Origin of the sequence: Actinomadura rugatobispora (genome assembly GCF_042656285.1) — a bacterium.
Classification (GTDB): Bacteria; Actinomycetota; Actinomycetes; order Streptosporangiales; family Streptosporangiaceae; genus Spirillospora; species Spirillospora rugatobispora.
The window spans coordinates 1-57,264 of sequence record NZ_JBHSON010000032.1 but is presented as its reverse complement, the minus strand read 5'-3'; the positions used below and the strand labels follow the sequence as shown (position 1 = coordinate 57,264).

50 protein-coding genes and 6 pseudogenes (1 of these 56 only partly in view) are annotated in these 57,264 nt (G+C 69.2%); 27 read left to right on the top strand and 29 right to left on the bottom strand.

Going from position 1 to position 57,264, the window contains the following annotated elements; translation table 11 throughout:
* From ACFPZN_RS22935 to ACFPZN_RS22915, 5 genes and pseudogenes are all read left to right on the top strand, one after another.
* On the top strand, window positions 1-220 hold the 3' portion of the coding sequence (locus ACFPZN_RS22935; protein WP_378284146.1) for an aldehyde dehydrogenase family protein. 77 nt of this gene lie to the left of the window's left edge; the window shows 220 of its 297 coding nt (coding positions 78-297); its start codon lies beyond the left edge, outside the window; its stop codon occupies window positions 218-220.
* Window positions 172-360 carry an aldehyde dehydrogenase family protein gene (locus tag ACFPZN_RS22930; protein ID WP_378284145.1) on the top strand — a complete coding sequence of 63 codons (189 nt, stop codon included), beginning with the start codon at window positions 172-174 and terminating at the stop codon, window positions 358-360. The genes ACFPZN_RS22935 and ACFPZN_RS22930 overlap by 49 nt, the downstream gene beginning before the upstream one ends.
* A complete protein-coding gene (locus ACFPZN_RS22925; protein WP_378284144.1) occupies window positions 351-1,475 on the top strand; it encodes an NDMA-dependent alcohol dehydrogenase in 1,125 nt (374 codons plus the stop codon). Before ACFPZN_RS22930 ends, ACFPZN_RS22925 begins: the two co-directional genes overlap by 10 nt.
* Window positions 1,476-1,924: 449 nt before the next feature.
* Window positions 1,925-2,206 (top strand): annotated as a pseudogene (locus ACFPZN_RS56785) (AMP-dependent synthetase/ligase); the annotation flags it as partial.
* Between the two features lie 460 nt (window positions 2,207-2,666).
* Window positions 2,667-3,392 carry a TetR/AcrR family transcriptional regulator gene (locus ACFPZN_RS22915; protein ID WP_378284142.1) on the top strand — a complete coding sequence of 242 codons (726 nt, stop codon included), beginning with the start codon at window positions 2,667-2,669 and terminating at the stop codon, window positions 3,390-3,392.
* Window positions 3,393-3,487: 95 nt separating this feature from the next.
* Here ACFPZN_RS22915 and ACFPZN_RS22910 read toward each other — a convergent pair whose 3' ends face one another.
* The 8 genes from ACFPZN_RS22910 to ACFPZN_RS22875 form a co-directional block, all read right to left on the bottom strand.
* Window positions 3,488-3,691: a TetR/AcrR family transcriptional regulator C-terminal ligand-binding domain-containing protein gene (locus ACFPZN_RS22910; RefSeq protein WP_378284186.1), complete on the bottom strand. Its 204-nt coding sequence runs from the start codon at window positions 3,689-3,691 to the stop codon at window positions 3,488-3,490.
* Window positions 3,692-4,221: 530 nt separating this feature from the next.
* A complete protein-coding gene (locus tag ACFPZN_RS22905) occupies window positions 4,222-5,190 on the bottom strand; it encodes a zinc-binding dehydrogenase (RefSeq protein ID WP_378284141.1) in 969 nt (322 codons plus the stop codon).
* Between the two features lie 255 nt (window positions 5,191-5,445).
* Window positions 5,446-6,105, bottom strand: a complete 660-nt coding sequence (locus ACFPZN_RS22900) for a TetR/AcrR family transcriptional regulator (protein ID WP_378284140.1) — start codon at window positions 6,103-6,105, stop codon at window positions 5,446-5,448.
* Between the two features lie 330 nt (window positions 6,106-6,435).
* A complete protein-coding gene (locus ACFPZN_RS22895) occupies window positions 6,436-7,179 on the bottom strand; it encodes an ABC transporter ATP-binding protein (protein WP_378284139.1) in 744 nt (247 codons plus the stop codon).
* The gene (locus tag ACFPZN_RS22890) at window positions 7,109-7,918 is read right to left on the bottom strand and encodes an ABC transporter ATP-binding protein (RefSeq protein ID WP_378284138.1); all 810 of its coding nucleotides are present in this window, start codon (window positions 7,916-7,918) and stop codon (window positions 7,109-7,111) included. The genes ACFPZN_RS22895 and ACFPZN_RS22890 overlap by 71 nt, the downstream gene beginning before the upstream one ends.
* Window positions 7,915-8,772: a branched-chain amino acid ABC transporter permease gene (locus ACFPZN_RS22885; RefSeq protein WP_378284136.1), complete on the bottom strand. Its 858-nt coding sequence runs from the start codon at window positions 8,770-8,772 to the stop codon at window positions 7,915-7,917. Before ACFPZN_RS22885 ends, ACFPZN_RS22890 begins: the two co-directional genes overlap by 4 nt.
* Entirely contained in the window at window positions 8,772-9,671 is a 900-nt protein-coding gene (locus ACFPZN_RS22880) for a branched-chain amino acid ABC transporter permease (protein ID WP_378284135.1), read from the bottom strand. The genes ACFPZN_RS22885 and ACFPZN_RS22880 overlap by 1 nt, the downstream gene beginning before the upstream one ends.
* Window position 9,672: 1 nt before the next feature.
* Window positions 9,673-10,836, bottom strand: coding sequence for an ABC transporter substrate-binding protein (locus ACFPZN_RS22875; protein ID WP_378284133.1), 1,164 nt, complete (start codon window positions 10,834-10,836; stop codon window positions 9,673-9,675).
* A 499-nt stretch (window positions 10,837-11,335) separates the two neighbouring features.
* Between ACFPZN_RS22875 and ACFPZN_RS22870 the strand changes: the two genes are divergently transcribed.
* The gene (locus tag ACFPZN_RS22870; protein WP_378284131.1) at window positions 11,336-11,866 is read left to right on the top strand and encodes a MarR family winged helix-turn-helix transcriptional regulator; all 531 of its coding nucleotides are present in this window, start codon (window positions 11,336-11,338) and stop codon (window positions 11,864-11,866) included.
* 95 nt (window positions 11,867-11,961) lie between these two features.
* Here ACFPZN_RS22870 and ACFPZN_RS22865 read toward each other — a convergent pair whose 3' ends face one another.
* Genes ACFPZN_RS22865 through ACFPZN_RS22850 form a run of 4 tightly spaced genes read right to left on the bottom strand, consistent with a single transcriptional unit; the run spans window position 11,962 to window position 17,105 of the window.
* Window positions 11,962-14,001, bottom strand: coding sequence for a 3-hydroxyacyl-CoA dehydrogenase NAD-binding domain-containing protein (locus tag ACFPZN_RS22865; RefSeq protein ID WP_378284130.1), 2,040 nt, complete (start codon window positions 13,999-14,001; stop codon window positions 11,962-11,964).
* On the bottom strand, window positions 13,994-15,160 hold the full coding sequence (locus ACFPZN_RS22860; protein WP_378284129.1) for an acyl-CoA dehydrogenase family protein: 1,167 nt from the start codon (window positions 15,158-15,160) through the stop codon (window positions 13,994-13,996). Before ACFPZN_RS22860 ends, ACFPZN_RS22865 begins: the two co-directional genes overlap by 8 nt.
* Window positions 15,157-15,921, bottom strand: coding sequence for an SDR family oxidoreductase (locus ACFPZN_RS22855; protein WP_378284128.1), 765 nt, complete (start codon window positions 15,919-15,921; stop codon window positions 15,157-15,159). Before ACFPZN_RS22855 ends, ACFPZN_RS22860 begins: the two co-directional genes overlap by 4 nt.
* A complete protein-coding gene (locus tag ACFPZN_RS22850; protein WP_378284127.1) occupies window positions 15,918-17,105 on the bottom strand; it encodes a thiolase family protein in 1,188 nt (395 codons plus the stop codon). The genes ACFPZN_RS22855 and ACFPZN_RS22850 overlap by 4 nt, the downstream gene beginning before the upstream one ends.
* 450 nt (window positions 17,106-17,555) lie before the next feature.
* Here ACFPZN_RS22850 and ACFPZN_RS22845 point away from each other — a divergent pair, with 450 nt between their 5' ends.
* Window positions 17,556-18,365: a nuclear transport factor 2 family protein gene (locus tag ACFPZN_RS22845; protein ID WP_378284125.1), complete on the top strand. Its 810-nt coding sequence runs from the start codon at window positions 17,556-17,558 to the stop codon at window positions 18,363-18,365.
* Between the two features lie 156 nt (window positions 18,366-18,521).
* Here ACFPZN_RS22845 and ACFPZN_RS22840 read toward each other — a convergent pair whose 3' ends face one another.
* Window positions 18,522-19,337, bottom strand: a complete 816-nt coding sequence (locus ACFPZN_RS22840) for a mycofactocin-coupled SDR family oxidoreductase (protein WP_378284124.1) — start codon at window positions 19,335-19,337, stop codon at window positions 18,522-18,524.
* Between the two features lie 166 nt (window positions 19,338-19,503).
* On the opposite strand from ACFPZN_RS22840, the gene ACFPZN_RS22835 reads away from it, so the two are divergent.
* From ACFPZN_RS22835 to ACFPZN_RS22805, 7 genes are all read left to right on the top strand, one after another.
* The gene (locus tag ACFPZN_RS22835; protein WP_378284123.1) at window positions 19,504-20,505 is read left to right on the top strand and encodes a helix-turn-helix domain-containing protein; all 1,002 of its coding nucleotides are present in this window, start codon (window positions 19,504-19,506) and stop codon (window positions 20,503-20,505) included.
* A gap of 148 nt (window positions 20,506-20,653) precedes the next feature.
* The gene (locus tag ACFPZN_RS22830) at window positions 20,654-22,057 is read left to right on the top strand and encodes an aldehyde dehydrogenase (protein WP_378284185.1); all 1,404 of its coding nucleotides are present in this window, start codon (window positions 20,654-20,656) and stop codon (window positions 22,055-22,057) included.
* 92 nt (window positions 22,058-22,149) lie between these two features.
* Window positions 22,150-22,929, top strand: a complete 780-nt coding sequence (locus tag ACFPZN_RS22825) for an ester cyclase (RefSeq protein ID WP_378284184.1) — start codon at window positions 22,150-22,152, stop codon at window positions 22,927-22,929.
* A 79-nt stretch (window positions 22,930-23,008) separates the two neighbouring features.
* Window positions 23,009-23,902, top strand: coding sequence for an LLM class flavin-dependent oxidoreductase (locus tag ACFPZN_RS22820; RefSeq protein ID WP_378284122.1), 894 nt, complete (start codon window positions 23,009-23,011; stop codon window positions 23,900-23,902).
* A 28-nt stretch (window positions 23,903-23,930) separates the two neighbouring features.
* Window positions 23,931-24,770: an LLM class flavin-dependent oxidoreductase gene (locus ACFPZN_RS22815; RefSeq protein WP_378284121.1), complete on the top strand. Its 840-nt coding sequence runs from the start codon at window positions 23,931-23,933 to the stop codon at window positions 24,768-24,770.
* 91 nt (window positions 24,771-24,861) lie between these two features.
* The gene (locus tag ACFPZN_RS22810; protein ID WP_378284120.1) at window positions 24,862-26,517 is read left to right on the top strand and encodes an AMP-binding protein; all 1,656 of its coding nucleotides are present in this window, start codon (window positions 24,862-24,864) and stop codon (window positions 26,515-26,517) included.
* 33 nt (window positions 26,518-26,550) lie between these two features.
* Window positions 26,551-26,889 (top strand): glycoside hydrolase family protein, encoded by a 339-nt coding sequence (locus ACFPZN_RS22805; protein ID WP_378284119.1) that lies wholly within the window; start codon window positions 26,551-26,553, stop codon window positions 26,887-26,889.
* Window positions 26,890-26,989: 100 nt separating this feature from the next.
* Here the strand turns inward: ACFPZN_RS22805 and ACFPZN_RS22800 are convergent.
* From ACFPZN_RS22800 to ACFPZN_RS22780, 5 genes and pseudogenes are all read right to left on the bottom strand, one after another.
* Window positions 26,990-27,169: pseudogene (locus ACFPZN_RS22800) on the bottom strand (hypothetical protein); the annotation flags it as partial.
* Between the two features lie 122 nt (window positions 27,170-27,291).
* Window positions 27,292-28,629: a reverse transcriptase/maturase family protein gene (locus ACFPZN_RS22795; protein WP_378284118.1), complete on the bottom strand. Its 1,338-nt coding sequence runs from the start codon at window positions 28,627-28,629 to the stop codon at window positions 27,292-27,294.
* A gap of 5 nt (window positions 28,630-28,634) precedes the next feature.
* Window positions 28,635-29,054 (bottom strand): hypothetical protein, encoded by a 420-nt coding sequence (locus tag ACFPZN_RS22790; protein ID WP_378284117.1) that lies wholly within the window; start codon window positions 29,052-29,054, stop codon window positions 28,635-28,637.
* A 535-nt stretch (window positions 29,055-29,589) separates the two neighbouring features.
* Window positions 29,590-30,449, bottom strand: a pseudogene (locus tag ACFPZN_RS22785) (transposase); the annotation flags it as partial.
* 185 nt (window positions 30,450-30,634) lie between these two features.
* On the bottom strand, window positions 30,635-31,099 hold the full coding sequence (locus ACFPZN_RS22780) for a hypothetical protein (protein ID WP_378284116.1): 465 nt from the start codon (window positions 31,097-31,099) through the stop codon (window positions 30,635-30,637).
* Between the two features lie 23 nt (window positions 31,100-31,122).
* On the opposite strand from ACFPZN_RS22780, the pseudogene ACFPZN_RS22775 reads away from it, so the two are divergent.
* Window positions 31,123-31,304: pseudogene (locus ACFPZN_RS22775) on the top strand (hypothetical protein); the annotation flags it as partial.
* A gap of 502 nt (window positions 31,305-31,806) precedes the next feature.
* Here the strand turns inward: ACFPZN_RS22775 and ACFPZN_RS22770 are convergent.
* The 5 genes from ACFPZN_RS22770 to ACFPZN_RS22750 all read right to left on the bottom strand — a co-directional run bounded on the left by ACFPZN_RS22770 (window position 31,807) and on the right by ACFPZN_RS22750 (window position 35,663).
* Window positions 31,807-32,037 carry a hypothetical protein gene (locus tag ACFPZN_RS22770; RefSeq protein WP_378284115.1) on the bottom strand — a complete coding sequence of 77 codons (231 nt, stop codon included), beginning with the start codon at window positions 32,035-32,037 and terminating at the stop codon, window positions 31,807-31,809.
* Between the two features lie 38 nt (window positions 32,038-32,075).
* A complete protein-coding gene (locus tag ACFPZN_RS22765) occupies window positions 32,076-33,470 on the bottom strand; it encodes an MFS transporter (RefSeq protein ID WP_378284114.1) in 1,395 nt (464 codons plus the stop codon).
* A 30-nt stretch (window positions 33,471-33,500) separates the two neighbouring features.
* Complete coding sequence (locus ACFPZN_RS22760; RefSeq protein ID WP_378284113.1) at window positions 33,501-33,998, bottom strand: SRPBCC family protein; 498 nt, start codon at window positions 33,996-33,998, stop codon at window positions 33,501-33,503.
* Between the two features lie 115 nt (window positions 33,999-34,113).
* On the bottom strand, window positions 34,114-35,331 hold the full coding sequence (locus ACFPZN_RS22755; protein WP_378284112.1) for an RNA polymerase sigma factor: 1,218 nt from the start codon (window positions 35,329-35,331) through the stop codon (window positions 34,114-34,116).
* Entirely contained in the window at window positions 35,328-35,663 is a 336-nt protein-coding gene (locus tag ACFPZN_RS22750; protein ID WP_378284111.1) for a YciI family protein, read from the bottom strand. The genes ACFPZN_RS22755 and ACFPZN_RS22750 overlap by 4 nt, the downstream gene beginning before the upstream one ends.
* Before the next feature lie 180 nt (window positions 35,664-35,843).
* Between ACFPZN_RS22750 and ACFPZN_RS22745 the strand changes: the two are divergent.
* Window positions 35,844-36,947, top strand: a pseudogene (locus ACFPZN_RS22745) (IS701 family transposase).
* A gap of 221 nt (window positions 36,948-37,168) precedes the next feature.
* A protein-coding gene (locus ACFPZN_RS22740) for an IS5 family transposase (protein WP_378284110.1) occupies window positions 37,169-37,986 on the top strand; the annotation gives its coding sequence in 2 pieces (ribosomal slippage) (window positions 37,169-37,516 and window positions 37,519-37,986; 816 coding nt in all).
* Between the two features lie 87 nt (window positions 37,987-38,073).
* Here ACFPZN_RS22740 and ACFPZN_RS22735 read toward each other — a convergent pair.
* The 4 genes and pseudogenes from ACFPZN_RS22735 to ACFPZN_RS22720 form a co-directional block, all read right to left on the bottom strand.
* A complete protein-coding gene (locus ACFPZN_RS22735; protein WP_378284109.1) occupies window positions 38,074-39,027 on the bottom strand; it encodes a serine hydrolase in 954 nt (317 codons plus the stop codon).
* A gap of 1,273 nt (window positions 39,028-40,300) precedes the next feature.
* Window positions 40,301-40,945, bottom strand: coding sequence for a substrate-binding domain-containing protein (locus ACFPZN_RS22730; protein ID WP_378284183.1), 645 nt, complete (start codon window positions 40,943-40,945; stop codon window positions 40,301-40,303).
* Window positions 40,946-40,998: 53 nt separating this feature from the next.
* Window positions 40,999-41,085, bottom strand: a pseudogene (locus ACFPZN_RS22725) (hypothetical protein); the annotation flags it as partial.
* A 133-nt stretch (window positions 41,086-41,218) separates the two neighbouring features.
* Window positions 41,219-41,950, bottom strand: coding sequence for a hypothetical protein (locus ACFPZN_RS22720; RefSeq protein WP_378284108.1), 732 nt, complete (start codon window positions 41,948-41,950; stop codon window positions 41,219-41,221).
* A gap of 458 nt (window positions 41,951-42,408) precedes the next feature.
* Here ACFPZN_RS22720 and ACFPZN_RS22715 point away from each other — a divergent pair, with 458 nt between their 5' ends.
* Together ACFPZN_RS22715 and ACFPZN_RS22710 are read left to right on the top strand one after the other, a co-directional pair.
* Complete coding sequence (locus tag ACFPZN_RS22715; RefSeq protein ID WP_378284107.1) at window positions 42,409-43,314, top strand: bile acid:sodium symporter family protein; 906 nt, start codon at window positions 42,409-42,411, stop codon at window positions 43,312-43,314.
* 175 nt (window positions 43,315-43,489) lie between these two features.
* Window positions 43,490-46,669 (top strand): BTAD domain-containing putative transcriptional regulator, encoded by a 3,180-nt coding sequence (locus ACFPZN_RS22710; protein WP_378284106.1) that lies wholly within the window; start codon window positions 43,490-43,492, stop codon window positions 46,667-46,669.
* Window positions 46,670-46,711: 42 nt separating this feature from the next.
* Here the strand turns inward: ACFPZN_RS22710 and ACFPZN_RS22705 are convergent, their stop codons facing one another.
* Window positions 46,712-46,942 (bottom strand): 2TM domain-containing protein, encoded by a 231-nt coding sequence (locus tag ACFPZN_RS22705; protein ID WP_378284105.1) that lies wholly within the window; start codon window positions 46,940-46,942, stop codon window positions 46,712-46,714.
* Between the two features lie 125 nt (window positions 46,943-47,067).
* On the opposite strand from ACFPZN_RS22705, the gene ACFPZN_RS22700 reads away from it, so the two are divergent.
* The 5 genes from ACFPZN_RS22700 (at window position 47,068) to ACFPZN_RS22680 (ending at window position 51,105) form a co-directional block, all read left to right on the top strand.
* On the top strand, window positions 47,068-47,859 hold the full coding sequence (locus ACFPZN_RS22700) for an alpha/beta fold hydrolase (protein ID WP_378284104.1): 792 nt from the start codon (window positions 47,068-47,070) through the stop codon (window positions 47,857-47,859).
* Window positions 47,860-47,962: 103 nt separating this feature from the next.
* On the top strand, window positions 47,963-49,207 hold the full coding sequence (locus ACFPZN_RS22695; protein ID WP_378284103.1) for an MFS transporter: 1,245 nt from the start codon (window positions 47,963-47,965) through the stop codon (window positions 49,205-49,207).
* A 140-nt stretch (window positions 49,208-49,347) separates the two neighbouring features.
* Window positions 49,348-49,548 carry a hypothetical protein gene (locus ACFPZN_RS22690; protein WP_378284102.1) on the top strand — a complete coding sequence of 67 codons (201 nt, stop codon included), beginning with the start codon at window positions 49,348-49,350 and terminating at the stop codon, window positions 49,546-49,548.
* A 348-nt stretch (window positions 49,549-49,896) separates the two neighbouring features.
* Window positions 49,897-50,409 carry an NAD(P)/FAD-dependent oxidoreductase gene (locus ACFPZN_RS22685; RefSeq protein ID WP_378284101.1) on the top strand — a complete coding sequence of 171 codons (513 nt, stop codon included), beginning with the start codon at window positions 49,897-49,899 and terminating at the stop codon, window positions 50,407-50,409.
* A gap of 57 nt (window positions 50,410-50,466) precedes the next feature.
* Window positions 50,467-51,105 (top strand): IS3 family transposase, encoded by a 639-nt coding sequence (locus tag ACFPZN_RS22680; protein ID WP_378284100.1) that lies wholly within the window; start codon window positions 50,467-50,469, stop codon window positions 51,103-51,105.
* Between the two features lie 42 nt (window positions 51,106-51,147).
* Here the strand turns inward: ACFPZN_RS22680 and ACFPZN_RS22675 are convergent, their stop codons facing one another.
* A complete protein-coding gene (locus ACFPZN_RS22675; protein ID WP_464044043.1) occupies window positions 51,148-51,258 on the bottom strand; it encodes a hypothetical protein in 111 nt (36 codons plus the stop codon).
* Here ACFPZN_RS22675 and ACFPZN_RS22670 point away from each other — a divergent pair.
* From ACFPZN_RS22670 to ACFPZN_RS22660, 3 genes are all read left to right on the top strand, one after another.
* The gene (locus tag ACFPZN_RS22670; protein ID WP_378284099.1) at window positions 51,214-56,346 is read left to right on the top strand and encodes an RHS repeat-associated core domain-containing protein; all 5,133 of its coding nucleotides are present in this window, start codon (window positions 51,214-51,216) and stop codon (window positions 56,344-56,346) included. The two genes, ACFPZN_RS22675 and ACFPZN_RS22670, sit on opposite strands and share 45 nt — an antisense overlap.
* A 48-nt stretch (window positions 56,347-56,394) precedes the next feature.
* A complete protein-coding gene (locus tag ACFPZN_RS22665; RefSeq protein WP_378284097.1) occupies window positions 56,395-56,721 on the top strand; it encodes a hypothetical protein in 327 nt (108 codons plus the stop codon).
* 65 nt (window positions 56,722-56,786) lie between these two features.
* A complete protein-coding gene (locus tag ACFPZN_RS22660) occupies window positions 56,787-57,146 on the top strand; it encodes a hypothetical protein (protein ID WP_378284096.1) in 360 nt (119 codons plus the stop codon).
* Window positions 57,147-57,264: the final 118 nt, after the last annotated feature.

The window sequence follows — 57,264 nt, the reverse complement described above, 5'->3', positions numbered from 1 at the left end:
TGGCGACGGTCGGATCGACGTCGTGTCCCCCAGCACCGAAGAGGTCGTCGCGCAGGTCCCCGCTCCCACGACCGCCGACATCGACGCGGCCGTCGCGGCGGCCCGCAGAGCGTTCGAGGGGCCACGGAGGTCCACCACACGTCGGGCGCGGTCTACACCCGCGATCCCGGGGTGGCCGAGCGCGTGGTCCGGGAGGTCCGGACGGGTCAGATCTTCGTGAACGACGCCTCGATGTGCGTCACCCAGCCCTTCGGTGGGTTCAGTCAGCCCGGGATGGGGCGTGAGGGCGGCCCCGAGGGATCGCGGGCTACTTCGAGACCAAGATGGTCACGTTCGGTGAGGAGTCGACGATGGCGCTGAAGACCAAGGGGGCTCTGCTGTGGGAGCCCGGGACCCGGTCGGGATGGACCGTGGAGGAGATCGAGCTCGATCCGCCGAAGCCGGAGGAGGTCTTGATCAAACTCGCGGCCTCGGGTCTGTGTCATTCCGATGCCCACCTCGACACCGGCGACATCCCGCTGCCCTGGGCTCCGGTCCTGGGCGGTCATGAGGGCGCGGGGGTGATCCAGGAGGTCGGCTCCGAGGTCCACGGGCTGGAGGTCGGCGACCACGTGGTCACGACCTTCCTGCCCTCGTGCGGCACCTGCCGCTGGTGCTCGGCCGGGATGTGCAGCCTGTGCGATGTGGGTGCGGGCGTGCTCGGGGGCAAGGCGCCCGATGGCACCAACCGGATCCACGCGCGGGGCAAGCCGGTGGGCGCCATGTCCTTCCTGGGTACCTTCGCCCCCTACGTGGTCGCGCCGCGCACGGCCGTGATCAAGATCGACAGGGACATCCCGCTGGAGAAGGCGGCGCTGATCGGCTGCGGCGTCCCGACCGGGTGGGGCTCGGCGGTGCACGCCGCCGGGACCGAGGTCGGGGACACCGTCGTGGTCGTGGGTACCGGCGGTGTCGGGGTCAACGCGGTGCAGGGTGCTCGCCTGGCCGGGGCCAGTGTGATCGTGGCGGTGGACCCGGTGCCGTTCAAGCGAGAGACCGCCGAGCGGCTCGGAGCCACCCACTCCGCGAAGGACTTCGACGAGGCCACGGAACTCGTCCGCACCTTGACCAAAGGCGTCATGGCCGACCGGGTCATCCTCACCGCCGGGGTGGGGTACGGGAACCTCGTCGGCCCCTGCGGGGTGCTCACCCGCAAAGGCGGCACGCTCGTGGTCACCTCGGCGGCGCCCGCGCTTCAGGAGCACATCGATCTGAACCTGCTCGACTTCGTGATGTCCGGCAAGCGGTTGCAGGGCTCCCTCTACGGCACCTGCAACGCCCGGGTGGATGTGCCCAAGCTGCTCGGACTGTACAAGCGGGGCGATCTGCGTCTCGACGAACTCCTCACCCGCACCTACGCCCTGGAAGAGATCAACCAGGGATTCGCGGACATGGACGCGGGCCGCAACATCCGCGGCGTCATCATCTACGACTGACCGCTCGTCCTCGGTCTCCGGGCGCGCCGCCCGGGCACCCCAGTGATGAGGCGCTCCGCGTGCGCCGTACCGGTCAGCCGCCCCCCACCGCCGGGACCCGGCCGCGCTCCCTATGACCGCACCACGAGGCCGACCCTTGGGCGTTGGCGGGCGGCTGTTCCGCCCTGCTCGCACCATTCATGCCTTCCCCTCGGCCCCGTGATCGAAAGGCGGCCCATGGCCCTGACGAAGCGACCACCGCACTGTTGACCGAGCCGGCTCAGAGCGGAACGAAGCCGATCCATGAGATGACTCCGCAGGAGGCTCGCGGGCTCACCGCCGCACTCGCGGGGATGCGTGCCGGCGCCGGGCGGGCACGCGGCCACGGTGAGGCTCCTGGTGCCCGACGAGCGGCCACGCGGTGTGCTGGTCCGTCTCCACGGCCGGTGGTCGGGTGAACGGCTACCTTAACCGCCGGCCTGATCGACGCCGACGGATGGCTGCACACCGGCGACATCGGCGAACTGGACCCGGACGGCTTCCTGAAGATCGTCGACCGCAAGAAGGAGATCATCATCACCGCGGGTGGCGAGAACGTCGCCCGCTCGATGATCGAGAACCTGCTGAAGGAGCGTCCACTGGTCGGGCAGGCCCTGGCGTACGGGGACAAACGGCCCCACGTCGTTGCGCTCATCACGCTCGACGGCGGGGCGGCACCGGTCTGGGCAACGGAATGGAGCGCGAGTGGCTCCGGACGCGGGCGGCGACGCAGGAGCCCCTGACCGGATCGTGTCTGCCGCATGCCCCGTGCCCCTTGAGAAGGGAGTATCGCGATGTCCCTCACGGCGCCGTGTCGCCCTGACCCGGATCGACGGAGGGGGAGGGGTGGCGGCCCTCGGCGGCCACCACGCGGGTCAGACCTGACACCCGACTTCGGAGACATCGGCGGTCTCGACGCCGAACTGGTGGACAGGCGCGCCGATCGCGGCTTCGGCACGCCGCCCACCTGGTCGGCGCACCCGGGGGGACACCCGGGCCTCTGCCCCTGACCTTCACGCGGGCTTGGCGGCGAGCCGGTCGGTGATGGCCCGCCATGCGAAGACATGGCGGCGCAGCAATGCGGCGAACGGGTGCAGGCCGTCGACCGATTTCATGGGTGTCCTCCTCCGCTCCTGGCAGGCGCCCAACCAATCGTTGGGTAATCTACACGGTGTGGAGACCTCGGCGATGCGCGACGATACTGAGGCGGGGCACGTGGTGAACAGGAGGCGGACTCCACGCACGGACACTGCCCCGCCCTTCCGGGCGGACGGCGGACGCTGGCCCGAACTGCTTGAGATCGCCGCGTGCATCTTCGCCCGCAAGGGCTACAAGTCCACCCGGCTTCAGGACATCGCCGACGAATTCGGCGTGCTCAAGGGCAGCCTCTACCACTACATACGCAGCAAGGACGATCTTCTCTTCGAGGTCATCCGCTCCGTCTTCGTCCAGGGGCTGGGCAGCCTCGGCGGTCTCGCCGAAGCGGACCTCGATCCCCTCGACCGGTTGCGCGCCGTGGTGCGCGGGCACGTGCTCTACCTGATCGACAACCTGGCGGAGACCACGGTGCTCCTGCACGAGTTCGACCAGCTCTCCGACGAGCACCGCGCCGCTCTGCCGATCCGCGAGTACCAGACGATCATTGCCGACCTGATCGCCGATGCGAAGGCCGACGCACGGGTCAAGCCGGAGGTCGACCCCAAGCTCGCCGCCCTCGCGGTGCTCGGCGCGGCGAACTGGGTGCACCGCTGGTACCGCCCTGGCGTCCGGGCGCCGGAGGAGGTCGCGGACCAGTATGCAGACCTGCTGGTCGGCGGAATGCTCGCGTGCACCGAACGCTCGGCTCAGGTTTCCTCGCGGGGCGGGGTGAGGAGGAAGTCCACCGACTCCTCGGCGTAGGCGCCCGCATTCTGGGCTCGAGTGCCTGGGGGATCGTCACGACGCCTCCGCAGCGGGCGTCGGACAGGAGCGTGACCGAGGTGTCCTTCGGCACCTCACCCCATGCCCCGCCGCACCATGGCTCGCGCGGCCGGCACCTGCGACTCTCTCAGCTGTTCCCAGTGCCGCCGGATCTCCGGAATGCGCCGCGCCTCCACATCCAGGCGCAGCACGGCCTCATGCCGGTCCCCGAGGTAGAGGTCCATGATCTGGCGGGCGAGCCGGACGAGGTCCCCGCGCAAAGATCCCGCGTCGGCGATCGTCGCTGCCCGGGCCTCCAGAACGTCGGCCAGCGGCTCCTCCGCCGGCGCAGGTAGATCGACTGCTTCCCGACGCCGGAGGCGCGGGCGACCGCGTCGACGCTATCGAAGCGGCGGTGTGGATGGCGGGTTCGACGTCCAGCAGCGCCGGAACCCCGGCGGGCGACGTTCGCCGCGAACTCGGTCATCATCGCGCCCTCGGCGTCTGGGCATACCGTGGCGGCGCAACGGTTCCGCCAGGCCCCCCCTGTGCCGCTCGGGGATCTGGGCCCGCGGGCTTGCGATGAGACTGGCCGGGTCACCCGCCATGGTCTTGCCAGTACCAGGTCGGCTGGGCGTCGGGTTCGGCCGGCGCGCAGGCTCGCTCGCGGGCCAGGCGCCCTCTGAACGATCGGGAACTGACGCCGGGGGAGGGGGCTGCCGCGAAGTACAGGCGACCGAGTCGCAAGGGCCGCACTGATCGCGGTTGCCGTCCCTCGACATCCGCCTGTCCGCCGTTCTCGAAGCGCGTCGGCGGAGACCAGCGGCTGTCAGGGCACGACGACGATCTTGCCGAACGTGCTGCCCGACGTCAGTCTCGTGAACGCGGCGGGTGCCTGCTCCAGCGGGAACACCGAGTCGATGTGCGGCCGGACGCCTCGGGCGTCGCAAAGGGCGAGGAGGTCGACGAGTTCCTCGCGCCTGCCCATGGAGGAGCCGTGGATGGTGATGTGCTGCAGGAACACCTTGAAGAGGTCGGTGGTGACGGAGGCGCCTGCCGTCGCTCCGGCGACCACGACGGTACCGCCCGGCCGCACCGAGCGCAGGGAGTGCTCCCAGGTCGCCTCGCCGACGGTGTCGACGACGAGATCGACCCGCTCCGGGAGGCGCGCGCCGGTGGCGAAGCCGGCGTCGGCGCCGAGGGCACGGGCCTTCTCGAGCTTCTCGGGGGTACGGCCGGTGACCCATACCCGCAACCCCGAGGCCCGGGCGAGAGCGATCGCGGCGGTCGCGACGCCTCCGCTCGCCCCCTGCACCAGCACTGTCCGTCCCGGACGCCCGGCGCCCCGGACGAACAGCATGCGGTAGGCGGTCAGCCAGGCGGTGGGCAGGCAGGCCGCCTCCTCGAAGCTCAGTGATGCGGGCTTGTCGACGAGGTTGCGCTCGGGCACCGCGACTCGCTCCGCCAGCCCGCCCCGCAGGGCGTCGGCGAGCATGCCCCGCCGCGGATCGAGCAGCTCATCGCCACCGCCCCGAGCGGGGTCGGCCACGAGCGCGTGCACGATCACCTCCCGGCCATCGTCGGTGACGCCGGCGACGTCCGAACCGAGGATCATCGGCAACCGGTCCTCACGTACTCCGACCCCGCGCAGGCTCCACAGGTCGTGGTGGTTCAACGAGGCGGCCTTCACCGTGACGAGCACCTGCCCGGTCGCGGGCGTCGGCTCGTCGAGGTCGACGACCTCCACCGCGGATGCGGAGGCGTCCTGGGAGAACTTGGTGGCGACTGCGGCACGCACGGAGGCGGTCCCCTCTCGGTCGGGTGTGTCAGCGGTGTGGACGGCGAGGGGGAGGGCTGGCGGGGCGTCCGTACGCACCGTCAACGCCTTCGCCCAGGTAGATCATCCCACGATAACAACCATACGGTAGTTTGGGCGCTCTGGCCAGAGGCGTCACGTGGTGTCCCCAAAGGTCATGAGCGCGTTGCGCCGGGGCTCAGGTCCGGGCCGCCGCGGCTCGGACCGGAAGAATGCGGATCGGTTGACGGCGGACGTTCAGCGGCGGACGCCGTGCGCTGCGGGCGGCGGGTGCTCGTTGCAGACCAGCATCCCGTCGACCAGGAACTCCGCGTAGAAATCGGCGATCTCGACCGCCGTGTGCCTGCCGTCCGGCCGGAACCAGCGATAGATCCAGTTGGCCGTGCCGAGCACCGCGAGCGCGGTGAGCTCGGGATCGATGTCGGGCTTGACCCGGGGGTCGGATTTCGCCTCGGCGATCAGGTGCGCGAAGATCGTTTGGTATTCGCGGATCGCCAGCTTGGTCTGCCGAGCGTCGGAGAGCTGGTCGAACTCGTGGAGCAGGACGGTGGTCTCGTCCAGGTTGTCGACCAGGTGCAGGACGTGGCCCCGCACGGCCTCACGCAGTCGCTCGACGGGATCGAGATCCGCTTCGGCGAGCGTCCGCAGGTTCTGCAGCCCGTCGCCGAACACCGACTTGATGACCTCGAACAGCAGGTCGTCCTTGCTGCGGATGTAGTGGTAGAGACTGCCCTTGAGCACGCCGAACTCGTCGGCGATGTCCTGCAGCGTCGTTGACCGGTACCCCTTGCGTGCGAAGATGCGGGCGGATATCTCCAGCAGTTCCTGCCAGCGCCCGTCGTCCGCCCGGAACGGCGGGGCGGTGTCCGTACGCGGGGCTCGCCTCCTGTTCACCACGCGCCCAACCTTACATTCGGTTGCCCTCGGGTGATGCGACCGGCCCGGGCGGTGGTGGCGGGCGAGCCGGCGGATCCGGGCCGGCGCGGCCGTCCATCCGCAGGCCAGGGGCGCGCGCCGCCCGGGTTGCGCAGGTCGTGGTACCGGCCGGCCGGGAGGCCGCGCGGGCCTCCGGGAACACCACGGGCACTGACCGGCGCTTGTCCTCCGACCTTCAGGACCGCATTCGGCGCGACAGGCTCGGGAAGTCCGCGTCGTGCCGGCCGTCGATCGCCGACGCGCGCGGCTCCACCCGTGCCGGGACGCCGAGCGGCGGGGCCATCCTGCCGGTCACGCGTCGTCCCGGCCGCGCCCCGACAGGCCGAGGAAGGCCCGCTCGAGCCGGGGGTCGGCTTTGAGGTCCGCGGCGGGACCGGACAAGACCACCCGGCTCCGCTCCAGGACGGACGCCTCGTCGGCGATCTCCAGCGCCGTCGCGTTCTGCTCCACCATCGCCACCGCGATGCCCCGGTCGGCGATCCGGCGCACCGCGTCCATCACGGTGTCCACCATGATCGGGGCCAGACCCATGGACGGCTCGTCGAGGAGGATGACGCGCGGGTCGGCCATCAGGGCCCGGCCGAACGCCAGCATCTGCTGCTCTCCGCCGCTGAGCAGGCCGCCAGGGGAGCTCCGGCGGGTCGCGAGCACCGGGAACATCTCGTAGACCTCGGCCAGGGTGCGGGCGCGGTGCGCGGCCGAGCGGTTCGGGTACCCGCCCAGCAGCAGGTTCTCCTCGACCGACAGCGGTGCCACGATCCGGCGCCCCTCCGGCACCAGGACCATCCCCGCCCGGGCGATGCGCCAGGCCGGGCGTCCCGTGACGTCCTTCCCGTCGAGCAGCACGCGCCCGCCCGCCGGGCGCACGCTGCCGCACGTCGCGAGCATCGCCGAACTCTTGCCGGCGCCGTTCGAGCCGAGCACCACGTGCACGCGGCCGGATCGTGCGGTCAGGCCGATCCCGTCAACCGCCGTCACGCCCCCGTAGCGCACCACCAGCTCCGTGATCTGCAGCCGGATCGTGTCGTCGGCCAAGGTAGGCCTCCCTCACTCGGTCGTCGCGAACCGTGGTGGCGGGGTCGCCGTCAGCGATGACGCGGCCGAAGTCCACCACCACGAGGTGGTCGGTGAGACGGGTGACCATCTCCAGGTCGTGCTCGACGAGGAGCTGGGTCATCCCGTCGTCGCGGAGGCTCGTGAGAAGATCACCGATCTCGGTGCGCTCGACGGGCGACATCCCCGCGACGGGCTCGTCGAGCAGGAGCAGGCGCGGCCGGGCGGCCAGCGCCCGCGCGATCTCCACCCGGCGCTGGTGGCCGTAGGGCAGTGCGCCGGGCAGGCTCTTCTCCAGCCCCGTCAGGCCGACCCGGGCCAGCGCCTCCCGGGCGCGGTCCCGGGACTCGCGGTCGGCCCGCGCCGCTCGCCGCGGGCGGACGAGCCCGTCGAGCAACCGGCGCCCGTCGTCGGCACCGAGCATCACGTTCTGCAGCACGGTCAGTCCGGGGACCAGCCGGATCGCCTGGTAGGTGCGGCGGATCCCCGACCTGGCGATGTGCGGGACCGCGCGGCCGGAGACGGCCTCGCCGCCGGCGGTGATCCGGCCGCGGGTCAGCGGGACGAGGCCGGAGATCGCGTTGAGCAGCGTGGTCTTGCCGGAGCCGTTCGGGCCGACGAGCCCGCAGAGACTTCCCGCCCGGACGGTGAACTCGACGCCGTCGACGGCCTTGACCCCGCCGAAGTGCACGGCGACGTCCTCGCATCGCAGCGCCGTCATGCCACACCTTCCGAAGTCGATGCCGGAGCGTTCCCCGGGCGCCGGCCCCTGGTCCGCCACCGCCCTGCCATCCCGATCAGTCCGGACGGGGCGAACAGCGCCATGAGGATGACCAGGGCGCCGTAGACGACGTCGCGCCACTCCTCCACGAAGCGCAGCAGCTCGGGCAGCACCGTCACGACCAGCGCGCCGACGGCGGGCCCGACCCAGGACCCGGATCCGCCGATCACCACGATGGTCAGGCCCAGCACGACCAGCGAGAAGCCGCTGTCACCGGGGCCCAGAATGCCGAAGGTCAGCGGGATGAGCGCGCCCGCCAGGGCCCCGAGGACGGCGCTGAGCACGCTCATCGAGACCCGCAGCCGCCCGGTTTCGATGCCGAGTGATCGGGCGAGCGGTTCGTCTGTGCGGAGCGCGTCGACGAAGCGGCCGCCGGCCCATGACTGCACGAGGGCGACGGCCAGTGTCGCGAGCCCGGCGAAAGCACCGATCAGCCATGGGGTGGTGGCGCGCGGGATCCCGTAGAGCCCGAGCGCACCGCCGGTGAGTGAGTCCCATCCGAACGCCAGGGACACCACGAGCAGGTCGAACGCGATGGTGGCCATGCCCAGGTACAGTCCGCGCAGCCGGCCCAGCGCCACGGCCAGGACCAGGGCCAGCACGGCGGCCAGGAGCAGGGCGAGCAGGACGGCGACGGGCCAGCCGAGGTCCTGGACGGTCAGCGCGGTCGTGTAGGCGCCGATGCCCCAGAATCCGGCCGCGGCCAGGGAGAACACCCCGCTGCGCAGCACCACCTGGAACGCCAGGCCCACGATGTAGTAGATCAGTCCGGTCATCAGCAGCGTCTCGTCCATCAGGCACGCTGCCAGGCGGTGCGTGAGACCAGGCCCTCTGGGCGCAGGACCAGGACGAGCAGGATGAGGGCGAACGCGATGATGTCGCGGGCGTCGCCGGACACGTAGGCGACGGCGAACGTCTCGGCGAACGCCAGGACGAACGCCCCGACCGCCGCCCCGGCGATGCTCCCCACCCCGCCGAGGACGATCACGGCGAATGCCTTGAGCAGCAGCCCGTCGCCCATGTGCGGCTCGATGGCGTTGGCGTTGGCCGCGAGCAGCAGCCCGCCGCCGCCGGCCAGCGCCCCGCTGATCGCCATCGTGAGAAGCGACAGCCGCTCGACGGGGATCCCCAGCAGGTCGGCCGTCGGGGGATCGAAGGCGATCGTCCGGAGCGCCCGGCCGGATCTCGTCCGCGCGATCCACCAGGCCAGGGCGCCCGCGAGGAGCACCGCGAGGACGACGATTCCGATCTGCAGCGTCGTGATCCTGATCGGGCCCAGAGTGTGCACCGCGGTGCGGGCGACGTCCCCGGGCAGGTTCACCACCTCGGCGTCGGCCAGGTTCAGCGCGACGGCGACCGGGATCAGGCTGGCCCCGATGCTGGCGATCAGCACGCCGAGCTCGGCCTGCCCGCGCGAGTCCGCGCGGCGTCTCAGCGGCCCGAAGACGAGGAGCTGCAGGACGGCGGACAGCAGCGCGCCCACCGCCGCCGCGAAAAGTGCCAGCACCGGCAGCGCGAGCACCATCCCGCTGTCGCGGATCAGGACGTAGGCGCTGAACGCGCCGAACATGAAGATCGAACCGTGGGCCAGGTTGAGGATGTCCAGGACGCCCCACGACAGGGTCAGCCCCGCGGAGAAGAGCAGGTAGATGCCCCCGAGCACGACGGCGTTGACCACTTGGGAGAGCAGCATGTCAGGACCCGTTCGCGGCGTCCGCGAGCTGCTCGCGCCCGTTCCGCCAGGTGATCACCAGGCCGGGCACCCGCGCGTCGCGGCCCTCGAACCGGATCCGTCCGACGGCGCCCTCGACCCCGGCGCCCGCGGCGGTCTGCAGCCCGGTGCGCACTCCCGCCCGGTCCACCTTCGGCGCCGCTTTGACTCCGGCGGCGAGCAGCATCATCGAGTCCCATGCCTGGGCCGCGAAGGTCGACGGCTCGGCGCGGTTGACCGAACGGTAGTAGTCGACGAAGGCCCGGGTGGACGGCGACTTCCCGGCGGTGTTGAAGTCCGACGCCCACAGCGCGCCGTCGGCGAGCCCGCCGAGCGGCGCGAGAACGCCGCCCTCGAAGCTCTGCGAGCCGACGACGGTGCCGCGGAAGCCGGCCTGGCGCAGCTGGGTGATCACCGTGACGTTGGGCGTGCCCTGGCCGAGCATGATCACCGCGTCGGGCGACCGGCCCGCGACCCTCGACGCCAAGGCCGCGAAGTCGAACCCGGCACCCTGGAACTTCTCCCGTGCGATGACCGAGATGCCCGCGTTCGCCAGGAGCGAGGGGTAGATCTTCTCGCCCATCGTCACCAGTGTGGCGTTGTCGCTCTGGTACACGATCGCGGCCGACTTCACGCCCCGGGGGACGAGCTTGTCCACGACCAGCTTCTGGTAGCTCGACTGCGGCGCCGTCGAGCGGAAGACGTAGTCTCCCGCCTCGAGCACACCTGGAGCCCCGGACTGCATCGCGACGAACGGGATCTTCGACTGCTGCGCCACCGGCGCCACGGCGAGGGCCACCTGGCTGGCGCAGCCGAAGGTGACCGCGACCGCGTCATCACCCGCTATCCGGCTCATCGCCGACGCCGCCTGGCGCGGGTTGGTCGCCGTGTCCTTGACCGTGAGCGCGAGCTTGGTGCCGGGACCCGCGAGCCCGTCGTTGTTGATCTTCTTGACGGCGGTCTCGGCGCCCGTCCGGGCGGCCTTGCCGCAGAAGGACGCCCCACCTGTGAGGTCGGCCAGCATGGCGATCTTCACCGTGGACGGGCGCTTGCCGCCGCCGGCGTCGCCTTCGCTCTGGCCGCTGCAACCCGTCGCGACGAGTGCGATCAGGGTGGCGAGCGCGATTTTGCTCCTGGTCTGGCTCACGACGATCCCTTCAAGCAACCATACGTTGGTTTGGGCGCGTTAAGCATGGCAGGAGCGCCTGTCACCGTCAATGCGCTGGTCAATTTAATAAAATGGTTTCGACTTCAAAGTGGGGCCGCGGCCGGAGACGGCGACGAGCTGAAGGATCTTCTCTGCGGGCATGGCCGCGCGCCTGAAGGCGGCGTCGGGATGATGCGAACGTTGGACGACGGAACCTCGCAACGCCTGGGACGCCTTGCCGGCCGGGTTCGGCCATCCCCTGGCGGCCCCCGACGACCTGCGGGAGACGGCGGTGCTCGCGAGAAGGCGGGGGTGCGGATGATCGGTTGAGAGCCCGGCTTCGCGCCGTCCCGGCGGAGTCGCCTGGCACGGCCCTGGTCGAGCCCCGGCGACCGAGCCGCCACCGCGATCGTGCGCGAGGTCGTCAGGCGGAGCGTGTGGCATAATGCATTGACGTCAATGTATCTTGGTGGTCGTCTCTCGGGTGGCGGGGTCGGTGATGGGGTCGGATGCGGAGCCCGCGGACGGTGCCGGCGATGCCCGGGATCCGGTCGCCGACGCGTACGAGCAATGGGTCGCGCACGGATGGGCCGACGCCGCGCCGGGAATGTCGGCGGTCACCTCGCTCATCCGCGCGCATCGCATGGTCCTCGCACTGATCGACGAGCAGATCAGGGATCTCGACCTGACCTTCGCGCGGTACGAGATTCTCGTGCTGCTCTACTTCGCCCGCTCCGGGCGTCTCTCGATCTCGACGATCTGCACGCAACTCGAGGTGCACCAGACCACCGCGAGCGCCGTGGTCACACGTCTCGAACAGCAGGGGTTCGTCACACGCGAACGCAATCCGGACGATGGCCGGTCGTGGCTGATCCTGCTCACCGACGAGGGGTCCCGTGCCGTCCTGACCGCCACCGCCCGTCTCAATTCCACCGTGTTCAGCCGTGACCTGTTCCCGGCCGAGCAGGTCAACGACCTCCGCATGCTCCGTCGGTCGGCGGTCGCGGACCGCCGCCGCCCCGGAGGCTGAGGCGAGCGACGACCGCGGCCGCGCGAAACGGTGCTCGTCAGCGGGTGTCCCGCTCAGATGACGAGATCGACGCCCTCCAGAGATTCCGGGAGCGCTCAGAGTCCCGTTCGATGGCGTGGCAGCTCGGAGAACGTCCCGCCGCGGCGCTCGAGCTCGGGTAGTTGCCCGCCCGGGGGGAAGGCGCGTGGATCGAGTCCGCGCATGGCGTCGAGGACGACGCCGGCGCCTCGTGAGTCGGCCCAGTGGAAGGGGCCGCCGAGCAGGCGCGGGAACCCGATGCCGAGGACCGCCCCGACGTCGCCTTCGTCGGGATGCTCGATGATCTGGTCGTCCCAGCACAGCCATGCCTCGGTGAGGAAGGCGAACAGCATCCGCTCGGCGGCGCCGTCCGGCGGCTCAGGTGGGACACCGGGGGCACCGAAGGCACCGGGGGCACCGCGGCGGCCGTCGGCATCGTAGGCATAGAAGCCCTTCCGTTCCGCGCGCCCTCCGGCACCGTCCTCGACCATTCGCCGCAGGAACACCTCGATCGCTTCGACGTCGAGACGGTCGGCGAACAGCTTGCGTGCCACCTGCCCGATGCTGGCCTGGAGAACGAGGCGCAGGCCGGCCTGGTCGATGGCGCGCAGCGGGCCGACCGGGAACCCGGCCTCCACGGCCGCGGCGTCCACGGCCTCGACCGGCATGCCCTCCAGGACGAGCCGGACGCCCTCCACCAGCCAGCGAGCGTAAACGCGGGAGGTGTAGAACCCTGGACTGTCGGTGACCACGATCGGCGTCTTGCCGAGGACGCCGGCGAGTGCGCGGGCGCGGGCGAGCGTGTCGGCGGAGGTTCCGGGGTGCGCCACGAGTTCGACGAGCGGCATCCGCTCGACCGGGCTGAAGAAGTGCATCCCCAGGAATCGGTGCGGTTCCCGGGCCGCCTGGGCGAGTCCGGTCACGCTCAGGGCGGAGGTGTTGGTGGCCACCAGCGCCCGCGGGGTGACGGCCTGCTCGATTCCGGCGAGGATCTCGTGCTTCAGCGATTCGAGTTCGAACACGGCCTCGATCACGGCGTCGGCGGAATCGAAGCCGTCCCAGGCGGTCGTGACGGTGAACGTCCCGGGACTGCCGTTCGGGCCGCCGGTGAGCCGGTCGCGCCGTTCGGCGGCGGCCCGCAGACGGCTCTCGTCGACGTCGCGGAGCACGACGCCCAGGCCGCGTGCCGAGGCGACCGCCGCGATTCCCGCTCCCATCTGCCCGGCGCCGACGACGCCCAGAGCGGCCACCGGCGGGCTCGCGGAACCCTGTTTCGCCGCCGAGCGGATGGCGCGTTCGGCCGACCGGAGATGTCGCGCCGCTCGGAATTCGGGCCCGGAGAGGAGTTCGATGAAGACGCGGCGCTCCTCCTGGAGCCCCGCCTCCAGGCCGCCGTCAATGCCGGCCACCAGCGCGGCACGCGCCCCGCGCCGGGCCTCGCCGAGGTGACCGGCGGCCCGGTCGGCGGGGAGCGGCGTCCTGTCGCCTTCCACCGGCCTTGGGGCGGCGCCTGCGAGAGAGCGCGCGAGATCGGTGGCGCGGTCGATCAGATCGTCCTCGGACGTACTGAGCGCGGCCAGCAGCCCGATCTCGAGCGCCTGCTCGGCGCGCAGGACGCGCCCGCCGACGAGCATCCGCTCGGCCTCCGCCGTGGAGACGAAGCGTCGCAGCAGCTGGGTTCCGCCTCCCCCGGGGATGAGCCCGAGGCCGGTCTCCGGCAGGCCGACTCTGACGCCGGGGTGCGCGACGATGGCGGTCGCGCCGAGCGCCAGTTCGAAGGCTCCGCCGAGGGCGGGGCCGTTCAGGGCGGCGACGATCGGCTTGCCCGACCGCGCCATCGCCGTCATGGCCGCGTGGTTGCGGGCCAGGAACGCCTCCACGTCAGGGCGCCGCGCGAGCTGCGGCAGCCAGTCGATGTCGGCGCCGGTGCCGAAGCTCCCGGGCTTCCCCGACGCGATCACCATGCCCACCGCGCGCCGGTCGGCCTCGAAGGTGCGAAGGCATTCGGCGAAACTCTCCAGTAGTTCCTCGCCGACGACATTGACCGGCCGGTCGGGATCGTCGACGACGGCGACGACGATGCCGTCGTGCCGCCGAATCTTGATCAAGTCAGCCACGGGGGTCCTCCCTGAGCCCGAGCGAGGTGCCGATCATGTCCTTGAGGATCTCGGTCGTGCCGGCGTAGATGGTCTGCACCCGGCTGTCGACCCAGGCCCGCGCGACCGGGTACTCCCGCATGTAGCCGTAGCCCCCGAAGAGCTGGACGGCGCGGTCGACGACGCGCTTGCACAGCTCCGTCATCCACCACTTGGCCTGCGCCGCGTCGATGTGGTCGAGCCGGCCCGAGGTGTGCTGCGGGATCAGGCGTTCCAGGTAGGCGCGCGCGATGTCGAGCTCGGTCTTGATCTCGGCGAGGACGAACTTGTTGTGCTGGAACGCGCCGATCGACCTGCCGAACGCGCGCCGCTCGCGGGCGTGCTCGAGCGCCAGCTGGAACGCGCGCTCGGCCTGCGCCAGGCCGTGGACGGCGACGATCAGACGCTCCTGGGTCAGATGCCGCTTGATGATCCGCAGGCCCCCGCCCTCCTCTCCGAGGCGGTCGGCGACCGGGACGCGCACGTCCTCGAAGAAGATCTCGCAGGTGTCGGCCCCGGACTGGCCCACCTTCGGCAGCGGGCCGCCCTTGGTGAGGCCGGGCGCCGATCCCGGGACGGCGAGCAGGCTGAGGTGCTTCCCCGGGCCCGTCCGCACCGCGGTGACGATCAGGTCGGCGTTGCCGGCGTTGGTGATGAAGGTCTTGGAACCGTTGACGACGTAGTCGTCGCCGTCCCGCACGGCGCTGGTCTGCACCGCGCCGACGTCGGATCCGCCACCCGGTTCCGTCATGGCGATCGCGACGATCGAGGTTCCGGCGATCGCGCCGGGCAGCCACCGAGCCCGCTGCTCGTCGGATGTGGAGTGGACGAGGTAGGGCATGGCGATGTCCGCCTGCATGCTCAGGCAGAGCCCGGCGGCCAGGGCGTCCTGCTCGGCGAGGCACTCCGAGAAGATGGCGTTGAACCTGAAGTCCGTGAAACCGGCGCCTCCGAACTCCTCCGGCGCTCCGAACCCGAACACGCCGAGCGTCCCGGCCTTCTCGAAGAGCGACCGGTCCGGGCGGTGCTGCTCCTCCCAGCGCTCGCGGTGGGGGACGATGTGGGCGGCGACGAACCGTCGCGCCGAGTCACGGTAGTGCAGGTGCTCCGGGCTGAGCGGTTCGCGCAGATCCGCGCTCATCGCAGGGTCCCCCATCCTCCGTCGACGGGCAGCACGACCCCCGTGACCCAGCCCGCGGCGGGTGAGGCGAGATACAGTGCCGCCCCGGCGATGTCGTCGGCCTCGCCGAGCCTTCCGAGCGGGGTCGCGCCGACGATTTCGGCGCTCTCACCGTCGGTGAAGGCGCGGCCGGTCATCCTGCTGGGGAACACACCGGGCGCCACGGCGTTGACGGTGATCTGTTCCGGGGCCAGCCGCTTCGCCAGATGCCGGGTCAGGTGGTGCATCGCCGCCTTGGAGCTGGAGTAGGCGTAGGACTCCCAGCGCGGTACGAGCAGTCCGTCGACGGAACCGATGTTGATCACGCTCGCCCGGCCGCGCCGCCGCACGGCGCGGCGCAACGCGGGCAGGCACGCGACCGTGAGCTTGAAGGGGGCCTTCAGGTTCAGGCCGATCACCCGGTCCCAGGCGTGATCCGGATACTCCTCGAGCGGGGCGCCCCAGGTGACACCCGCGTTGTTCACGAGGACGTCGAGCGGGCGTTCGGCGATCCGGGCGGCGAGGGCGTCGGCCCCGTCGTCGGCGGAGAGATCGACCGCGACCGCCTCGGCTCCTTCACCGAGCGCTTCGGCCAGGGCCGTGCAGTCGCTCTCCGTGCGGCTGGTCACCGTCACGGCGGCGCCCCTCCCGGCGAACCCCTCGGCGATCATCCGCCCGATTCCCTGGGTGGCGCCGGTCACCAGGACGTGCAGCCCCGCGACGTCGAACAGGTCCCGGCTCACGCGACGCGCTCCACGATGGTCGCGTTCGCCATGCCGCCGCCCTCGCAGATCGTCTGCAACCCCCACCGCCCGCCGCGCTCGTCCAGAGCCGCGAGCAAGGAGGACATCAGCTTGGCCCCGGAGGCGCCGAGAGGATGGCCGTTGGCGATCGCGCCGCCGTGGACGTTGACGCGCTCCAGGTCGGCCCCGGTCTCCTGCTGCCAGGCCAGGACGACAGGCGCGAAAGCCTCGTTCACCTCGAACACGTCGATGTCGTCGATGGTGAGACCGGCGGAGGCGAGGACCTTCCTGGTCGCCGGGATCACTCCGGTGAGCATCAGGGTCGGGTCGTCCCCGACGACCGAGAACGCGCGGACGATCGCTCGAACCGGGACTCCGAGCCGCTCCGCCGTCGCCCGCTCCATGACCAGCAGCGCGGCCGCGCCGTCGGAGATCTGCGATGAGGTGGCCGCCGTGATCTTCCAGTCGAGTTCGGGGAAGCGCCGGGCGAGTTCGTCGGTCCGGAACGCCGGACGCAGACGGGAGATGCCCTCGGCGGTGGTCTCCGGCCGGACACCCTCGTCGAGGGTGGTGAACTCGCCGTGACGACCGTCCCCGCGGTCCATCTCGACGGGCAGGACCTCACCGGACGGTCCGGCCTTGGCCGCCAGCCGGTGAGAGCGTTCGGCGAACGCGTCCAGAGCGCCCCGGCTCAGTCCCCAGCGTTGCGCGATCAGTTCCGCCGACACCCCCTGCTGGACGAGGCTGTCGCCGAAGCGGGCGGCCACCATGGTCCCGTTGGGGTCGGCGTCGCCGCGCGAGGAGAACATCGGCACCCGCGACATCGACTCCACACCAGCGGCGATGACCACGTCGTAGGCTCCGGCGATCACGCCCTGGGCCGCGAAGTGCAGTGCCTGCTGCGACGATCCGCACTGTCGATCGACCGTGGTCGCGGGCACCGACACGGGGAACCCCGCGCCCAGCACACCGCCCCTGGCGATGTTGAACGACTGCTCGCCCACCTGCGACACGCATCCCACGATGACGTCGTCCACGGTCGCCGGATCGATGCCCTGCCGGTCGACGACCGCGGCAAGGGTCGTGGCGAGCAGGTCGACCGGATGCCAACCGGACAAGATTCCCCCCGGCCGGCCGCGGCCGAACGGTGTACGCACAGCGTCGACGAGTACTGCTTCACGCACCTTGAACCCTCCGTCATGTTGATGCGCCGTAAATTACATTGATGTCCATGTATATACAACCGCCCCCCTCACGTCGCGAACGCGATCGGGCCCTGGACGAGGCATGACGTCTACCGGCTCAGGGGGCGGCATGCCCTGCGCCTGCCGCTCAAGGTCGAGCCGTGCCTCAGGACGGGCTGTGGCGGAGTGGCCACGTGCGTCGCGCGAGCGGGCCGCAGGGTGGAGCGCTTTCCCGCCGATCTGCGGCCTGGCCGGGTGCTCGGCGGGAGGCGAAGCGCATGAGTTCGCCGCGCGCCGACCTGACGGCGGTTCACGACAGAGAGCCCGCGGTCGCCCCCATGCGATGCGGGCCGCACCCCGCCGTAGAGGTGCGCAGGGCTAACGCCGGCTCCGTGATCCCGTGCACAGAGGCTACCCAACGATTGGTTGGGCGCGATAGCGTTGCCGGTCATGAAATCAGTCGACGGTCTGCACCCGCTAGCCGCGCTGCTGCGCCGGTATGCCTTCGCGTACACCGCCGCGCACGACTTCTCGGTGTGCAAGGAGATCATGGTCGACGACTACCTGCTGCGCATGGGCGAATTCGAGATTCGGGGCCGGGACGACCAGTACATCCCCGCGACGCAGAGGCAGTACCGCCAGTACCCCGGCCTCGGATTCACCGTGCACGAACTCGTACTCGGCGAGGACCGCGCAGCGCTCCACTTCACCGAGCACGGGTGGTCCGCGCTGCACGGAGGCTACGCGTCGTGGCAGGGAGTCAGTCTTTACCGGTGGGACGGAAAGCGCCTGCGGGAGTGCCGTGTCGAGCAGGACTACCACGGCCGGCGCACACAGCAACGTCGTGGGGAGGCCTATCCCGTCCGCCCGGCAGGGCTGGACCCGTGGACGGGACGACCCGCGGCGCCGGACACCGATGCCGAGACGATCGCCAGGCGGTGGCTCACCGGCGGAGGCGTGCTCGACGCCCCGGTAGGGAGCCTGGACGACGAACACGACGCCGCCCCGCAGCGCGTGATGCTGAACGCGCCCCGCACGCGGGTTCTCAGTCTGTTCACCGCGGGCGAGCGCGTTGCCTTCCACGTCGTGGTTCAAGGGTCGTACGCAGGCGGGCTCGACGAGTGCGACCGCCTGCTGGACCGCCCCGCCAGCCTGTACGTGTCCGGCCTGCTCACGGTCCGCGACGGGGTGGTGAGCGAGGTGCGGGCCATCACGGATCGGCTCGCCGCCGAGCGCAGGCTCACCGCCGGGGCGTCCTGACCCGATCCGTCCGCCGGCACTGACGCCAGGGCACCGTCGCCCGTAACGACCGCGGCCTTGGACTCGTGATCGAACGCCGCGGTGACGACGCGATCGCGGACCGGTGACCGCGGGAGTCCCGATGCGGACGGCCGGGCGTGGTGGGTGGAGCGACGTTCAGACGAGCGTCGCTCCCAGCGCGACCGGCAATGCGATACCGGTGACCGTGCGGGAATCGTCCGAAGCAAGCCACAGCACCGCGTCGGTGATGTCCGAAGGCGCGGCCATCGGCGGCTCGGTGAGCACCTGGCCGAAGGACTTCAGGTAGCTCTCGTTGTTTCTCAGCAGTTCGCCCAGCGCCGTATCGGTGGCCATGTCGGTCTCCACGGTCCAGGGATGGACTGAGTTCGCACGGATGCCGTACTCGCCCAGTTCCAGGGCGGCGGCCCTGGTCAGGCCGACCACACCGTGCTTGGAGGCGCCGTAGTGGGCCTGCGCGGGCAGCGGCTTGAGCGCCGCCATCGAGCTGATCGTGATGATCGATCCTCCGTTGCCCGCCTTGATCATCAACGGCGCGGCCGCCTTCAGGGTGTGCCAGGTCCCGGTGAGGTTGGTGTCCAGTACCGCGCGCCACTGGTCGGGTGTGATCTCCCAGAGCCGTCCCCACGCGCTGATCCCCGCGTTGGCGACGACGACGTCCAACCGTCCCAGCTCGGCGGCGCCCCGCTCGACCGCCTGCTGGAGCGCGTCCAGATCACGCACGTCGGCGACGGCCGTGACGACGCGGGCACCCGCCTTCTCCGCGGCGCCGGCGGTCTCGTCGAGATCGTCCGGGCTCGCCGGCGGGTAGCCGAGGTCGGTGACCGGTGCGCACACGTCCACGAGGATCACGTCCGCTCCCTCGCGGGCGAAGCGCACCGCGTGGCTGCGCCCCTGTCCGCGGGCGGCGCCGGTCACGAGGGCCACCCTGCCCGCCAGCTTGCCGTTGGTCATCCAGGCCTCCTCAGAAGCGGTCTTCTCTCCCGACGCAAGGAAACTACCAGACGTATGGTTGGGCGCCAGACATTTGTCTGCTAGTGTCCGGGTACCGCCATGCGATGCCAGCGTGACGTGGCGATCCGCCGGGCCGAGGTTGGCCGGGTGCGAGGAGGGTCGGCACATGTTGAAGGTCAGTACTGTCACCGCGGATGTCGACCAGTATCGCGAGCTCATCGGGAAAGCCGCCGTACCGCTGCAGGCAGAGGTGAACCGGCCGGAGTCCTTCCGCGCCGCCGTCGAGGCGTGCGAAGTCGACGAGGTCACGGTGATGCGTGTCGCGTCGGTGGAGCAGCTGGTGCGCCGGACTCCGACGGGATGCCGCTCCGATCCCGCCGATCTGTTCAAGATCCTCGTCCAGCGAAGCGGCCGGTCGAGTCTCGAGCAACAGGACCGGAGGTCGTTCCTCGCGCCGCGCATGGTCACCGTGTACCACACCGGAGCGCCTTACCGGGTCGCCCAGCTCTCCGACTTCGTCGCGGACGCGGTGCTGATTCCGCGGAGCCGCCTGCCGATGGGCGACGACGTGCTGGACTCCTTGCAGCGCCATCCACTGTCGGTGGACCGCGGAGCCGGTGCCCTCTTCTCCTCGTACCTGGCCGATCTGCCGGTGCGCCTCGGAGAGTGTTCCGAGGAAAGCGCCTCGCGGTGTGTGAACCTGCTGCTTGAGCTCCTGGAGGTGGTGCTGGCCGATACGCCGCCTCCGGCCCGATCAGGTTCCGCGCTGCGGCTGTCGATTCTGAACTGGATCAACCGGCATCTCGGCGACGAGGACCTCCGGCCCGCCACGATCGCGGCGGTGTACGGCATATCGGTCCGCTACCTGCACCGGCTCTTCGAGGGCACTGGAACCAGCGTCTCGGGCTATATCCGCGGCCAGCGGCTTCGTCAGGTCCGGCGGGACCTGACCGATCCCGGCAACCGTGACCGCACCATCGCCGCGATCGGGGCGTGCTGGGGTTTCTCCGATCCCGCCCATCTCTCCCGTCTGTTCCGCGTGGAGTTCGGCCTGACGCCCAGTGATGTCCGGCATGCCGCGCTCCCGCAGGCCCCGGACCGATGCGAGGCCGGGGCCGAGTTCCCGGGTGCGCAAGAGCTCGTGCGCGCGGATCCAACCGGTCGATGAGGGCGTGCCCTAACTTTCCGGAAGGAGCCCTTCCAGCCCAGAGGGCGCCTCCACCACCGCCTCCTACTTGGCTCTGAGCTGCACAAGGAGTGATGTCGTGACGTCCACGCCAACGGCACCGGCCATCCGTGGTTTCGATCGGTTCTACATGGGGGGCGAGTGGGTCGCTCCCCAGGGCACCGGCCGTATCGATGTCATTTCCCCCAGCACAGAAGAAGTGATCGCTCAGGTTCCCGAGCCGACCACCGCCGATGTCGACGCGGCGGTGGCGATGGCGCGCCGGGCGTTCGAAGGGCCGTGGCGGAACACCACCCCGGCCGAGCGCGGGGCCCTGCTCGCGCGCATCGCCGACGAGGTCGAGAAGAGGATTCCCGAGTTCGCCCGGGTCTTCGCGGCCGAGGTCGGAGCCCCGGTCGCCGTCGGCGAGACATTCCACGGCCTGGCCACGGCCATGCTGCGCCAGTTCGCGACGCTGCACGAGAGCATGCGGTTCACCGAGGAGCGCTTGGACGGCGGTGCGAAGATGCGGATCGTCCGCGAGCCGGTCGGCGTCGTCGGTGCGATCATCCCGTGGAACGGTCCGGTGGCCGCCGCGGCCTTCAAGGTCGGGCCGGCCTTGGCCGCCGGGTGCACCGTGGTCCTCAAGCCGGCGCCCGAGGGCCCGTTGACCAACTACCTGTTCGCGGAGTGCCTTGAGGCGGCCGGCGTCCCCGAGGGGGTCATCGGCATCCTGCCCGGCGGCCGGGAGATCGGCGAGCACCTGGTCCGGCATCCGGACGTGGACAAGATCGCCTTTACCGGCAGCACCGCCGCGGGCCGGCGGATCGCCTCTCTGTGCGGCCAGCGGATCGCCCGGTTCACCCTGGAACTGGGTGGCAAGTCCGCCGGGCTGGTCGCCGAGGACGCCGACCTGTCCGAGGTGCTCCCCTCGCTCGTCCCCGCCGGGATCGGGCACACAGGCCAGGTGTGCGCCGCGATCACACGCGTGCTGGTGCCGAGGGCGCGGGAAGCGGAGTGGGCCGACGCCATGGCGGCCGCGCTCGGCTCGGTCGTGGTGGGGGATCCCTTCGATCCCGCGACCGCTCTCGGTCCGCTCGCCGCCGAGCGCCAGCGCGAGCGCGTGGAGGGCTACATCGCCATCGGCAGGCGGGAAGGGGCGCGCGTCGCGAGCGGCGGCGGCCGCCCGGCAGGGCTCGACAAGGGCTGGTACGTCGAGCCGACCCTGTTCACCGGGGTGCGCAACGAGATGCGCATCGCTCAGGAGGAGATCTTCGGCCCGGTGATCTCCCTCATCCCCTACGACGGGCTCGACGACGCGATCCGGATCGCCAACGACTCGCAGTACGGACTGGCCGGCGCGGTCTACACGAACGATCCCGACATCGCCGAGCGCGTGGTCCGGGAGGTACGGGCCGGTCAGATCTTCGTCAACAACGCGGGCATGTGCGTCACCCAGCCCTTCGGCGGCTTCAAGCAGTCGGGGATCGGGCGTGAAGGCGGTCCCGAGGGAATCGCGGCCTATCTCGAGACCAAGATGATCAACTTCGGCTAGGAGGCCATCGGTGGCCGCCCGCCGCCCAGCGCCCGAGCGCCGGGTCCGTCTCCTCTCATGACGAAAGGAACACCGTGGACGCCCTGGGTGCGATGCGCCGCTATGTGTTTGGATTCGTGAACAGCCATGACTTCGATGTCTGCCGGCGACTCATGAGCGAGGACTACGTCCTGCACATGGGCAGGGACGTCGTCCGGGGCCGGGACGAGAACTACGTGCCCGCGGTACGGCATCAGATGGACCGATTCCCCAACCTGGGCTTCGCCCTGCACGACCTGGTGACGGACGGCGAGTGGACCGCGCTGCTCTTCAGCGAGCACGGAGCCGAAGCCGGTGACCCGCGACGCACGGCCTCATGGCTCGGCGTCAGCATCTACCGGTTCGACGGGCGGAGGCTGACCGAGTGCTGGGTCGAGCAGGACCATTACTCCCGCCGCCGTCAGGTCGCCGGCGAGGGGCAAGCCGTGCCCCCCATCGCCGTGGACCCCTGGTCGGCCGCGGTGATCGATCCCCGACCGGCGACCGCCGAGACCGTCACCGCCTGGATCGAGGGCCTGCGGGCCTGGCCGCCCGAGAGCCCGGACACGGCCATCCGGATCGATCCCGGCCCGTGGTCGGCCGAGCAACCACGGATGCGACTGCACGACAGCCGGATCGACCACATGGTGACCAGCGGTGATCGGGCCGCGTTCCACGCGACCGTCCGCGGTCGCTATCTCGGCGGCCTGCCCGGTTCGCAGACCGATGACCAGGTCGTCGAGGGACACCTCGCGGCCTTCGCGACGGTCGAGGACGGTCGGCTCGTCGCGCTGACCGGCGTCAGCAACCGGGTCGCCCTCCTGCGCCAGCTGCGAGGGCCGGCACGTGGCTGAGCGCCGGCGGGATGTGCGCGTGGGCCTCGGCCTGTGGTCCATGCGTTCGACGGTCTACGCCCCGTCACCGTGGCCACGGTTGTACGCGGACCTGCGCGACGACGCGCGGCTGGCCGAGGAACTCGGGTACGACACCCTCTGGGTGGCCGAACACCACTTCTGGTACGACGGCTGGTGTCCGCAGCCTCTCATCGCGGTCGCGTCGGCGCTCGCCGCGACCTCGTCGCTCCGGGTGGGAACGGCGATGCTGCTCCTGCCGCAACATGACGTGTCGGTGGTCAGCCGCGACGTCGGTACGCTGGTGGCCGCCTACGGCGACCGGCTCGACCTCGGGGTCGGGCTCGGCTACCGCGACGAGGAGTTCGACGGGGTGGGCGTTCGCCGCTCCGAACGCGGCCGCCGCATGGAGGCGGCGCTCACCACTCTTCTCAAAGACCATGCCGGTACCTGGTCCGGCCCTCCACCCGTCTACGTCGGAGGCCTGGCGGAGGCGGCGATCAGACGCGCCGGACGGCACGGTGCCGGCCTGCTGCTTCCGAACTCGCTCACCCCTGATGAGATCGACCTGCGCCGGACCCTCGCATCGCAGGAGGCGGCCGCGGCCGGCCTCACTCCCGGCCGGACAGGGATGCTGGTCGACGTATGGGTGACGAGTGACGGCACACAGGAGAGCAGGGACCGTGTGCTCGACCGGCTGGTGACCCACTACCGCGAGTACGCCGGAGCCTGGTTCCGTCTCCAGGGCAGTCCCGGCTTCACAAGGCCCGACCTGCTGGACAGGCAGTCGCGCCGAACCCGGCGAGCCGCCGTGGTGGGGGACCCGGAGCAGGTGACCGAGAGCCTCCTCGCACTGCGCGCCGCAGGTGTCGACACCTTTCTCATGCAGGTGCGCGGTGACTTCCCGCGGCCCGCCTACCGGCGGGTCATGAACGAGCTGGCGAACACGGTGATCCCTGAACTGCGGAAGGCATGACAGGGGCACACCCAAGGAGCTGAGGTCGATGAGGATCGGAGTCGTTCTGCCCACGGAGGCGGACCCGGACGAACGCACCCGCGCGGCCGCGATCGCCGACGACGTCGGGCTGGACATGGTGGTGATCGAAAGCAGCGAGGAGGCGGACGCCCTGCTGACGGTGTCGTCTCTGGCCGACACCGTCCGCTGGGCGCGGCTGGTCGCCGTCGTCCCCGTGGGCATGCATCCCGTTCACCTCGCGGAACGAATCGGCGTGGCCGACCAAGTACTCGGAGGACGGCTGACCGTCGTGCTGCGGTCGTCCGGAGACCGCGACGAGCTTTCCGAGACACTCGAAGTGCTGGACAAGGCGCTGGCCGCACGTCCGTTCCGTCATCGGGGCGCCCGATGGCGGGTTCCGGCCGACCTGCCGGAGAACGGCGACGCGAACTGGCAGCAGGTGCGTGTCACCCCGGCGCCGGTGCAGCCCCTGGTCCCGATCTGGTTGTCCGGAGAGGGTGCGGGCGATGTCGCCGCCGAGTTCGCGCTGTCGTATCTGCCCCCTGAGGACGTCGACGCCGGCCGGCTCGCATCGTGGTGGGCGGCCGTCGACCAGCGCTGGGGGCCCGCGGCGGCGCGGCTGTCCCGGCCGCTTCTCGCCCCTCCCCTCGAAGAAGGCTCGCCGCCCGACGTGGGAGAACAGGCGGAGCACGTTCTCCAGCAGCAAGCGGCGTGGGGCATGGACAGCGCTCTCCTGCGGTGGAACGTGGGCGTGCCGGAGGCCGCCGCGAGGTTGCGCGCGACCGTGCAGATCGGCGCGCTTCCCCCGGGGCTCCAGTCGTTCTGGGACGAGACGGTGTCGGCGGCCGGCCGGCAGGACGACTGGTAACCGGTCCGGTCACCAGAACCGCGCGTCCAGCGGGCCTCCGGCAGGGTGGTGCGGAGGAATCTACCAATCGTTTGAGAGAGGCGGCACGCCCATGGCCATCCGCGTGACAACACTCGGCGATCTTGTGGACGAGCAGGCAGAGCGGACGGACGGGGACGCCCTCGTCATCCGGGAAGACCGCCTCACGTACCCGGAGCTGGCCGCCGAGACCGACCGCTTCGCCGCCGGCCTGCACGCCCTCGGCATCAGGTACGGCGACAAGGTCGGCATCCTCATGCCGAACTCCCCGGACTACGTCGCGGCCCTCGTCGGCGCCGCGAAACTGGGCGCGGTCGCCGTCCCGATCAACGGCCGTTTCAAGGTGCACGAGCTGGCACACGTGATCAGCCACGCGGACCTGGCGCTGCTGGTCGTCTCCTCCGACCCGGATGGCGTGGACTACACCGCCCTGGTGAGCGAGGTCCTCCCCGGCCTTGCCGACGGCGAACCCGGCCGGCTGACGCTGCCGGAAGTACCCGCGCTACGAGTCGTCGTGGATCTTCAAGGGTCCATGCCCGGCTCGCTCGGCCGTCCGGAATTCGACGCGGCGGCGGCCTCGGTGACCCGCGAAGAGGTCAAGCTTCTCCAGCAGCGGGTGCGGGTGCGCGATGCGGCACTGCTCATGTACACCTCTGGCACGACGGCGCGGCCGAAGGGCTGCCTCCTCAGCCATGAGGCCGTGGTCAGGCAGGCCGAGGCCGTGGCCAGAACACGGTTCATGCTGACACCGGACGACGCCCTCTGGGATCCCCTGCCGATGTTCCACTGCGGTGGGATCGTCCCCATGCTCGGTTGCTTCTCCACCGGGGCGAAGTACTGTCACCCCGGGTTCTTCACGCCAGCCGAAACCCTGAAGAGCATCCAGACCGAGCGGTGCACCGTGCTCTACCCGGCCTTCGAGACGATCTGGCTGGCGGTCCTCGATCACCCGGACTTCCCGTCGACCGACCTGAGCGCGGTCCGCCTGATCCAGAACATCGCCACCCCCGAACGGCTCGCCCAGTTCGAGGCGAGGATGCCGCAGGCACGTCAGGTCTCGTCCTACGGCTCCACCGAGTGCGCCACCAACCTGACGCTCACCTTGCCCGACGATCCTTACGAGATCCGCATGCGGACGCTGGGACGGCCGGTCGGCGGCATGGAGATCAAGATCGTCGACCCGGAGTCACACCGAGATCTTCCCGAGGGCGCGATGGGCGAACTGTGCTTCCGCGGCTACTCGATGTTCGACGGGTACTACAAGGATCCGGAGCAGACCGCCGCCGCGATCGACGCGGAGGGCTGGTTCCACACCGGTGATCGCGCGATGCTCGTCGACGGCGGCAACCTCGTCTACGGGGGCCGCATCAAGGACATGCTCAAGGTCGGCGGCGAGAATGTCGCGGCGGTCGAGATCGAGGACTACCTCGTCAGCCATCCTGCGGTGGGCATCGCGCAGGTCGTCGGTGCGCCGGACGCGCGCTACCAGGAGGTGCCCGCCGCCTTCATCCAACCGGTGCCGGGCGCGAGTCTGACCGAGACCGAGATCGTGCGGTTCTGCCGCGGCTCGATCGCGTCCTACAAGATTCCCCGTTACGTGCGGTTCGTTACGGAATGGCCGATGTCCGGGACCAAGATCCAGAAGTTCGTCCTGCGCGACCGCATCACGAAGGAGCTCGAGGAGCTCGGCATCACCGAAGCCCCGACCGCATCCAAACTCGGCCGCTGACCGAAGCGTCGGCGGCCGGGCCACTCCAAGGAGATGTCCGACGGGACGCTGCAGCTGCGCAACGGCGGTCACGTCCTTCCGTACCTGGCGACCGGCAGCGCCGGAGTGGCGATCGTGGGCGACCGGTTCCTGCGTCACGCGGCGGACGACCGGCTCGCCAACGCCGTTCCGGCGCTCTGCCGCGCCAGCGCTACCGAGTTGTGCATCGGCAGCGGGCTGTTCAACGGAATGGCCGGCCTGATCTACACCCTTCGCCATATGGCGCCCCGACTGGACTGGTCCGACATGGACCAGCAGCTCGACCGGGGCGTCCAGGCGCTCAACCTGTTCTGCCTGGCGGATGAGCCCGGCCTCACCTTTCCCGGTGAGTAGAACCTGCGCGCGTCCGCGGATCTGGCAACCGGCCGCACCTGGAGATCGTGCCGTTCCTGACCGCCCCGTCGATGGAGAGGAGGTGACAACCAACGTCGGACTACGTGCTGGGCCTGCAGGGCATGGCCTCCTCGAAGGGCCTGTATGGAGTTCGGATCTTCATGTGGGCGGGCAGGCTCCGGATCCACAAGATGGTTCCGCGAAGATGGAGACCGGCCAGATGGCTTTCCGGGGTCTTGTCGAAGCGGAAGGCCAGGCCGCGCCACTCCTTGGTCTGGTTGGTTGGGTAGGCCGCGCGGCGAGGTACCTGTTCTGGGCAGGTCCTTTTCCGCACGGCCCCCTCCGAACCCGCCGTACGAGTTTCCCCGTAACGGGCTCTCCAGTAACCTATTTCGTGTCGCTTCAGGTTGGCTTTCCTGAGTGGATCGTGTCGTGGCAGGCAGTGCAGACCACCAGAGTCTTGCGCCGCTTTTTCGCCATGACCGCACGCCACTCAGCAGATGACCCTTCCCTGTCGAGGTCAGCGAGTTTTCGGATGTGGTGCACTCGCACGTCTTCCGATGTCCCGCATAGCTCGCATTTACCCTGCAAGAGCCGGGCAATCAGCTCTTTTCGGGGGTGAGGATTGGCCACTTGACGGTCCATGAGGACCGCCGCCTTCTGTCGCGTGAGTGAGATTCCGCCGAATCGCGCGACCAGTGGCTTCCCGCCTCCGCCGCGGAGGACGCTGGCTTCGAAGCACGTGCGAGGCCCGTATGGTGTCTCGACTTTGGCTTTGTAGCGGGCCGCCATCTTCGACACTGTGGAGCGGTGCTTCGCTGCCAATGTCTTGAGCAACGAGGTCTCCATGGCCCAACGCAGCCGATGTAGTCGGCATACGTTGCCGGCCAGTAGGTAGTACTGGACGATGCCCCGGTATTCGGCCCCGTAGACGTTGACGATGGTGTAGTCGTCCTCGTTGAGAAGTTGGGACCGGTGCGCGGGTTTTCCGCGACTGAAATATAGGGCTGCCTTCTCCCGGATCACCTTTGCTGGCACACGTAGAGCAATCGACCCGTTTGCGGTTCTGCGACCACGAGTTGCCTGCCTGTCATTGTGCTGCACGATGATCTCGTATCCGAGGAACGATGCCGCACCCTTACGAGCGTGGGTGATCAGAGTCTTCTCCGGCGAGAATTCCAACCTGAGGTCTTCACGAAGGAATAACGCGAGAAGCCGTTTGATCTCCTCGGCCTCGGATTTCGGCCCGATGAACCCGAGAAGGGTGTCGTCCGCGTACCGCACGTAGCGCAGCCTTCGGAAGCCTGGATCGTTTGGATCCACGCTCGGGATACTGCGCTGCCGCTTGCGAAGTGACCGGACTTCGGCCCGGTCGCCGCGCCTGCGGGCACGCGCGATCGCGTTGACCACCTCCAGGTAGGCAGGGTTCCGCACCCTGCTCCGCCCCCGGGTGTACTGCGGAATCAGAACCTTCTCGACGAAACTGTCCAGCCGATGCAGGTAGATGTTGGACAGAAGCGGAGAGAGCACGCCGCCCTGGGGTGCCCCACTGAGCGTGGCGCCCCAGGTCCAGTCCTCCATGTACCCGGCCTCAAGCATGTTGCGCACCAGCCGCAGAAACCGGCCATCGTGAATTTTCTCTGCCAACGTGTCGATGACGACTTGATGGTCGATCGATCCGAAGCAGTCAGAGATATCGCCTTCGATGAACCAGGTCGTCCCCGTCCAGGTGTTGCACACCTCCGTCAAAGCGGTGTGGCAACCTTTCGAGGCCGGAACCCGTGGGAGCGGTCGGAGAACTGCGGTTCGTAGTACGCCTCCAGAAGAAGACGCATCACTTCACCGACCAGTTTGTCTGTCCACGTCGGCAGTCCGAGAGGTCGAGACTTCCCGTTCTTTTTGGGAATGCTGACCCGCTTGACGGGACTGAATCGGTAGCGCTCGTGACGCATCGCATCGATGATGCGGCCGATCTTGTCCAGCGACATGCCGTCCACGGTTTCTTGCGTGGCTCCCGGCGTCATCGCCCCTTTGTTGGAGTAGATGCGTCCGTAAGCCACCAAGTACAACTGCGGGTTGAACATTTGTCGATACAGTTCGTTGCACGGCAGTTCTCGTCTGCCGCGCTCACGAAGGATGCCTAATACCGTGTCGGCGTTCTGCATTTCGCATACCTTCCGGTCTCGTTCGCACCCGGTCACCTGTGCCCCTTCGCCCTGCGAGCGGTTTTCCCGCTCTCCTTGGCAGGTCGTTACTCCTGCGACTACTACGGGCACTCCGTCGCCTTAGGGTTCGCACCCCGTAGGCGATCCCACGTTCGTCCTTGCTGTACGTCCTAGCGTGACGTAGGCGCCCCACTCATCTCCTTCAATGTCCTCACTGGACATCGCCCATGTCATCGAGGGTGTGTCGACCATGCATCAAAGCCGTCACAGGACATGGCATCGGTTTCAGTGGCCTTTCCGATGGATGCGAACTTTCATCGACTGGAGATTGGGGTTCAGGCAATCAAGCTTTCGCCATATCACGCGGGCCCCTCAGCGCACCGTCCCTGGCAACTGAGCCCGGTCACTGATTGTCTGGCATGCTCTGGTCCCCATCACCTTTTGGATCCAGGTGAGCCATCAGGCCCAGGAATCTCCCTCCAATTCCTCCCGGTTGAACCGGGGATACAGCAAGGCGCCTCGTGGCGCACATGCAGCGTTCGACGGTGTTGCGGTCGGTGTAGAGCGTGGCGTCGTGCTGGACAGGGCGGCCGCCACGGCGCCCCCTCTTCTTGCGGTTGGCGGCCTGATCCGCCTTCTGTGGGATCACCGCCTTGATACCGCGTCTGCGCAGGTAGGCGCGGTTGGCGCGGGAGGAGTAGGCCTTGTCGCCGGCGGCTGCGCCGGGCCGGGTGCGGGGCCGGCAGCATCTTGATCTTGTCCATGACGGGGATGAAGCGGGGGTTGTCGGCGGCCTGCCCGGGAGTCAGGATGATCGACAGCGGCCGGCAGCGCCGGTCGGCGGCCAGGTGGACCTTGCTGGTCAGCCCGCCCCGGGACCGGCCCAGTGCAGCCGCTTTCAGACGGGCCCGGCGGCGTCGGCGAACCGCGCGGCGCTGTTCTCGCTCGGGGGTCCGGCCCGTCCTGTGGCCCGTGCTCTATGGGGTCGTTCTGTTCCTGTGCCGCAGCCCCTTTTCCTCCGCCACGGCCTTCTCCAGGTCCGCCGGCAGCTCGGGGTCGACCGCCATCCCGGCGGCGTGGTGGTGCGCGCGGGCGACGGTGGAGTCCACACCGACCAGGCCGAGATCGACATCCCCGCGGGCCGCCGCCTCAGCGATCATCGCCTCCATCAGCGCCTGGAAGACCCCGGCGCGCGCCCACAACCGGAACCGGTCGTAGATCGTTGACCAGCCCCCGTAGTCCTCCGGAACGTCCCGCCAGGGGCTACCGGTCCGAAACCTCCACATCACCGCGTTGAAGTAGCTGCGCAGGTCAGGGATCGGCCCGGACACCCCCCAGCGGCAGATGCGGCTCGACCAGCTCCCACTCGGCATCGGTCAGATCACCACGCGTCATGCGACCGTGCTACCGCCCGCCACCACCCTGCGCAGAGCACGTAACCCGATTGTGGTGATCCGAACTACGAACAGGGCCTAGATGATCCTCGGTGAGCACTTGGTGCTCCTCGTCCTCGGTGCCGGCGTCGCGCGCGTGTCGGATCGCCTGGGTGGCCACGATCGCGGCGCGGAGCGTGGTGACTTTCACCGTGGTGAAGTCGGCAGCCGATGGTGGTGGGCGGCGAAGATCGGCCCGTCCCAACTCTGCTTCAGCCACCACTCGCCGGGTTCGTCATCGAAGGGTTGGACCTGGTCCTCGGTTGCCTCATGCGGCTCCTCGTAGAACGGCTCGTCGTAGAGCGGGCCCTCCGGATCGTGTGGCACCCACATCACGCCATCCTCGGCGGCCGTGCCGTGGTTCTCGATGACCGTCAGGAGCGAGTCGGCCGATAGCACCCGGCCCTTGCGGTCGGCCTCCTTGCTGGGCCAGGTATGCGCGACTACCGCTGCGAGGCCGTTGGTGAGGGCCTGGTCGAAGACGCCTTCGGCCCCAACGCTGAGCCGGTCGTGCTGCAGGGCGATGGCGCACAGGGTGTACTGCCGGGCGCGGCCGCGTTGTACGGCCTCGTGCGTCTCGTCCGGGTCCCGGTTGCCGGTCGGCTGGATCATGGTCACTTTCTCTTTGCTTCCTGATGCAGACCGAACTGCTCAACCGTCGGGCTGGAATATCCGCCTCGAACTCGCCAACGCGATCTTCGAATACATCGAAGGCTTCTACCACCGCACCCGCTGCCACTCCGCCCTCGAATGGAAGACGCCACAAGAGTTCGAACAACACCACCAGCTCCAGGCCACCGTCTCCTCGCGCACGTGACCGTAGAACTGGGGGAACATCAAAGGCACGGTCGTCCGGCTGGACATCGAGCACCTGCCCAGCGGCGCGATCCCCAAGCCGGTGTGGCTGTGGTGGTCGGGCACCGGCGCCACACCGGCCGACGTCGATCGTCTCTGGCAGGCGTTCTTGCGCCGTTTCGACATCGAGCACACCTTCCGCCTGCTCAAACAGACCACTTGGATGGATCTGCCCGAAGGTCCGCACCCCGCAGGCGGCCGACCGGTGGACCTGGATCGTGCCGGCCGCCTACACCCAGCTGCGCCTGGCCGTCCCCTGGCCGCCGACCTGCGCCGCCCCTGGGAACGCCCGGCACCACCACAGCGCCTGACCCCTGCCCGGGTCCGCCGCGGGTTTCGGCGCCTGCGCCCGCAACTGTCCTGTCCGGCCGGTGCACCCAAACCCTCCCGGCCCGGCCCAGGACGGCCCGCAGGCACCACGCCGGACGGGTTAAAGATCAAGCTAGGGCCTGTTCCAGAAGGGATCACAGCCGTTCATTGATGGCGGCGATGTGGATGGTGGCCTGGTAACGGACCGCGAGCTTGTCGAACCGGGCCGCGACCGCGCGGTGGCGTTTGAGGCGGTTGATGCCGTACTCCGCAGCGTGGCGGCTGCGGTGGTCAACCGGGTCGAAGGCGGGTGGACGGCCGCCGCGGGAGCGGGCGATGGCCATGCCCTCGCGGGTGCTGATCTTCAGCAGATCGGCTTCGAACACGGCGAGCATGTTGAAGAACATCTTCGACTCGGTTCGAGTTAGGCATCGCGCCGGAACCCGGTTGCCGCGGTGATGGCTGCGAGGCCGGCGAGGATACCGATGGCGGCGAATGCGGTTTGGAAGCCGTCGAGGCCGGTTCCCGCCACGAGGACCGTTGATACCGCGGCGACGCCTGCCGCACCGCCGATCTCGCTCACCGTCTCGATCAAACCCGAGGCGAGTCCCGATTCCGACTCGGTGACGCCGGACAGCGCGCCGATGTGCAGAGAGGGCACGCAGAGCCCGAAGCCGAGTCCGGCGAGCAGGAACGCCGGAAGCAGGTCGGTGAGATAGCCGGCGTCGGCGGGGACCCGCACAAGCCACACCATTCCACCGGCCAAGAGCAGCAAACCGGCTACCAGCAGGCGCCGTACGCCCACAGCGGCTGCGATGCCGCCCGCGGCGAACGGCGCGACGAAGACCGTCAGCGTCGTGGCCAGCCATGCCAGCCCCGTCTTCGTTGGCGAGTAGCCGAGTTCCTGCTGCATCAGCAGCGATGCGAGGAAGATGAACGAGAAGAACGCGCCGAACGCGAACAGGGCGGTGAGGTTGGCCGCGGCGAGTGTACGGTTCCGCAGCGCGCTGGCCGGCACGAGCGGGGCTGGTGAACGCGTCTCGATCCACACGAACACGGTCATCAGCGCGCCGGCCGCGAGGAACCACACCAGGGTCATGGCGGAGGTCCAGCCGTGGGTGGAGCCATGGTGGAGTGCGTAGACGAATGCCAGCAGTCCGCCGGTCACCGTGCCGGCTGCCGCGACGTCGGGTCGCTCGGAGCGGTCACCGGGCTTATCGGCCGCGAGGCAGGCGGCGGCGAGTGCGATGAGCACAAGGCCCGCGGGAACGTTGATGAAGAACGACCACCGCCAGCCCGGACCATCGGCCATGAGCCCGCTCGCGACAACGCCGGCCGTTCCGGCCACTCCGCCAACGGCTCCGAAGATGCCGAGAGCCCGATTGCGCTGCGGCCCTTCGCGGAAGGTGACGGCCAGCAGCGACAAGGCCGCCGGGGTGATGAGCGCGCCCCCCAGTCCCTGGAGCCCGCGCGCCGTGATCAGCAGGCCGGCGTTCTGCGCCACGCCCGCCAGCAGTGATGCGACAGTGAACAAGCCGAGGCCGGCGAGCAGGACGCGGCGCCGTCCCAGCAGGTCGGCCGTCCGGCCACCGGCGAGGAGGAATCCGCCGAGCAGGAGGCCGTACGCGACGACGACCCACTGCAAGCTGCCTTGGCCGACGCCGAGGTCTCGCTGCATTGAGGGCAGGGCCACGTTCACGATGGCGACGTCGAGGCCGACCATTGCCTGGGCGGCGCACACCAGTACCAGCACGAGCCCCTGACGTGGGCGTACCCGCTTGAGGACCGGCAGAGCCGCGGGGGTTTCGGTGACAGACATGGGTTCGGTGCTCCTTCAGCTCGCGGCGGCTCAGTAGTCGTACCTCGCGAAGGGCTGGCCGGCGCCGGTGTTGATCAGCTGCGGCAGGCTCTGGGTGATGTAGTAGGTCCACCCGCGCGAGCACGCCTCGAAGCAGGCGGACTCCTCCGCGGTGAGACCTTCGTGCGTGAAGTGCAGCGTCGTGCCCTGCCCATCGGCGGCGATATCGAAGACGACCTTGGTGCCGGTCCACTCGTCATGGTCGTCGATGAAGCTGAGGTAGGAGTCCACGACGTGCCAGACCACCCGCTGGCCGGGTACGACCTCGCTGACCTGGAACCGGGCGAAGCGGATGCCCTGCTTGGCTTCCTGGGCCGTCTCGCCGGCGTACGCGGTGTCGTCGGTGAAGACGAACTCATCGCCCGGGGCGGTGGAGTGACCGATGAGATTCTGGTTCCACCATCCGCGGACATTGGTGATGGCCTCGAAGACCTCTTCCGGCGTCCGGTCGACGGTCATGGTGGCGGTCAGGTACTCGGTGTTCGGCATCGTTCTCGCCTCTCTTCGCTGGGATCTTTGCCCCACCGACGAAGGAGGCCGCCCGGGATCGACACCGAACGAGAAGAAACTTCGAAAAACTGGGCCGCGATGGTCCTTATGCTGGTCAGAGCCCGGAAACGCGATCCTTCAGATAGCGGCGTTCGGCATCGGTCGGCGCCAGCTTCAGCGCCTCTTCGTACGACGTGGCGGCCTCGGCGAGGCGGCCGGCCCGGCGCAGGAGGTCGGCTCGTGTCGCGGGAAGCAGGTAGTAACCATCGAGCTTTCCGGACTCGGCGAGCTCGTCGACGAGAGCGAGTCCGGCGGAGATGCCGTCGGCCATCGCGATCGCCACGGCGCGGTTGAGATCCACCACGGGAGATGGCGCCAACCGCGCGAGCTCCGTGTAGAGGGCGGCGATCTGTGGCCAGTCGGTAGCCGCGGCATCGGACGCCGTGGCATGACAGGCGGCAATCGCTGCCTGCACCTGATAGGGCCCGGAGCGCCGCATGGCCAACGCTTCGTCAAGCGTCGCGACGCCTTCGGCGATCAGCGCGCGATCCCACCGGGATCGGTCCTGGTGCTCCAACGTGACCAGCACACCGTCGTCGGTGCGACTCGCGCGGCGGGCCTCGAGCAGCAGCATCAACGCCAACAGGCCACGCGTCTCGGGCTCCCGCGGCATCAGGCGGACGAGCACGCGGGCCAGGTGAATCCCCTCAGCCGCCAGGCCCCTGCGCCCGTCGTTCTCGTCATAGCCCTCGTTGAAGATCAGGTACAGCACCGCGAGTACGGCGGTCAGCCGTTGCGGCAAGAGCTCCGCCGGTGGAACCCGGTACGGTATCCCGGCCTCGACGATCTTGCGCTTGGCGCGTACCAGGCGTTGCGCCATCGCCGGCTCGGCGGTCAGGAACGCCTTGGCGATCTCACCCGTGGTCAACCCCGCCAACGTGCGCAACGTCAGGGCGACCCGGGCAGGGAACGGCAGCGCCGGATGGCAGCACGTGAAGATCAGCCGCAACCGCTCGTCAGGAATTTCCTCCGCCGACGGCACAATCGGATCACGCTCCAGCACAGCGACCTGCCGCACTTTCGCCGCCCCTATCGAGTCACGCCGCAGCCGATCAATCGCCCGGTGACGTGCCGTCGTCGTGAGCCACGCACCCGGCCGAGCTGGAACTCCATCGCGCGCCCACGTCGCCAGCGCGGCGGCGAACGCGTCCTGCGCGCAGTCCTCCGCCAGGTCCCAGTCTCCGGTCAGCCCGATCAGCGTGGCGACCACCTGGCCCCACTCGTCCCGATACGCCGCATCAACAGCGGCACGAACCGCCTCCGGCGCGGTCATTCCCACACGGGGCGGACTTCGATGCAGCCCCATCTCGCGTACGGATGCTTCGCCGCGAGCGCGATCGCCTCGTCCAGATCGGCACACTCGACGATGTCAACACCGCCGATGAAGTCCTTCGTCTCCGCGAACGGGCCATCGGACACCAGCGTCTCTCCGTCGCGGACGCGGACCGTCGTCGCATCCGCCACCGGACGCAGCCGCGCGCCCCCGAGGTCGCCTCCCAGCCGATCCACCTCCGCCGCATACGCCTGATACGCCGGGTCCGCCGCGATCTCCTCCATGGACGGCGACACCTTCTCATCGTCGCAGATCAGCAACACATACTTCATGACCCCACTATGGCCTAGCGTCGGGGCGCGGGGGACAGGAACCCCGATGGATCGGCGCCGCTCCGGTGCTCTGTAATCTCCGGACTCAGGAGGTTCAAGGCCTGTCCAGTTAACGGTGTATGTAGTACGACAACGACAGGTCGTAGCATCAGCGCCTGATTCAGCGTTGATCATGGTGTGATGGCGGATGTGGCGTTGGGGTGGTCGACGGGGTTCGAGGCGTCCGTGGGCCGGTTCGCCGGCCGGTTCCCGCGGGTGGAGGCACGTCGTCGCATGGCCTCCTGCGTGCGCGGACTGCTGAGCGAGACCGAGCGCAAGAACGGGTGGACGCTGGCGGAGGCCGCCGGCGAGCCCGGCCCGGTGGGTATGCAGGGCTGCTGAACTTCTATGCGTGGGACACCAGTGGTCTGCGCGACGATGTGCGTGACGTGGTGGTCGAATTCCTGGGTGACGCGCGGCAGGGCGTGCTGATCGTGGACGAGACCGGCTTTCTGAAGAAGGGCGCGAAATCGGCGGGTGTTGCCCGTCAATACTCCGGTACCGCGGGTCGGATCGAGAACTCTCAGATCGGCGTGTTCCTGGCGTGTGCCTCGCCCGAGGGGCGGGCGCTGATCGACCGCGAGTCGTACCTTCCCAAGGGATGGACCGGGGACCGTGAACGGTGCCGGGAGGCCGGTGTGCCCGACGAGGTGGCGTTCGCGACCAAGCCGGCCCTGGCGCAACAGATGATCGAACGGGTGGTGCTGGGCGATGTTCCGTTCGGGTGGGTGACCGCGGATGAGGCCTATGGGCAGGACGCCAAGTTCCGGCTGTGGCTGGAGGCGTGCGATATTCCGCACGTTGTGGCGGTTCCCAAGTCGGCGATGGTGGTGGCGATGAATTTGACCAAGGTGCGGAGCCACCACGTCATCGCCGACCTGCCAGAGGCGGCGTGGAAACGTCTGAACTGCGGTGATGGAGCGCGGGGCCACGAGTGTCGGACTGGGCGGCGACCGAGATCCGCCCCTTGCGGCGGACCGGCTGGGGCCATTGGCGCTGGCCCGTCGCAGCATCAGCGATCCTTCCGACCTGGCCTACTGCATCTGCTTCGCAGGCGCCGACACCCCGATCGAGGAATGCTTCCAGGCCACTAAGAACGAGACCGGACTGGACCACTACCAGGTCCGCGGATATCTGGCCTGGTATCGGCACATCACCCTGTCCATGGCCGCCGCCGCTTTCCTTGTCATCGTCCGCGACGCCGCCAAAAAGAGGGCTCGGACCACACGGCACAGCCCTCATTGATCGCATTGAGCCTGAACGAGATACGCCGACTGTTCAACCGCATTACCGCACCGATCACCCACACCCTCGAACACACCCCCCCATTGGTCGACCTGGCGGCGACATAGTCAGATGCGCCCAGGTCAGCCACTACAAGAGACGCTGCACATAACAACCTGTCGTTGTCGTATTAGAGCGTCTCTCATATGGAGTGAGGCTGGCCTGCGGCACAATCGGTGCTTGTGGCCTCTGATCTCGCGCGGCGGCTGGTGCCTGATGAGTTGTGGGAGCTTGCCGAGCCGTTGATCCCGAAGTTCGTGCCGCGTCGGCAGGGTGGTGGGACGGTGGGAGTCGATGATCGTGCGGTGTTCACGGCGATCGTGTACGTGCTGGCCAGCGGGTGCGCGTGGCGGCATCTGCCTGCGGAGTTCGGGGTGAGTGTGCCGACCGCGCATCGTCGCTTCACCGCCTGGACCAAGGCCGGGCTGTGGCCCCGGCTGCACCATGCGGTGCTGGACGAGCTGGGTGCGCGTGGGCAACTGGACTGGGCTTCGGCGATCGTGGACGCCGCCGCCGTCCGCGTGGAAAAGAGGGCACGCTGACCGGCCCGAATCCGGTCGATCGGGGCAAGAAGGGCAGCAAAGTGCACGTGTTGACCGATGCCGCCGGGCTGCCGCTGGTGGTCGCGGTCTCGGCGGCCAACGTGCACGACAGCCAGGTGCTCAAGCCGCTGCTGATGGCCTTACCCGCGCTGCGTTCACGGCGCGGACCGCGCCGGCGGCGGCCGGAGAAGGTCCGTGCCGACAAGGCCTACAACTCAGCCGAGTATCGGGCCTGGCTGCGTGAACGAGGGATCGTGCCCCGCATCGCCAGGGCCGGCGTCGAATCCAGCGAACGTCTGGGACGCCACCGCTGGAAGATCGAACGCACCCTGTCCTGGCTGTTCGGATACCGGCGGCTGACCGTCCGCTACGAACGCCACGGCCATCTGTTCAACGCATTCCTCGTCCTCGCCGCCACCCTTACCTGCTACAAGAGACTCGCCAGGTTGGCCACATGAGACACGCTCTTACAAGATCATTTTTCGCACTGAGCGGATACCCCCGCCTCAGACAGTCCGGTATCAATGCGGGGCCTGGGACGCCGATCAGTGTGATCCCCGGCAGTAGGAGTTAGCGGGACGCTTGCCCTTGTCGCCGGGCAGTGCGGCCTGGGTGAATCGATAAGCGATCCGCGCGGTCTCCTGGACGTACTGGTTGACCTGGGCCTGGGAAAGGCCGGAGTAGGCGGTCGTGGTGGTGAGCGCGATTTCCCGGCCAGGCAGGGTGATGACCCCCGAGTCGTGGGAGACGTCGGCGAGTTCACCGGTCTTGTTCGCCAGGTGCTCGCGCGGGATCACAGCCCCGTACTTGGTGTTGACGAGTTGGCCATGCATCAGGTCCAGGATGTAGTCGCTGGACGATCGGGACACCAGCGTTCCGTCCCACAACTCCACGATGAGTTCGGTGACCTCGCCGGCGGTGATGTAGTTCTCCTGCAGCGGCGGCGTGGCGGGGTGGATCATCTTGCGGCCCAGCCACAGGCTCTCGTAACCGGCGGCGGCCAGGAACGAGTTGACGACGCCGAACCCTCCGGCCACGTCGATCAGGACGTTCGTGGCGGTGTTATCGGAAACCTGCACCATCAGCCGCATCAGCTCGTCGACGGTGATGTCGAGCGGGAACTCGCGGTTGCGCAGGGTGCCCGAGCCGCCCACGATGTTGCTCGACCCCTCCGGAATGTGCACGGACGTGTTCAGATCGAGTGAACCGCGGTCGACCGTGTCCATCAGCGTGGCCAGCAGCCCCAGCTTGATGACGCTGGCGGCCTTGACCCGCTCGTCGCCGCCCACCTTCAGGCTCGCGCCGCAGTAGCGTCCGGACAGGTCGGTGGCCGCGACCGACAACGTGATCCCCGTGTCGGCGGCGGCGTCGACAACGGCCTCCAGGTTGCTGCGCAACCGCTGCCAGGCACCTTCCTGCGGCGGGTCGGCGGCGGCCGGTGCCGCGAAGGAGATGACGAGCGTCCCGGCGAGGGCGGCGACGGCGAGGCTGTGGCGCATGCGATTCCTGCTCTCGTGACGGAAATGTGAGGTCTACGAGGGCACTTCATCGCTTCGGGGTTACCGCCGTGTTTCCAGGGATGACCTGCTCAGTTTCACCATGTCCAGGCGATACGGAGGGGTCTCGCCGGGGGACGGGCCCTTGACGTCGCGACCGTGAACCGCACGCTTCCGGTCACGGTGTGACCGGCGCGGTCGGTGATGGTCACGGTGAGCTCGTGCTCACCCGCGCCCGGCCATGACAGCGGGATCGGGGCGCCCAAGGTGGAGTTCAAGGTCGTGCCGCTCGTCTGCCACGACACCAGCACTCCGCCGAGCCGGCTCAAACTGCCACGGTTCCATCCGCTCGGCCCGGCGACCAACCGTCGGCAACTCTCCTCAACGAGCCCAGAACGGCGGGAAGGAAGTCCGGCTCTAGGAACGGAGGAGCGCATGTCGCGTCGCGTCCCAGCGCTGGCCAACCGCCGGTACTGCCCTCAGGCTGAATCACACGTGGCCGCCTGTGCGTCCCACCAAGGGGTTCGAATGCGTGGCGCAGGGGGGGACGTGGGCAGGCGTCCGAGCTCGGTCGGCGGCAGTGCTGCGACGGCTGACCGTCTGCAGGGCGGTCGCCGACGGCCGTGCCCTGGATGCCGGCCGCCGCGGCGGCCATCTGGATCACCACGGCATGCCTGTTGGGCGCCGCCGATGCCGCCTGGCCCGGGACCGGCCGAGCACGGGTGCGCGTGGAGGCGGTGTGCACCGGCTTGACCGCCGGCGCCGGAGCAGGCGCCGCCATCGCCCTGCTGCCGGCCTTCCGCTGCCAGGTACACCAGGAATCCGACACCGTCCGGCCCTGGTTCCAGGGCGGTGCCCGGCCAGCGCGCAGCGCGTTCTTGATCGGTCTGTTTCTAGGGCTCCTCGTTGGCGCGAGGCGCTGGCCACGCGGGACACGGGCAATGAGCAGGCCATGTAGAGAATGGCGGCGGAGAAGTCGCCGATCCGGCGCGCCTACTTCAGGGACGCGACGACTTCGGCGCGTTCCTCCGGGGTCTGCTGGTCCCTGATCAGACACCAGCACTGCCGGGTCTGGTCATCACCGGGGGACGCCTCCTTGATCTGGGTGAGGCGTGCGCGCAGGTCGGCCCGGGTGGTGTGGTTGGTGACCTCGACAGTTCCCGCATCCCACAGCGCGCAGGCAGTCCATGTTCAGGGTCTCGATGGGACCATCCCCACGTGCGCGGGGAGCAGACTCGCTGACCTGGTGTCCTGCCGGTCCGTGGTGTCGAGCTGTTCACAAAGGACTGATCACTGTGAAGCCTGGGCGCAGCACCACGCCCGATGTTGTGGTGCGCCGCGAATTTCCTGCGGTGCCCGGGCGCGGAGAATGGCATCCACAGCCTTCTCGGACTATGAGGTTGGATGGGAACAGGTGTGGGCCGTCTGGGGCCTCGCCGGTCATGATGCGTCGGAGGAGGGCGGCGGCGCGGCCCATGTCTTCGGCGCGGATGGAGATGCTGGTGAGCGGGGGTTCCCACATGGCGGCGACTTCGACGTCGACGCCGCCGATGATGCGCATGTCCTGGGGTGGGCGGAGCCCGATTTCGCGCAGGGCTCGCATGAGGCCGAACGCGATCGCGTCGCTGTGACACAGGACGCCGTCGGGCATTTCGTGGCCTGTGGTGAGCAGGCGGGCAGCGATGTCGTGGCTTGCGGTGGCGTTGTTGGGGGTGGGCGGGCACCAGTACCTATGACACTCTCGACGGCGTTCGCGCCGCGATCCGCACCGCCCTCCGCGCCAGCGGCCGACCTCCTCAGCGGAATCAGGCTCGACTCCGGAGATCTGGACAGATATTCGTGGAGGAGGCCGCCGAGGCGATCGTGTCGGATGACCTTGGTCTCGGAGTCGGTGGGCTCGGGGAGCGCCCGCAGCGGGCATGCCTGGTTCAGGGTCCGGTGTGGGCGATGCTCGTTGAAGTGGGCTTCGTGCTCGGCCAGGACCTTGCGCAGGTGCGCGGCGTTGAGGATGAGCGTCCGATCGAGTACCTCGTGACGTACGCTGCCGACGCACCGTTCCATGATCGCGTTCATACGCGGTGCCTGCGGCGCCGTGAGCACGATGCGCATGCCTTCGGAGCGGAACACCTCGTCGAACATGCCGGTGAACCTACGGTCGCGGTCCCTGATCAAGAACTTGAACCCGCCGACGCGTTCACCCAGGTCGAGCATGAGGTTGCGGGGGTTGCTGCGTGATCCACGGTCGGGTCGGGTGCGCGGTGACGCCCAGGACATGAAGCCGGCGGGCGGCGTGCTCGACCACGGTGAGCCAGTACAGGCGAGTCAAGGTGATGGTCTCGACCGTGAAGAAGTCGCAGGCCAGCATCCTCTCTGCCTGCGAGCGCGGGAACTGACCCCGGGTCGGTCCGCTGCCGCGCGGTGCGGGGTCGATGTCGGTCTTCTTGAGGATCGCCCACACCGTCGCCGGGGCGATGCGACGGCCGAGCTTGGCTGGCTCTCCGGCGATGCGACGGTATCCCCGCGTCGGATTCTCGGCGGCCATCCGGACCACCGGATCCCGGATGGTCGGGGAGGCAGGGGGGCGTCTCGGCCGTCTGCGTTTGTAGGTCCAGCGTCGTTTCACCAGATCCGCGTGCCAGTGCGGCAGGGTGCCGGGCGTGATGAGCATTCCGGTGCGCCGCCGCGAGGGCAGCGGCCGGACCAATGCCGAGATCAGCGCACGGTCGGCCCAGGAGAAGCGAGGTCGGGGCGTCTGTCGTTGCAGCACCGCCAGTCGGTGGCGCGGCACGAGAATCTCACAACCCCGATGCTGAACGCTCCTGGTGACCATGTCCGGCGAACCGTGAAACCCCAGCTCAACCGCCATGGCCGAGTTTTCGGCACCGACAAGGCTGGGGACCGGAATCTTGCGAGGGACGGCACCCATCGTGAGCAGAGTTGACGGCGATTACGCCGCCGACTCGGACTTGCTGTTCCCCGGTCCGGGCCGGGGAACAGCAACGTCGTCCTCTTCTGTGTTGGAGGAGGGGCGACCTGTGCGGCTGCTGGTGAAGGAGCGTGTTCGACGAGGTTGATGGCTTCTGCGCGGTTTTCGCCGGATCGGCAGCCTCTGAGGCGGCCGAAGACTCAGCGGGCGGCTCGCGGGCAGGGGCTCGAGCGTTGCCGCCCGGGTGGGCCGCGGCCGCCGGGCTCGGTCCTTGCTGTGGGCGGTGGCATGATGGGCGTTCATTAGGGGGAGACGCCGACGCGGGGCCCATGGGAAACCGGGTGCGGATCGTGCCCTTCTTGACGTTCACTGGATCGCCGAATCCAGTGGGCGTCAACTCATGAGGCCTAGTGTTCGCGCGGGAGTTGAATCATCATGGGCTGATTGGGGCGATGTACATGGTCTCCGAGCTGGTCGCGGCAGGTCTGCCCTACGCCCTCGGCGTCGTCATGCTGGGCCTGGGCCTCGGGTTGACCGTTGATGACTTTCTGCGGGTGGGGCGCCATCCGCGCGCGGCCGCTGCCGCGCTGTTGTGCCAGATCGTCGTCCTGCCGGTGATCTGCTTCGGCCTGGTCCTGGCGTTCCGGCTTCCTCCCGAACTGGCGGTGGGTCTGATGCTGGTGGCCGCGTCGCCGGGCGGCCCCACGGCGAACCTGTACAGCCATCTGTTCGGCGGGCACGTCGCGCTGAACGTCACGCTCACCGCGATCAACTCGGTGCTGGTCGTGATCACCTTGCCGATTGTGGTCAACCTGTCGACGGCGTACTTCCTGGCCGGCGGCGCCGAGGTCGGGCTCCAGACCGGCAAGGTGATCCAGGTTCTGACGATCGTGCTCGTGCCGGTCGCGATCGGGATGCTCGTGCGCGCGCGGGCTCCCCGGGTGGCGCGATGGCTGGACCGCCCGGCGCGGGTGCTGTCCATCCTGGTCCTGGTCGTGGTCATCTCCACGGTCCTGTACGGCCAGCGGAACGGCCTCGCCGATTCCTTCGGTTCGGTCGGCCCGGCCGTGCTGGCCTTCAACGTCGTGAGCCTGCTGGTCGGCTATGGTGTGCCCCGCTTCGTCGGAGCCGGTCACCGGGACGCCGCCGCGGCCGGGTTCGAGATCGGCATTCACAACACCGGCTTCGCCATGACGATCGCGCTCGGCCCGACGCTGTTGAACAACGCGGAGATGGCTCTCCCGGCCGTGGTCTACGGCATTGTCATGTTCTTCACAGCGGCCGGGTTCGGACGTCTGATCACGCGCCGTGATGTCCGCGAGCCCGTTCTTGTCGGGCGCACTCCGGTGGAGGAAGCCGGCTGACCCCCTCGGACGATCACTCGCCGTACGGCTGACCCGGCCGTACGGTCAGGCTGGACCCGGTTGTGACGGTCGGCCCATAATGAGTGATCTGTCGTCCATCCGGGGGTCGAACGGCGTGGTCGTGCCCAACCCACCGATCCGAGCCCACGTTGATGCGTCGTCGGGGGCCGGTCCGGTGCGGCTGCGGATCCTCGGCCCGCTGCGCGTATGGCGCGACGGAGCCGAGCAGGACGTCGGCCCACGGCAACAGGCCTATCTGCTGGCGCTGCTCCTCGCCGGCGTCGGCCAGCCGGTCACGACGAGTGAACTGATCGATCTGATCTGGGGTGACGACCCGCCCGCCAGCGCGCTCAACGTCATCCACAAGTACGTCGGCGGCCTGCGCCGTCTGCTCGAACCCGCGATCGGCGCCCGGGGAACCAGCTCCTACCTGCAGCGCAGGGGCAACGCGTATGTGCTCAGCGCCGGTCCCGGCGCCCTGGATCTGGTCGCTTTCAGAGAACTCCTCAAGGCCGCGGCGGCGAGCCTGGCCCACGGGCAGGACGAGCGGGCGCTCGACCACTACGTCGAGGCGCTCGGACTCTGGCGGGGGCCTGCGGGGGACGGATTCGCCCACGCAACGGCCGCGATGGCAGTCTTCTCGGCCATCGACGAGGAGTTCTTTTCGGCCTGCACCGCCGCCGCGGATCTGGCCGTGTCGCTGGGCCGACCGGACCGAGTGCTCCCCGCGCTGCACCTTGCCGCGCGGATGGAGCCGTTCCACGAACCCGTCCAGGCCGCACTCGTCTCGACGCTCGGCGCGGCGGGCCGTCAGGCCGAGGCGCTGTCGGCCTTCGGCGCGTTCCGGGACCGCCTCAGCGAGGAACTCGGCATCGAACCGGGTCCGGCGCTGCGAGCCGCGCACCTGCGCGTGCTCACACAGGCCTCGACGTCCTCCCCGGCGATGAACCGGGCTCCCGAGAGCGGAGGTTCCGGTCTGGTCGGGCGGACCGAGGAGCTCGCGGTGCTGCGGCAGGCCGTGCAGGACGCCCTGAACGGCCGTACCGGGCTCGGCATCGTCGAAGGCGAACCGGGTGTCGGCAAGAGCAGCCTCCTGGAGGAGGCCGCCGCCGACGCCGGACGGCGCGGCGCGCTCGTCGTCTGGGCCGCGTGTCTGGAAGGCGACGGAGCGCCCGCGATGTGGCCGTGGGAACAGACGCTCACCCTCGTGCTCGACATCCTGCCGGCGCAGGCACGCGAGAAGTGGAGGAGCAGCGATCTCGGCGTCCTGCTGGGCTCACCCGACGGCACCCCGCCCGTGCTCACCGGCAGCCGCGGTCAGTTCCGCCTGTTCGAGCAGGTCGTCGGCGTCATCGGTCAGGCCGCCGCCCAGCAGCCTCTGCTGCTCATCGTCGATGACCTCCAGTGGGCCGACGCCACCTCGCTCCAGCTGTTCGGCCATCTGGCCGGCCGTTTGCCGGCCCGTTCCGCGATGATCGGCTCGCTCCGCGACCGGGCGCCCGTACCGGGCTCCGACCTCTCCCGGGTCCTGGCGGCCGTCAGCCGGCTGCCCGGCCACCGCAGGATCGGGCTCGGCCCGCTCGGCCCGGACGACGTCGCCGAGCTGATCCGCCGCGAGACCGGCCGTGAACCGGACGCGGACGTCGCCCGCGACATCCATGCCCGTACCGCCGGCAACCCGTTCTTCGTCCGCGAACTGTCACGGCTTCTCCACGACGACGGCGGCGGGCTCGGCGATGGCACGTCCCGGATCGGGGTGCCGTCCACGGTCCGCGACGTCGTTCGCGATCGGATGGCCGACCTCGACCCCGACGCGGGTGAGCTGCTGCGGATCGCCGCGCTCATCGGCCGCGACGCCGAGCTCCGGCTGCTCGCGAGCGTGGCCGGGATCGACGTCGCGACATGCCTCGAACTCCTCGATCCGTTGCGTGCGCTCGGCATGCTGGAGCCGAGGCCGGATGACCCGTTCTCCTTGCGCTTCTCGCACGACCTGGTCCGCGAGTCCGTCACCGAGACGATGGCGCACCAGCAGGCCATCAGGCTGCACCTGCGCATCGCGGACGCGCTCGAGGACGGCGACGTCGACGATGAGGCCGTCACCGAACGGCTCGCCCACCACCTGGGAGCGGCGGGTCCTCTCGCCGACCCGGTCCGCGCGGCGGAGGCGATGAAGCGTGCGGGCCGGCGGGCGACGGCCAAGTTCGCCTTCGCCGCCGCCGACCGGTACCTGCAGGAGGCCGCCCAGATCGCCCGGACGGCGGGGCTCCCGGAACTGGAGCTGTCGGCGCTCTCGCTGCTCGCCATCGCCCCGCGGCGGCAGGCCGGATACGGCGGGACGACGTTCGACCTGCTGGAGCGGGCGGAACAGCTGGCCCGCCGGCTCGGCCGGGACGCCGAGGCCGCGGGCCTCCTGTTCGCCCGCCTCTTCGGGGCCTACACCTTCTTGGAGTGGAACCGGGAGGACCTGGTCCGCCGGCTGTCCGAGCAGGGCAGGGCGTCCAGCGATCCGGTCGTCCAGGTGTACGGTCGGCAGGCCCTGGGCCTGCACCAGTGGGACGTCGGCGACATCGGCGCGGCCTACCGGTCCTTCGGCGACAACGACCGCGCCATCCGCGAGGGGGCGGCTTCCCCCGAGCGGGACGACACCCCGATCCGGCGCGACGTCTCGGGCGAGTGGCCGGGTTGGCAAGCCGTCGTGACCGCGCTGCACGGCGACGTCGAAGCCGCCGCCGCCATGATCGACAGATGGAACGGCCCGGCCGACGGGTATGCCGTCGCGACGTGGGCCTACTACATGACCATGATCGCTTCCATGGCGGGTGATGCCGCCTGGGTGATCCGGGTGGTCGACCGATGGATCGCCGTGGGCACCGGCCGCCTCGCCATCCAGCAGGAGCACTATGTCAGGCTGGACTGGTACTGGGCGCGTGCCCTCACCGGCGACGACCCGATCGGGATCTCGGAGGAGGCCGAACTGCTCCTGGCCTCGACCCTGACCGACCCGCCGCGCTTCGGCATCGCTTACCACCTCGCGCTGATCGCCGAGATGTGGCTGGCCGCCGGCGTGCCGGACCGGGCCGAGAACGCCCTCGACCGGGCGGACCGGGCTCTGGAGGCCCACGGCCAGCGCTACGCGGAGGGCCTGGTCCGGCTGCTGCGGGCACGCCTGCTCCAGGCCCGCGGCGAACCCGTCCACGTGGTGAGGGCCGCCACCGAAGCCGCCCGCGACTGGTCGGCCGAGCACGAGACCCACCTCTTCGCCCGGCGCGCCCAGGAACTCCTGGACGGTCTCGACCCGGTTCCTGGCCGTCTCACCACGGCGGCGGCTTCGGCGCCCAGCGAGAACCACGGGTAGCGAACAGGACGGCGCGGCCGGCACGATCAGGGCGGCCTGAGGTCAGATCCCGGGTCGGGACGGCCGGTACACCGCCCAGGCATGGAAGCCCAGCCCGACGCCCCAGCCGATCATCGACCACAGCGGCCAGAAGAAGTGTTCCGGGGTGACGAGCCACCACACCACGATCTGGGCCGCGACGCCCACGACGTAGGCGATGAAGTCGGCCCGGAAGCCCCATTTCTGAGCGTTCTTGCTCGGCGTTCGCATGCCCGCAGGTTCCGTGGTTCGCATGGCCCGCACGCTAGGGAACGGCACTGGACGACGAGTGAACCGGCCGTTCAGCGATCGTCAAGTCCGCGGACCGACGATCGTCCTGCGTCCGAGAGACGAACGCGTCGTTCCTGAAAGGCACCTCGATGCCCACTCGCAGATCGGTACTCGCCGGATCCACCGTCGCCGCCACCGGAGCCCTGCTCGCGGCCGCGGCCCCGGCGCAGGCCCGCCCGGCCGGCAAGCCCAAGCCGACCGTGGTCCTCGTCCACGGCGCGTTCGCCGACGCGTCGGGCTGGAACGACGTCGCGGCCCGCCTCATCCACGATGGCCATCCGGTCATCGCGCCCGCGAACCCGCTGCGCGGCGTGTCCTCCGACTCGGCCTACCTCGCCAGCGTCCTGGCGACGCTCAGCGGCCCGATCGTCCTGGCCGCGCACTCCTACGGCGGGATCGTCATCACCAACGCCGCCGCCGGGAACCCCAACGTGAAGGCGCTGGTCTACGTGGCGGCGTTCATGCCCGACGAAGGGGAGACGCTCCTGGGCCTGCAGACCAAGTTCCCCGGGAGCAGGCTCAACGAGGAGGCGCTGGACTTCCGCCCCCACGGCGGCGGCCTGGTCGACGGCTACATCAAGAAGGAGTTCTTCCGCGACGTCTTCGCCGGCGACGTGCCGCGGCGGACCGCGGAGCTGATGCAGGCCGGCCAGCGTCCCGCCGACACCCGGACGCTCGGGGAGCCGTCCGGTGCTCCGGCGTGGAAGACGATCCCGTCCTACTACCTCGTCGCCCGTAAGGACCAGGTGCTCCCCGCCGCCGCACAGCGGTTCATGGCAGAGCGGGCAGGGGCCAAGAGCGTCGAGGTCACCGCCTCGCACGTTGCGATGATCTCCCAGCCCGAGGCCGCCGCCGACCTGATCCGGCGCGCGGCGCGCTGACCCGCGCGCAGTCGGCGACGTCCGAACGGGCCGTCGCCGACATGGTGACCCGGGCCGTCGGCTACTGGAATACCGGCGGCCGGATGACGCTGAAGGAGACGACGTGCATGAACAAGCGTACGGAGGACAGTGCGTCCTGGAGGAGAAACGGCACCGCGCGGACGCGAAACCCAAGGGAAGTCCCAAGGCGGCGCTGGCCGCTCTGGCGCTGGGCACCTTCGCGATCGGCACCGGTGAGTTCGGCAGCAACGGGATCATCCAGCTGTTCGCCTCCGACCTGGACGTGTCACTCCCCGTCGCCACCTACGCCATCACCGCCTACGCCATCGGTGTGGTGGTCGGCTCGCCGGCGATCACCCTGCTCGCCGCCCGGGTCAACCGGCGCACGCTGCTGCTCGGCCTGATCGGCCTCTTTCTCGCCGGCAACGCGCTGTCGGCGCTCGCGCCGAACGTCGCGCTGCTCATCGTCTTCCGGTTCGTCACCGGCGGCGTGCAGGGCGCCTTCTTCGGCGCCGGCGCCGTCGTCGCCGCCTACGTGTACGGCCCCGGCCGGGGCGGCAAGGCGTTCGCCACCGTGATGGGCGGACTCACCATCGCCACCATCGTCGGATCGCCGCTCGGCACCTTCATCGGCCAGCAGGCCGGCTGGCGCGCGATGTACTGGACCGTGGTCGCCGTCGGCCTGGCCGCCGGCGCGGCACTGGTGGCCTGGCTGCCCCGCACCGACGATCTCCGCGGCGGCTCCGTCCGGAACGAGCTGGACGGGCTCCGCCGGCTCAACGTCTGGCTGATGGTCGCCGTCGCGTCGCTCGGGATCTCCAGCATCTTCGCCGTCTACACCTTCATCGGCCCCTTCGTCACCGACGCGGCCAAGCGTGATCCCGCGCTGATCCCGATCGCCCTGGCCGTCTTCGGCCTCGGCATGGCGGCCGGCAACCAGCTCGGCGGGCAGGTGGCCGACCGTTTCGAACACCGTGGCCTGATCTGGGGTTACGGCGGTGCCCTGGCCCTCCTGGTGCTCATCGGAGCCGCCGGGACGCATCTGCTCGTCCTGATGCCATGCCTGTTCGGGGTCGGCGCCACCATGATGTTCGCGATCCCCACCATCCAGGTCCGGCTGACGGCCGCCGCACCGGACGCTCCGACCCTGATGGGGGCGCTCAACCTCGCCGCACTCAACCTGGCCAACTCCCTCGGCGCCATCGGCGGGGCGGTCACCCTCGCCGCCGGCTGGGGAACCCTCTCGACGGTCTGGGCGGGGTTCGTCCTCACCGCCGCCGGCCTGCTCCTCTACACCATGACCGCCGTACGCACGCGGCGGACGTCGCGGCTCGCCGTCGCGGCCTGACCCGAGGAAGGGAGCGCTCATGAACGACGACACGCAGGGCGGGCCCGTCCTGGACGAGGAGCAGTTCCGCTGGCGGGCGGGCCGAGTCCGGCCGGAACCAGTACGCCTCCTACGACTTCTTCCTGCTCTGGACAGTGGTCGTGGATCTGGTCAGGGACGCGACCGCGATCGAGCCGGAGCGCCCGATCTACCAGGGAGGCCCCGGCGACATCCTCGGCGAGCTCAACCTCCTCACCGGCCAGAACGTCTATCTGACCGCGCGGGGGAATCCGCCGGGACGGTCGTCCGGATCAGACCGGCGACGCTGCGCCGTGCCCTCGCCGAGCACGCCGACACCCTGATCGAGGTATTCCGGGAACGGCGCGAGACCATCCGGTCCGCGGGCGGCAGCGCCCTGGAGATCGTCGGCTCACCCGGTACGGGCACTTCGTTGGAACTGCGCGCGTACCTGGAGCAGTTGCTCCTGCCGATCTTCTGGCTCGACGCCACCTCGGTCTCCGGCCTCGCCCTGATGCGGACCGAGGGGCTCGACGAAGACGATCTACCAGCCGCCGTCCTGCACGGCGCGGTGCTGCGCCGCGCGACGCCCGGGACGATCGCGCAGGCCCTCGGTCTCACCTGCCGTTCCGGAGGCCCCAGCCCGCCGCGCTGGCCACCGCCGTCTACGGCGCCTCCGAGGCCCCGCCACCGTGCTGCTAGGCCGCGGCGGGCAGGCCGCCAAGAGCGCCCGGATCGAGAACTACCTCGGCTTCCCGCACGGGATCAGCGGGGAGGCCCTGGCCCGGCCGGCCATGGTGCAGGCGCTCAAGTCCGGCGTGCGGATCCAGCGAGGCCGCGGGCCTCGACCTCGCCGACGGGCGCCGGCCGGCCGTCCTGCTGGACGACGGCACCCGGATCGAGGCCCGCGCGGTGATCGCCGCTACCGGCGCCTCGACGTGCCCCGCTGGGCGGCCTTCGAGAAACGGGGCTGCATCCACCACGCGGCGACCGATCTGGACGTCCGCGGATACGGAGACCATCCGGTCGCGGTCGTCGGCGGCGCCAACTCGGCCGGGCAGGCGGCGCTCTCCCTCGCCCCCGGGATGTCGTCCTACCTGGTCGACCGGATCCGGGCCCCCGGATCCGGCTGCGCACAGGGTCGGGTGGAGGCTCGATTCCCTGAGAGGATCGAGTCATGGCCGTCCGTCCCGTTATCCCCCTGAGCTGCGCAATCGTGCGGTCCGTATGGTTTCCGAGGTTCGGCCGGACTATCCGACCGAGTGGTCGGCGATGAAGGCCGTCGCGGCCAGGCTGGGCGTCAAGCACGGTGCGCAGCTGGGTGCGTAAAGCCGAGGTCGACGCCAGCGCCCGGCCGGGGACCACGACCGGGGAATCAGCGGAGCTCAAGCGGCTCAGCGCGAGAACGCCGAGCTGAAGCGGGCGAACGAGATCCTCAAGGCCGCGGAGGGTTTCTTCGCGGCCGAGCTCGACCGGCCACACAAGTACTGATCGCGTTCAGGAAGGTGTTCGGGGTCGAGCCGATCTGCCGTGTCCTCAGCGCGCACGGCACCAAGATCGCCCCCTCCACCTACTACGCCGCCAAGTCGCGTCCGGCCTCGGCCCGGGCGGTCCGCGACGAGCGGCTCAAGACCGAGATCACACGCATCCACCAGGACAACTACCGGGTCTACGGCGCCCGCAAGGTCTGGCGGCAGCTGCAACGCAAGGCCACCGGGTGGCGCGCTGCACGGTGGAACGCCTGGTGCGCGAACTTGGCCTGCATGGCGCCCGCCGCGGCCGCAAGGTCGGGACCACCGTGCGCGACGACAGGCACCTACGCGCGGCTACGCCCCACCCGACGAATACGAGGCCGACTACTTCAACAACCACACAGAACCGCAGGTCCAGTCACAACCTAGAGTGATGTGCCCCGAGTTCCGTGGTGTCGCGTTACCGGAATCTCATGCCAGTTGCTGGGCTGAGTGGAGTCTTTCGTACTCCACCGGGCTGAGCATCCCGAGCGCGCTGTGGCGGCGTCGGCGGTTGTGGAAGATCTCCAGGTATTCGAAGATCGCATTCGCGAGCTCGATGCGGGTCTTCCAGCGCTGCCGGTTGACGCCGACGGCAATGTGGTCAAGGACCAGGTCTCCGACACCGTCGCCGACGGCGAACCCCGCGTCACCACCTACGACTACGACCTCTACAACCGGGTCGAGAAGGTCACCGACGCCCACGACCACGAGACCGCCTACGACTACGACCGCTTCGGCAACGTGGTCGCGATGGTCGACGCCGCCGACAACCGCTACGAATACGCCTACACCTCGCGCAACTCCCTCGCCGAAGTTCGGCTGCGCGACTTCGACGGAGACCCCGAAGGCGCCCCCGGCACCGGTGACTACCTGGTCGTCAACCGCTACCTCTACGACTACGCCGGCCGCCTGGCCAGTGACATCGACGCCATGGGCCGCAAGGTCGACTACACCTACTACGGCGACGGCCTGCCCAAGAGCACGATCCTGCGCGACTTCCGCAACCCCGACGAAACCAAGCGCGACTACATCCAGGCCACCATCGAGCACGACGGCGCCGTTAACCCCACCAGGCAGACCAGCGCCAACGGTATGACGGTCGTCGAGAACGTGTACGACAGGGTCGGCCGCCTGGAGTCGGCCACACTCGACCCGGGAAGACTGAACCGCCGGCTCGCCTACCGGTACGACGCGGCCGGCAACGTCACCAAGGAGACCCGCTCCGGCAACGCGTCCAACGTGACCTGGGCGACCCCCGCCGTCGGCGACAGCGTCGACTACACCTACGACGGCCCCGGCCGCATGACCACCGCCACCGTCACCGACGGCACCACCAGCAGGGTCACCGGCTACGCCTACGACCAACGCGACCTGCTCACCGCCGTCACCGACCCCCGCGGCAACGCCCCGGGTGCTGACAAGACCGCCTTCACCACCACCTACACCAACGACGAACTCGGCCGTCTCATCAAGACGACCTCCCCACCCGTCGCGGTGGAGAACAACGGCGGCCAGCCCGCCACCGCCCGCCCCGAAACGGTCGCCGGCTACAACGCCTTCGACGAGCAGACCGAGGTCAAGGACCCCAACGGCAATACCAGTCGCACCGAGTACGACCGCCTTGGTCAACCGGTCAAGCAGATCGCCCCCGCCTACAGCCCACCGGGATCCACGACCCAACTCACTCCGACGACGGTCACGCACTACGACCCGCTGGGGCGCGTCAGCAAGGTCGTCGATCCCCGGCAGAACGACGTCCGCTACAGCTATGACCGGCTCGGACGCGTCAACACCGTGGACGAGCCGCACACGTCCAACGACGATCGCGTTCAGTGGAGGTACACCTACACCCGCACCGGCGAGGTCCTGTCCACCATCGACCCCACCGGCGCCCGCACCGAAGCGACCTATGACGACCTCGGGCGTCCTGTGACCAGCACTCGCATCGAGCGACGCCCGACGCCGGCCGCGTACACGAGCCGAGCGGGCTATGACGACGTGGGCAACCTGCTGACCACCACCAGCCCGACCGGTGTCACCACCACCAGCACTTACGACACCCTGGGTCAGCTGACCAAAACCGTTGACGGCGCGGGAGTCACGAGCCAGGTCGGTTACGACCACGCGGGCCGCCAGGTCCGTAGCAGCGATGCCCTCAACCGCACGACAAGGCTGACCTACGACCCGTTCGGTGACCTGGTCCGCACCACCGACCTGAAACCGGACGGCACCGGACTCCGCGAGCGTTCCTCCGCCTACGACCTGTCGGGCAATCCCACCAGGACGACCGATGCGTTCGGCCGCTCGACGACCTTCCAGTACGACTCGCTGAGCCGGTTGGTGAAACAGGTCGAACCCGTTGGCGACACCGAGTCGATCACCACGACGTTCGGTTACGACGCTGCCGGGAACCGAACCAGGTTCACCGACGGCCGCGGCAACTCCACCGTCTACACGGTCAATTCTCTGGGCCTGGCCGAGTCGATCACCGAGCCGGCCACCGCCGCTCATCCGCAGCCGTCCGACCGTACCTGGACCACCTCGTACGACGAGGCCGGCAACCCAGTCAAGATCACAGCCCCGGGCGGAATCATCCGGCGGCGCACTTTCGACCCGGCCCAGCGGCTGCTCACCGAGACTGGCTCCGGCACAGCGTCGCCGACCGCCGAGCGAACCCTCGCCTACGATGCTGCCGGCCGCCTCACCAAGGTCGGTTCAGGGACGGGGACCAATCTCTACAGCTATAGCGACCGGGGCCTGCTCTTGTCGGCCGACGGACCGTCCGGATCGGCGAGTTGGGATTACAACGGCGACGGCCAGATGACCACCCGAACCGACGCGTCCGGCGCGGCGACGTTCGGCTATGCCGGCGGCCGCCTCAGGACCGTCCAGGACGGCATCACCGGAACGACCCAGACGATCGGATACAACCCCGCCGGACAGCCCAACAAGATCGATTATGGTGCGGGCCGACTCCGTACCGCCGGTTACGACGACCTCGGCCGCCCCGTCACCGACACCCTCGAGAACGGCCAGGGGAGCGTCGCCGCCTCGATCACCTACAACTACGACGACAACGATCGCCTCACCGGCAAGACCACTGCCGGACTGGCCGGAGCAGGAGAGAACACTTATGGCTACGACCATGCCGGCCGCCTGACCTCCTGGTCCTACAACGGCACCGAGACCCTTTGCCAATGGGACGCCGCCGGAAACCGCACCAAAGCCGGCGCTGCCAGCGCCACCTATGACGAGCGCAACCGCCGCCTCACCGACGGAAACGCCACCTTCGCCTACACCCCACGCGGAACCCTGGCCACCGGCACCGGCACCGACTACACATTCGACGCCTTCGACCGGCTTCTTGCGGCGGGGAACACCACCTACACCTACGACGCCCTCGACCGGGTCGCCACGCGCAACGACATCGCCCTCTCCTACGCGGGCCTGGAGAAGGACCCCGTACGGGACGGCGTCAACGGTTATGCCCGCGGGCCTTCCGGCGGACTGCTGGCCACCGGCGGCGTCGCCGGCCCGCGCATCACGCTCTCCGACCGGCGTGGCGACGTGATCGGCGGCTTCGCCCCCGACAACACACTCGGCTCGGTGACCGAATCCACCGCCTACGAACCATTCGGGCAGCCCATGGCGAGATCGGGCGGGGCACTGGGGATCGGCTACCAGGGCGACTGGACCGACCCCGGCACCGGCCAGGTCAACATGCACGCCCGCTGGTACGAACCCAAGAGCGGAGCCTTCACCAGCCGCGACGACTGGACACTCGATCCCGCAGGCGGCTCGATCGGCGCCAACCGCTACACCTACGCCAACGGCGACCCGCTGAACATCACCGACCCCACTGGCCACTGGGGCATCCCGCTGGGGGGACTGGTACGCCGCGTCGGCAGGGCCATCAAGAGGATCGTCCAGCATTTCCGGCCGGGCCCGGACAGATGGATCGTCAAGCCCGAACCGCCGAACTATCCGCCCGACGGGTGCGGAGGAAACTGCAACGACCGTCGTGGCAGTGGAGGGGGCAACTCGGGTGGCGGAGGCGGAGGCGGCGGTGTCGGCCACGGACCGTCCCGGAGTGGCTCGTCTGCGGCGGCGGTAGCGGCGGCGCGCCACCGCGCCCAGCAAGCACGTACCGACGCTGCCAAGGGTCGGGAACGCCGGAAGGCGCAGCGCGTCTCGGTTCCCATCCCGCAGAAGGTCCGCGGGCCTGGCTACGCCGACCAGCGCCAGCGGATCAGTACGGGGCCGGGCCGTGCACCCGGCAGGACGGGCGCCTCCCACCATGTCGTCCGCGACACCGAGGGCTCGCTCACCGACCTGCGGAAGCAGGCCGTGGCCGCGGTCGGCGACCCCGTGGGCACGCAAGGCCCCGCCGCACAGGGGCCGCCCGCCGCCGGGGGATCGGGGGCATCCGGCTCAGGGGGCGAAGGTGGCGGTGGAGGCACCCACGGCTTCTTCGGCTGGGGCTCCACCGACGGCCAAGGCAAGCACTCCTGGGAGAAGACGCTCAAACAGGTGACCGAGTTCACCACCGGTTTGTCGCTGGCCTTGATGGGAGCCACCACGCCGCTGGGCCCCATCCTGATGATTCCGGGGGTCAAGGACGCCCTCATGAAGCCCGTGGGCCTGGACGCCGACTCCGGAGCCTTCAAGGCAGGCGAATACGCCTTCGACGCCGTCAGCCTCGTCGCAGGCGGCGGTACCGGCGCGGTGAAGGTCGGCGGGAAGCTCGCCGGCAAGGCCGGCGACTTCCTGGCAGGAGGCCTGCGTCCATGCACCACCAAGAACAGCTTCGTCACCGGCACCCCCGTACTCATGGCCGACGGCAACTACAAATCCATCGAAGACGTCGACGTCGGTGACGAGGTCCTGGCCGCCGACCCCGAGACCGGCAAGGAACAAGGCCGGCGCGTCACCGCCCTCATCCCGGGCGAAGGCACGAAGAACCTCGTCAAGATCACCATCGACACCGACGGCACCCGTGGCGACAAGACCGGCACCATCACCGCCACCGACGAGCACCCCTTCTGGGTCGAAGGCAACCGCGGCTGGACCAAGGCAATAGACCTCAAGCCCGGCATGTGGCTTCGCACCAGCGCCGGCACCCACGTCCAGATCACCGCCACCAAGACCTGGAAGCAATCGCGTCGTGTCCACAACCTCACCGTCGAGATCGATCACACCTACCATGTCCAGGGCGGTGAGAGAAGTGTTCTAGTACACAATTGTGCAGACGATATAGTTGAATTCGTGCACGGTACGCGTGCACGGTTCGCGGACGACATCGAAGTCAATGGGGTCACGGAAGCGGCGCTCAGGAAGAATGATAAAGGGTCGCGCAGGTCTGGAAGTTTTCATACGTTCAAGTTGGATCCGGCGGAGCCAGTAGCAAACATCCAGCAGGCACACTTCTGGGGTCAGCGGGTGAACGTGGGGCAAGGCGAGGTTTGTGTTATCGTTTGTAGACTGCCGCGCTCTGTCGTCGATGAGTTGGAGGAGGGGCGCCTGCTGTTGCCGGGAGGCATAGAAGGCGAATGGGTGTTCAAGCCCGGGGCGTTCGACGTTATCAATCGATACCGAGATGACTGGGAATATATTAGATGGGATAAGTAGTTGAGCAATGGGAGATCGGGGCGGAAGTATTCGCCGGACGATATACCTGTGAGCTTGCTGCCTACGGCGGAGAGTAGAGGTGGGTACTGGTCGTTCTCGTGGAATATCTCGGCCCCTCGGGCGGTCGATCTTCTAGGTTTCAGGCTACCTGTGCCTGCTGTGGAGTTCTTTGAGCCGGTTTTCGTTTCGCTGATCGGAACGGATGGCGGGCTCAGGCTTGAAGTGCTGGAGCCGGGCGACGTCATCTCTCCAGCAGGACTGATCTACGCGTCGCTCGTCGTTAATTCCCTCCGGCGCTTTTATGGTGGCGGCATTGCTGTTGATGGAGACGTCAATAATGCACTGTTCTTCGTCTCTTCGCGTACGGGCGATTGAGTCTCCTCGTCCTGCGGAGTTTGCGCAGAATGCGCCAGTAATCTCGCGGTCGTCCGGGTGTTCGGTTGACCGATCGGGTGAAGGACGCTGAGATTCCGGTATTGCGGCATCAAGTCACGGCGCTGGAGCGCCAACTGGACACGGCGGGGGTGCGGTTCACCGGTCCGGACCGGGCACTGCTCGCGGCGCTGCTGTACCGGTCGTTTCCCGCTTCACTGCGGCGGATGCGCCTCCTGGAACGGCCGGAGACGGTGCTGCAGCTCAGCGGCATCTCGCTGAACCTGGACGAGAGAGACTTGGCCCAGGGGAGCATCGACAGCTTCGATCTGCTTGAGGTCGCGCTCCTGGAACGGCGGTTGGAGGGGTTACGGGTGCCAAAGGTCTCGACGTCACTGCACAGGCGCCTCCTGGTGCTCCAGATGTAGATCGCGATCTTGCTGGTTAAGGGCGTTTGGAAGCAGGACGGCCACCGCGTGATCATCGTTGTTTGTGAGGACAAACGAAAACCGGGCGGTGGCCGCTGGCCACAGCGTAGACCCTGGC

Bases quoted from the DNA above. Each gene is read 5' to 3' on its own strand.
- ACFPZN_RS22810 (WP_378284120.1), top strand. From the start codon at position 24,862: ATGGCCATCCGCGTGACAACACTCGGCGATCTTGTGGACGAGCAGGCA.
- ACFPZN_RS22715 (WP_378284107.1), top strand. From the start codon at position 42,409: ATGGTCTCCGAGCTGGTCGCGGCAGGTCTGCCCTACGCCCTCGGCGTC.
- ACFPZN_RS22815 (WP_378284121.1), top strand. From the start codon at position 23,931: ATGAGGATCGGAGTCGTTCTGCCCACGGAGGCGGACCCGGACGAACGC.
- ACFPZN_RS22885 (WP_378284136.1), bottom strand. From the start codon at position 8,772: ATGGACGAGACGCTGCTGATGACCGGACTGATCTACTACATCGTGGGC.
- ACFPZN_RS22890 (WP_378284138.1), bottom strand. From the start codon at position 7,918: ATGACGGCGCTGCGATGCGAGGACGTCGCCGTGCACTTCGGCGGGGTC.
- ACFPZN_RS22790 (WP_378284117.1), bottom strand. From the start codon at position 29,054: ATGCAGAACGCCGACACGGTATTAGGCATCCTTCGTGAGCGCGGCAGA.
- ACFPZN_RS22805 (WP_378284119.1), top strand. From the start codon at position 26,551: ATGTCCGACGGGACGCTGCAGCTGCGCAACGGCGGTCACGTCCTTCCG.
- ACFPZN_RS22730 (WP_378284183.1), bottom strand. From the start codon at position 40,945: ATGCCCGCTGCGGGCGCTCCCCGAGCCCACCGACTCCGAGACCAAGGT.
- ACFPZN_RS22765 (WP_378284114.1), bottom strand. From the start codon at position 33,470: ATGTCTGTCACCGAAACCCCCGCGGCTCTGCCGGTCCTCAAGCGGGTA.
- ACFPZN_RS22840 (WP_378284124.1), bottom strand. From the start codon at position 19,337: ATGACCAACGGCAAGCTGGCGGGCAGGGTGGCCCTCGTGACCGGCGCC.
- ACFPZN_RS22780 (WP_378284116.1), bottom strand. From the start codon at position 31,099: ATGATCCAGCCGACCGGCAACCGGGACCCGGACGAGACGCACGAGGCC.
- ACFPZN_RS22735 (WP_378284109.1), bottom strand. From the start codon at position 39,027: ATGCGCCACAGCCTCGCCGTCGCCGCCCTCGCCGGGACGCTCGTCATC.
- ACFPZN_RS22700 (WP_378284104.1), top strand. From the start codon at position 47,068: ATGCCCACTCGCAGATCGGTACTCGCCGGATCCACCGTCGCCGCCACC.
- ACFPZN_RS22845 (WP_378284125.1), top strand. From the start codon at position 17,556: ATGAAATCAGTCGACGGTCTGCACCCGCTAGCCGCGCTGCTGCGCCGG.
- ACFPZN_RS22835 (WP_378284123.1), top strand. From the start codon at position 19,504: ATGTTGAAGGTCAGTACTGTCACCGCGGATGTCGACCAGTATCGCGAG.
- ACFPZN_RS22925 (WP_378284144.1), top strand. From the start codon at position 351: ATGGCGCTGAAGACCAAGGGGGCTCTGCTGTGGGAGCCCGGGACCCGG.
- ACFPZN_RS22750 (WP_378284111.1), bottom strand. From the start codon at position 35,663: ATGAAGTATGTGTTGCTGATCTGCGACGATGAGAAGGTGTCGCCGTCC.
- ACFPZN_RS22705 (WP_378284105.1), bottom strand. From the start codon at position 46,942: ATGCGAACCACGGAACCTGCGGGCATGCGAACGCCGAGCAAGAACGCT.
- ACFPZN_RS22760 (WP_378284113.1), bottom strand. From the start codon at position 33,998: ATGCCGAACACCGAGTACCTGACCGCCACCATGACCGTCGACCGGACG.
- ACFPZN_RS22860 (WP_378284129.1), bottom strand. From the start codon at position 15,160: ATGAGCGCGGATCTGCGCGAACCGCTCAGCCCGGAGCACCTGCACTAC.
- ACFPZN_RS22720 (WP_378284108.1), bottom strand. From the start codon at position 41,950: ATGGGTGCCGTCCCTCGCAAGATTCCGGTCCCCAGCCTTGTCGGTGCC.
- ACFPZN_RS22755 (WP_378284112.1), bottom strand. From the start codon at position 35,331: ATGACCGCGCCGGAGGCGGTTCGTGCCGCTGTTGATGCGGCGTATCGG.
- ACFPZN_RS22870 (WP_378284131.1), top strand. From the start codon at position 11,336: ATGGGGTCGGATGCGGAGCCCGCGGACGGTGCCGGCGATGCCCGGGAT.
- ACFPZN_RS22830 (WP_378284185.1), top strand. From the start codon at position 20,654: ATGGGGGGCGAGTGGGTCGCTCCCCAGGGCACCGGCCGTATCGATGTC.
- ACFPZN_RS22825 (WP_378284184.1), top strand. From the start codon at position 22,150: ATGCGCCGCTATGTGTTTGGATTCGTGAACAGCCATGACTTCGATGTC.
- ACFPZN_RS22880 (WP_378284135.1), bottom strand. From the start codon at position 9,671: ATGCTGCTCTCCCAAGTGGTCAACGCCGTCGTGCTCGGGGGCATCTAC.